The organism is Streptomyces sp. NPDC001222 (assembly GCF_042896945.1).
Taxonomy (GTDB): Bacteria; Actinomycetota; Actinomycetes; order Streptomycetales; family Streptomycetaceae; genus Streptomyces; species Streptomyces gibsoniae.
The window spans coordinates 1-55,401 of sequence record NZ_JBIAXT010000041.1; the positions used below are offsets into that span (position 1 = coordinate 1).

The 55,401-nt window shown below is 70.4% G+C and carries 54 protein-coding genes, 1 tRNA gene and 2 pseudogenes (1 of these 57 only partly in view); 28 read left to right on the plus strand and 29 right to left on the minus strand.

Annotated features, from left to right (window positions below; all coding sequences use genetic code 11):
• Positions 1 to 366: 366 nt before the first annotated feature.
• The 3 genes and pseudogenes from ACFY2Z_RS35930 to ACFY2Z_RS35940 form a co-directional block, all read right to left on the minus strand.
• Complete coding sequence (locus ACFY2Z_RS35930; protein WP_388970339.1) at positions 367 to 636, minus strand: DUF3761 domain-containing protein; 270 nt, start codon at positions 634 to 636, stop codon at positions 367 to 369.
• Between the two features lie 655 nt (positions 637 to 1,291).
• Positions 1,292 to 2,449: a PP2C family protein-serine/threonine phosphatase gene (locus ACFY2Z_RS35935; RefSeq protein ID WP_390748189.1), complete on the minus strand. Its 1,158-nt coding sequence runs from the start codon at positions 2,447 to 2,449 to the stop codon at positions 1,292 to 1,294.
• Positions 2,450 to 2,958: 509 nt separating this feature from the next.
• Positions 2,959 to 3,138: pseudogene (locus tag ACFY2Z_RS35940) on the minus strand (NUDIX hydrolase); the annotation flags it as partial.
• Between the two features lie 163 nt (positions 3,139 to 3,301).
• On the opposite strand from ACFY2Z_RS35940, the gene ACFY2Z_RS35945 reads away from it, so the two are divergent.
• A complete protein-coding gene (locus tag ACFY2Z_RS35945) occupies positions 3,302 to 3,895 on the plus strand; it encodes a GNAT family N-acetyltransferase (RefSeq protein WP_390748190.1) in 594 nt (197 codons plus the stop codon).
• Between the two features lie 10 nt (positions 3,896 to 3,905).
• Here the strand turns inward: ACFY2Z_RS35945 and ACFY2Z_RS35950 are convergent, their stop codons facing one another.
• Positions 3,906 to 4,148 (minus strand): hypothetical protein, encoded by a 243-nt coding sequence (locus ACFY2Z_RS35950; RefSeq protein WP_390748249.1) that lies wholly within the window; start codon positions 4,146 to 4,148, stop codon positions 3,906 to 3,908.
• Between ACFY2Z_RS35950 and repSA the strand changes: the two are divergent.
• From repSA to ACFY2Z_RS35965, 3 genes and pseudogenes are all read left to right on the plus strand, one after another.
• A pseudogene (repSA, locus tag ACFY2Z_RS35955) lies at positions 4,072 to 4,788 on the plus strand (replication initiator protein RepSA); the annotation flags it as partial. The gene ACFY2Z_RS35950 and the pseudogene repSA overlap by 77 nt on opposite strands.
• Positions 4,785 to 4,982: an AlpA family transcriptional regulator gene (locus ACFY2Z_RS35960; RefSeq protein WP_215121325.1), complete on the plus strand. Its 198-nt coding sequence runs from the start codon at positions 4,785 to 4,787 to the stop codon at positions 4,980 to 4,982. The pseudogene repSA and the gene ACFY2Z_RS35960, both read left to right, overlap by 4 nt.
• Positions 4,982 to 6,376, plus strand: a complete 1,395-nt coding sequence (locus ACFY2Z_RS35965; RefSeq protein WP_390748191.1) for a tyrosine-type recombinase/integrase — start codon at positions 4,982 to 4,984, stop codon at positions 6,374 to 6,376. The genes ACFY2Z_RS35960 and ACFY2Z_RS35965 overlap by 1 nt, the downstream gene beginning before the upstream one ends.
• A 174-nt stretch (positions 6,377 to 6,550) precedes the next feature.
• Here ACFY2Z_RS35965 and ACFY2Z_RS35970 read toward each other — a convergent pair.
• Positions 6,551 to 6,626, minus strand: a tRNA-Arg gene (locus tag ACFY2Z_RS35970).
• 211 nt (positions 6,627 to 6,837) lie between these two features.
• Here ACFY2Z_RS35970 and ACFY2Z_RS35975 point away from each other — a divergent pair.
• Together ACFY2Z_RS35975 and ACFY2Z_RS35980 are read left to right on the plus strand one after the other, a co-directional pair.
• Positions 6,838 to 7,728: a DUF5655 domain-containing protein gene (locus ACFY2Z_RS35975; protein WP_390748192.1), complete on the plus strand. Its 891-nt coding sequence runs from the start codon at positions 6,838 to 6,840 to the stop codon at positions 7,726 to 7,728.
• Positions 7,729 to 8,226: 498 nt separating this feature from the next.
• The gene (locus ACFY2Z_RS35980) at positions 8,227 to 8,496 is read left to right on the plus strand and encodes a hypothetical protein (protein WP_390748193.1); all 270 of its coding nucleotides are present in this window, start codon (positions 8,227 to 8,229) and stop codon (positions 8,494 to 8,496) included.
• Positions 8,497 to 8,553: 57 nt separating this feature from the next.
• Here the strand turns inward: ACFY2Z_RS35980 and ACFY2Z_RS35985 are convergent, their stop codons facing one another.
• Positions 8,554 to 9,369, minus strand: coding sequence for an NAD(P)H-binding protein (locus tag ACFY2Z_RS35985; protein ID WP_390748194.1), 816 nt, complete (start codon positions 9,367 to 9,369; stop codon positions 8,554 to 8,556).
• A gap of 87 nt (positions 9,370 to 9,456) precedes the next feature.
• On the opposite strand from ACFY2Z_RS35985, the gene ACFY2Z_RS35990 reads away from it, so the two are divergent.
• Positions 9,457 to 9,879 (plus strand): winged helix-turn-helix transcriptional regulator, encoded by a 423-nt coding sequence (locus ACFY2Z_RS35990; RefSeq protein WP_390748195.1) that lies wholly within the window; start codon positions 9,457 to 9,459, stop codon positions 9,877 to 9,879.
• A 36-nt stretch (positions 9,880 to 9,915) separates the two neighbouring features.
• Here ACFY2Z_RS35990 and ACFY2Z_RS35995 read toward each other — a convergent pair whose 3' ends face one another.
• From ACFY2Z_RS35995 to ACFY2Z_RS36030, 8 genes are all read right to left on the minus strand, one after another.
• Positions 9,916 to 10,590, minus strand: coding sequence for a hypothetical protein (locus tag ACFY2Z_RS35995; RefSeq protein ID WP_390748196.1), 675 nt, complete (start codon positions 10,588 to 10,590; stop codon positions 9,916 to 9,918).
• Between the two features lie 60 nt (positions 10,591 to 10,650).
• The gene (locus ACFY2Z_RS36000; protein ID WP_390748197.1) at positions 10,651 to 12,015 is read right to left on the minus strand and encodes a DUF317 domain-containing protein; all 1,365 of its coding nucleotides are present in this window, start codon (positions 12,013 to 12,015) and stop codon (positions 10,651 to 10,653) included.
• 65 nt (positions 12,016 to 12,080) lie between these two features.
• Complete coding sequence (locus ACFY2Z_RS36005) at positions 12,081 to 13,223, minus strand: DnaB-like helicase N-terminal domain-containing protein (RefSeq protein ID WP_390748198.1); 1,143 nt, start codon at positions 13,221 to 13,223, stop codon at positions 12,081 to 12,083.
• Entirely contained in the window at positions 13,223 to 14,545 is a 1,323-nt protein-coding gene (locus ACFY2Z_RS36010; RefSeq protein WP_390748199.1) for a DNA cytosine methyltransferase, read from the minus strand. Before ACFY2Z_RS36010 ends, ACFY2Z_RS36005 begins: the two co-directional genes overlap by 1 nt.
• Positions 14,491 to 15,381, minus strand: coding sequence for a hypothetical protein (locus ACFY2Z_RS36015; RefSeq protein WP_390748246.1), 891 nt, complete (start codon positions 15,379 to 15,381; stop codon positions 14,491 to 14,493). Before ACFY2Z_RS36015 ends, ACFY2Z_RS36010 begins: the two co-directional genes overlap by 55 nt.
• A gap of 69 nt (positions 15,382 to 15,450) precedes the next feature.
• Positions 15,451 to 15,918, minus strand: a complete 468-nt coding sequence (locus tag ACFY2Z_RS36020; protein WP_390748200.1) for a hypothetical protein — start codon at positions 15,916 to 15,918, stop codon at positions 15,451 to 15,453.
• Positions 15,911 to 16,729, minus strand: a complete 819-nt coding sequence (trpA, locus tag ACFY2Z_RS36025) for a tryptophan synthase subunit alpha (RefSeq protein WP_390748201.1) — start codon at positions 16,727 to 16,729, stop codon at positions 15,911 to 15,913. The genes ACFY2Z_RS36020 and trpA overlap by 8 nt, the downstream gene beginning before the upstream one ends.
• Before the next feature lie 19 nt (positions 16,730 to 16,748).
• Entirely contained in the window at positions 16,749 to 17,069 is a 321-nt protein-coding gene (locus ACFY2Z_RS36030) for a hypothetical protein (RefSeq protein ID WP_390748202.1), read from the minus strand.
• A gap of 128 nt (positions 17,070 to 17,197) precedes the next feature.
• Between ACFY2Z_RS36030 and ACFY2Z_RS36035 the strand changes: the two genes are divergently transcribed.
• On the plus strand, positions 17,198 to 17,512 hold the full coding sequence (locus ACFY2Z_RS36035; protein WP_390748203.1) for a hypothetical protein: 315 nt from the start codon (positions 17,198 to 17,200) through the stop codon (positions 17,510 to 17,512).
• On the opposite strand, the gene ACFY2Z_RS36040 is transcribed toward ACFY2Z_RS36035, so the two are convergent.
• The 7 genes from ACFY2Z_RS36040 to ACFY2Z_RS36070 form a co-directional block, all read right to left on the minus strand.
• The gene (locus ACFY2Z_RS36040) at positions 17,513 to 18,499 is read right to left on the minus strand and encodes an alpha/beta fold hydrolase (protein ID WP_390748204.1); all 987 of its coding nucleotides are present in this window, start codon (positions 18,497 to 18,499) and stop codon (positions 17,513 to 17,515) included.
• A gap of 114 nt (positions 18,500 to 18,613) precedes the next feature.
• Positions 18,614 to 20,401 (minus strand): type IV secretory system conjugative DNA transfer family protein, encoded by a 1,788-nt coding sequence (locus ACFY2Z_RS36045; protein WP_390748205.1) that lies wholly within the window; start codon positions 20,399 to 20,401, stop codon positions 18,614 to 18,616.
• A gap of 84 nt (positions 20,402 to 20,485) precedes the next feature.
• The gene (locus ACFY2Z_RS36050) at positions 20,486 to 21,175 is read right to left on the minus strand and encodes a hypothetical protein (RefSeq protein ID WP_390748206.1); all 690 of its coding nucleotides are present in this window, start codon (positions 21,173 to 21,175) and stop codon (positions 20,486 to 20,488) included.
• A complete protein-coding gene (locus ACFY2Z_RS36055) occupies positions 21,150 to 21,425 on the minus strand; it encodes a DUF317 domain-containing protein (protein ID WP_390748207.1) in 276 nt (91 codons plus the stop codon). Before ACFY2Z_RS36055 ends, ACFY2Z_RS36050 begins: the two co-directional genes overlap by 26 nt.
• A gap of 19 nt (positions 21,426 to 21,444) precedes the next feature.
• The gene (locus ACFY2Z_RS36060; protein WP_390748208.1) at positions 21,445 to 21,801 is read right to left on the minus strand and encodes a hypothetical protein; all 357 of its coding nucleotides are present in this window, start codon (positions 21,799 to 21,801) and stop codon (positions 21,445 to 21,447) included.
• Between the two features lie 29 nt (positions 21,802 to 21,830).
• Positions 21,831 to 22,442, minus strand: coding sequence for a DUF317 domain-containing protein (locus ACFY2Z_RS36065; RefSeq protein WP_390748209.1), 612 nt, complete (start codon positions 22,440 to 22,442; stop codon positions 21,831 to 21,833).
• Positions 22,443 to 22,631: 189 nt separating this feature from the next.
• Positions 22,632 to 23,015, minus strand: coding sequence for a hypothetical protein (locus tag ACFY2Z_RS36070; protein WP_390748210.1), 384 nt, complete (start codon positions 23,013 to 23,015; stop codon positions 22,632 to 22,634).
• Positions 23,016 to 23,494: 479 nt separating this feature from the next.
• Between ACFY2Z_RS36070 and ACFY2Z_RS36075 the strand changes: the two genes are divergently transcribed.
• The 4 genes from ACFY2Z_RS36075 to ACFY2Z_RS36090 all read left to right on the plus strand — a co-directional run bounded on the left by ACFY2Z_RS36075 (position 23,495) and on the right by ACFY2Z_RS36090 (position 26,877).
• The gene (locus ACFY2Z_RS36075; protein ID WP_390748211.1) at positions 23,495 to 24,793 is read left to right on the plus strand and encodes an alpha/beta fold hydrolase; all 1,299 of its coding nucleotides are present in this window, start codon (positions 23,495 to 23,497) and stop codon (positions 24,791 to 24,793) included.
• 71 nt (positions 24,794 to 24,864) lie between these two features.
• Positions 24,865 to 25,500: an MBL fold metallo-hydrolase gene (locus tag ACFY2Z_RS36080; protein ID WP_390748212.1), complete on the plus strand. Its 636-nt coding sequence runs from the start codon at positions 24,865 to 24,867 to the stop codon at positions 25,498 to 25,500.
• Between the two features lie 79 nt (positions 25,501 to 25,579).
• Positions 25,580 to 26,359 carry an exodeoxyribonuclease III gene (locus ACFY2Z_RS36085; protein ID WP_390748213.1) on the plus strand — a complete coding sequence of 260 codons (780 nt, stop codon included), beginning with the start codon at positions 25,580 to 25,582 and terminating at the stop codon, positions 26,357 to 26,359.
• Positions 26,360 to 26,436: 77 nt separating this feature from the next.
• Positions 26,437 to 26,877, plus strand: coding sequence for a DUF6278 family protein (locus ACFY2Z_RS36090; protein ID WP_390748214.1), 441 nt, complete (start codon positions 26,437 to 26,439; stop codon positions 26,875 to 26,877).
• Positions 26,878 to 27,118: 241 nt separating this feature from the next.
• Here the strand turns inward: ACFY2Z_RS36090 and ACFY2Z_RS36095 are convergent, their stop codons facing one another.
• Positions 27,119 to 28,687 carry an alpha/beta fold hydrolase gene (locus ACFY2Z_RS36095; protein WP_390748215.1) on the minus strand — a complete coding sequence of 523 codons (1,569 nt, stop codon included), beginning with the start codon at positions 28,685 to 28,687 and terminating at the stop codon, positions 27,119 to 27,121.
• 114 nt (positions 28,688 to 28,801) lie between these two features.
• Positions 28,802 to 29,557 (minus strand): hypothetical protein, encoded by a 756-nt coding sequence (locus ACFY2Z_RS36100; RefSeq protein ID WP_390748216.1) that lies wholly within the window; start codon positions 29,555 to 29,557, stop codon positions 28,802 to 28,804.
• A gap of 104 nt (positions 29,558 to 29,661) precedes the next feature.
• Here ACFY2Z_RS36100 and ggt point away from each other — a divergent pair, with 104 nt between their 5' ends.
• A complete protein-coding gene (gene ggt, locus ACFY2Z_RS36105) occupies positions 29,662 to 31,458 on the plus strand; it encodes a gamma-glutamyltransferase (RefSeq protein ID WP_390748217.1) in 1,797 nt (598 codons plus the stop codon).
• Positions 31,459 to 31,473: 15 nt separating this feature from the next.
• Here the strand turns inward: ggt and ACFY2Z_RS36110 are convergent, their stop codons facing one another.
• Entirely contained in the window at positions 31,474 to 34,149 is a 2,676-nt protein-coding gene (locus ACFY2Z_RS36110; protein WP_390748247.1) for an ATP-dependent Clp protease ATP-binding subunit, read from the minus strand.
• 334 nt (positions 34,150 to 34,483) lie between these two features.
• On the opposite strand from ACFY2Z_RS36110, the gene ACFY2Z_RS36115 reads away from it, so the two are divergent.
• From ACFY2Z_RS36115 to ACFY2Z_RS36155, 9 genes are all read left to right on the plus strand, one after another.
• On the plus strand, positions 34,484 to 35,884 hold the full coding sequence (locus tag ACFY2Z_RS36115; protein ID WP_390748218.1) for a hypothetical protein: 1,401 nt from the start codon (positions 34,484 to 34,486) through the stop codon (positions 35,882 to 35,884).
• 186 nt (positions 35,885 to 36,070) lie between these two features.
• Entirely contained in the window at positions 36,071 to 36,910 is an 840-nt protein-coding gene (locus tag ACFY2Z_RS36120; RefSeq protein WP_390748219.1) for a nitrilase-related carbon-nitrogen hydrolase, read from the plus strand.
• Complete coding sequence (locus ACFY2Z_RS36125; protein ID WP_390748220.1) at positions 36,907 to 38,190, plus strand: aspartate aminotransferase family protein; 1,284 nt, start codon at positions 36,907 to 36,909, stop codon at positions 38,188 to 38,190. Before ACFY2Z_RS36120 ends, ACFY2Z_RS36125 begins: the two co-directional genes overlap by 4 nt.
• An 86-nt stretch (positions 38,191 to 38,276) precedes the next feature.
• Positions 38,277 to 39,836 (plus strand): PucR family transcriptional regulator, encoded by a 1,560-nt coding sequence (locus ACFY2Z_RS36130; RefSeq protein ID WP_390748221.1) that lies wholly within the window; start codon positions 38,277 to 38,279, stop codon positions 39,834 to 39,836.
• Between the two features lie 148 nt (positions 39,837 to 39,984).
• On the plus strand, positions 39,985 to 40,827 hold the full coding sequence (locus ACFY2Z_RS36135) for a nitrilase-related carbon-nitrogen hydrolase (RefSeq protein WP_390748222.1): 843 nt from the start codon (positions 39,985 to 39,987) through the stop codon (positions 40,825 to 40,827).
• A gap of 113 nt (positions 40,828 to 40,940) precedes the next feature.
• Complete coding sequence (gene hydA / locus ACFY2Z_RS36140) at positions 40,941 to 42,344, plus strand: dihydropyrimidinase (RefSeq protein WP_390748223.1); 1,404 nt, start codon at positions 40,941 to 40,943, stop codon at positions 42,342 to 42,344.
• Between the two features lie 11 nt (positions 42,345 to 42,355).
• Positions 42,356 to 43,378 (plus strand): TIGR03842 family LLM class F420-dependent oxidoreductase, encoded by a 1,023-nt coding sequence (locus ACFY2Z_RS36145; RefSeq protein ID WP_390748224.1) that lies wholly within the window; start codon positions 42,356 to 42,358, stop codon positions 43,376 to 43,378.
• A gap of 160 nt (positions 43,379 to 43,538) precedes the next feature.
• Positions 43,539 to 43,790: a hypothetical protein gene (locus ACFY2Z_RS36150; RefSeq protein ID WP_390748225.1), complete on the plus strand. Its 252-nt coding sequence runs from the start codon at positions 43,539 to 43,541 to the stop codon at positions 43,788 to 43,790.
• Positions 43,790 to 45,340, plus strand: coding sequence for an NCS1 family nucleobase:cation symporter-1 (locus ACFY2Z_RS36155; protein ID WP_390748226.1), 1,551 nt, complete (start codon positions 43,790 to 43,792; stop codon positions 45,338 to 45,340). The genes ACFY2Z_RS36150 and ACFY2Z_RS36155 overlap by 1 nt, the downstream gene beginning before the upstream one ends.
• A gap of 138 nt (positions 45,341 to 45,478) precedes the next feature.
• Here ACFY2Z_RS36155 and ACFY2Z_RS36160 read toward each other — a convergent pair whose 3' ends face one another.
• Together ACFY2Z_RS36160 and ACFY2Z_RS36165 are read right to left on the minus strand one after the other, a co-directional pair.
• Positions 45,479 to 46,180: a hypothetical protein gene (locus ACFY2Z_RS36160; protein ID WP_390748227.1), complete on the minus strand. Its 702-nt coding sequence runs from the start codon at positions 46,178 to 46,180 to the stop codon at positions 45,479 to 45,481.
• A 319-nt stretch (positions 46,181 to 46,499) separates the two neighbouring features.
• The gene (locus ACFY2Z_RS36165) at positions 46,500 to 46,742 is read right to left on the minus strand and encodes a DUF6480 family protein (protein ID WP_390748228.1); all 243 of its coding nucleotides are present in this window, start codon (positions 46,740 to 46,742) and stop codon (positions 46,500 to 46,502) included.
• A 260-nt stretch (positions 46,743 to 47,002) separates the two neighbouring features.
• Between ACFY2Z_RS36165 and ACFY2Z_RS36170 the strand changes: the two genes are divergently transcribed.
• From ACFY2Z_RS36170 to ACFY2Z_RS36190, 5 genes are all read left to right on the plus strand, one after another.
• Positions 47,003 to 47,191 carry a hypothetical protein gene (locus ACFY2Z_RS36170; protein WP_390748229.1) on the plus strand — a complete coding sequence of 63 codons (189 nt, stop codon included), beginning with the start codon at positions 47,003 to 47,005 and terminating at the stop codon, positions 47,189 to 47,191.
• A 228-nt stretch (positions 47,192 to 47,419) separates the two neighbouring features.
• Positions 47,420 to 49,246 carry a gamma-glutamyltransferase family protein gene (locus ACFY2Z_RS36175; protein ID WP_390748230.1) on the plus strand — a complete coding sequence of 609 codons (1,827 nt, stop codon included), beginning with the start codon at positions 47,420 to 47,422 and terminating at the stop codon, positions 49,244 to 49,246.
• Between the two features lie 130 nt (positions 49,247 to 49,376).
• Complete coding sequence (locus ACFY2Z_RS36180; protein ID WP_390748248.1) at positions 49,377 to 50,219, plus strand: inositol monophosphatase family protein; 843 nt, start codon at positions 49,377 to 49,379, stop codon at positions 50,217 to 50,219.
• 159 nt (positions 50,220 to 50,378) lie between these two features.
• Positions 50,379 to 51,788: a phytoene desaturase family protein gene (locus tag ACFY2Z_RS36185; protein ID WP_390748231.1), complete on the plus strand. Its 1,410-nt coding sequence runs from the start codon at positions 50,379 to 50,381 to the stop codon at positions 51,786 to 51,788.
• Entirely contained in the window at positions 51,785 to 52,294 is a 510-nt protein-coding gene (locus ACFY2Z_RS36190) for an O-acetyl-ADP-ribose deacetylase (RefSeq protein WP_390748232.1), read from the plus strand. Before ACFY2Z_RS36185 ends, ACFY2Z_RS36190 begins: the two co-directional genes overlap by 4 nt.
• 335 nt (positions 52,295 to 52,629) lie before the next feature.
• Here the strand turns inward: ACFY2Z_RS36190 and ACFY2Z_RS36195 are convergent, their stop codons facing one another.
• Positions 52,630 to 52,752, minus strand: a complete 123-nt coding sequence (locus ACFY2Z_RS36195; protein WP_390748233.1) for a DUF6233 domain-containing protein — start codon at positions 52,750 to 52,752, stop codon at positions 52,630 to 52,632.
• A 37-nt stretch (positions 52,753 to 52,789) separates the two neighbouring features.
• On the opposite strand from ACFY2Z_RS36195, the gene ACFY2Z_RS36200 reads away from it, so the two are divergent.
• Positions 52,790 to 53,599, plus strand: a complete 810-nt coding sequence (locus tag ACFY2Z_RS36200) for a universal stress protein (RefSeq protein ID WP_390748234.1) — start codon at positions 52,790 to 52,792, stop codon at positions 53,597 to 53,599.
• Between the two features lie 356 nt (positions 53,600 to 53,955).
• Here the strand turns inward: ACFY2Z_RS36200 and ACFY2Z_RS36205 are convergent, their stop codons facing one another.
• Positions 53,956 to 54,906 (minus strand): LysR family transcriptional regulator, encoded by a 951-nt coding sequence (locus tag ACFY2Z_RS36205; protein ID WP_390748235.1) that lies wholly within the window; start codon positions 54,904 to 54,906, stop codon positions 53,956 to 53,958.
• 35 nt (positions 54,907 to 54,941) lie between these two features.
• Positions 54,942 to 55,401 carry the final stretch of an FUSC family protein gene (locus ACFY2Z_RS36210; protein ID WP_390748236.1) on the minus strand. 1,268 nt of this gene lie beyond the right edge of the window, so 460 of the gene's 1,728 nt are visible here — the last part of the coding sequence; its start codon lies off the right edge, out of view; its stop codon occupies positions 54,942 to 54,944.

The window sequence follows — 55,401 nt, forward strand, 5'->3', positions numbered from 1 at the left end:
AATCCGCGACGACATCCACGAAGCGTTCCTCAGCCTGGCCTGCGGCATCATCTGCTGGCGCCGACTGGTCAACCTCTCACTTTGTTAGGAGTTCTAAGGGGGGCGGGATCTGAAAGGTCCCCGGGTCCGCCTCGGGACTGTAGTGCATGCCGGAGCACCGCCCCCCTCCCCGTATGCCGTGCCGACGAGACCTCTTCGTCCCGAAGCAACTTGGGTGGGTGCCGGACCTTGGGCCGATGTACCTCTCACCTGCTGGGATCGTCCGCAGGCGTCCGCGCTCGTCCGCTGCTGTCTGTCGACGTTGTCACGCAGTTAGACACTCACCCGCACTTCGTACCCCGCCCCTTGCTGCGCCTGCTCCGCGGCCTACTTGAACCAGTAGCGGACGCCGTGGTGGTGGGAGCAGGTGCCCTGCGAGTGCCGCGAGTAAGACAGCGTGGCATCCACGCACTTGGCGGTCTCGTACTTGTCTTTGGGCTTTTGGTGGTGTGTCCAGCCACAGACGCCCGTGGTGTGGTGGACGCAGTGGTGGGCGGTGTTGGTGGACGGCAACGTGGCCGCAGACGCGGTCGGTGCGCTGAAGAAGACGCCGACCACGGCGACAGCTATGGCTGAGGCGGCAAGACGAGCACGCAAAGGGACCCCCCCTTTTGAGTAGGACAAGTGCAGGGGACTGTATACGGGTTTCAACCGATCGGTGGCTCGTATGGGATTACCCGCACGCGCGGTGGGGTCACCGGGTCTGACCGTTGGTCGACGGCGGCCACCCTCGAACGGTCCGCATGAACCTCAGCCGACGACAGTCAGCCATGACGGCGGGTGCGCCGACCGACCATGCGCGCGTATGTCTTGCTGCACCCCCACCGGCGCCTCCGCCACGCTGTCAATGCTGTTGACCAGAGCAAGCCGTGGGGCCGGCTCGCGACGACGGCACCCGAGCTCTCAGCTTGGGAATCTGCCGGCTCAGCCTTCCCAGGTTCGAATCCTGGCGCCGCCACAGTAACGGGAATCAGCCCCTGACCAGCAAGTTTGGTCGGGGGCTGATCTCGTCTACGGCTACCGGGAGTCTCCGTGATTCCCCGCGGCTCCCCCCTCGATCTGGCACGCTCGTGGCACGGCTCGGTGACCTTGATCATGCGGTCGGCGCAGTCTCAATGACCGAGTCAAGCGTCGCTCAACCTGTTCGCCCCTCGATGCGAACTATGGGCAGGATGGTCATTGTCAGGTGGGCTGGTCAACTGGTCGCCAAGGACCGTTGGCGGTCGGTGGCGGTCGTGGTGGTTGCTGTAGTTCACTGCTGTACTGCACTGGGTCGTTCCCCCAGGTCAGAAGTGCTGCGTGACCGCATATCGAAGGACATCGAGACGCCGCACTCATCACAGGTCGATTGGTCAACCGATGGCGCTATGCCGTCAGCGGGTTGACGTTTGATTGCGATCAAGGCGGCGTCGTCGTCGAGTCGGCCGCCGACGTGGTTGAGAAGGTCGCCGCGGAGGTGGTTGAGGAGTGCCGTGGGATGGCGGTGGTTCTGGGGGGTGAGTCGTTTGGCGAGCGGGTAGAACTCGCCGTCGGTATTGCGGGCTTCGATGGCACCGTCGGTGTAGAGGAGGAGGGTGTCTTTGGCGCGTAGGGCGAAGGTGTCGAGGTGATAGGTGGTTTGCGTCAATGCGCCCAGTCCCAGCGGGGGCGCGGGTTGGCCGGCTTCCAGGGTCACGACGTCGTTCCCTCGTAGGAGTAGCGGTGGGGGGTGTCCGCAGGTGACGCTCCGCACGAGGGGCTCGGCGTCGGGGATTTCGAGGAGAGTGGCGGTGACGAACGCCTCTTCGGTCTGTTCGGGGCTCACTGCTTCGGATGCGTTGCTGCGGACGCTTGAATCCAGGTAGGCGGCGAGTTCCGGCAGCGTGGTCAGCCGGCGGGCGGCGTCGCGGAACGTGCTGATGGTGTGGGCGGCGATGCCGACCGCCGCCAGGCCCTTGCCTCGTACGTCGCCGATGATCAACCGTGTTCCCGTGGGCGTGCGCACGGCGGCGTAGAGATCTCCGCCGATGCGTGCTTCGTCCTCTGCCGCCAGGTACGTCGAGGCCAGGTGAAGAGGGCCGAGTCGGTGGGGGAGGGGAGGCAGTATGGCGCGTTGCGCGGCCTCGGCGACTGCGCGCAGCTGGACCAGCTTTCGCTGTCCGTGTTCCGTCAGGTACCGGGCGATCGTGACGGCCACCGAGGTCGCAAGGAGGGCAGCCGTCTGTGGCGGGTTCACCGTTTGGCGGACCAGGTAGATGGCCATCAAAGCCGACACGGACATGAGGGCGACAAGTGAGGTCACCCGGGAGCTCGCGTACCAGGAAGTGAGTACAGGCACCATGATCAGCAAGTCGCCGAGATGAGCTGAGCCAGGCACCTGAAGATCGGTGAGCGTGATCGCCAGAATGAGCAGCAAGGCGACTGTCAGCACGGATCGTGGTTGCGGCAAGGTGCGCCAGTGAACGAGTGACGGCCTAGCTCGGTGATGCATCAGGTGTGGCTCCTGCACGCAACCTGGAGCCGTACACGCAGGCTCGAGGAACGTGAATGCCATGTGCTGCTCCGTCTCTAAGGGATCATATCCTCGGTTCTGATGATTCTATCAATTAAACGGACATATACGGGCATGCGGGGTCGTGTGTGGCAGGTCACAAGCGTTGTGGATGCTGGCCGGGCTTGATCAGGGCGAGTCTCCGCCGCTGGGCAGGGACGTTCCGCGGCTGGGGTGACGACTGACCCGCCGTCCCTCGTGGTGCACGGAGCCGACCGCCCCAGCCCCGACGTGTTCTGACCTCATGCCCCGTGTGCCTGCCTCTTGGGCGGGAGCGGGCGGCCGGCGGAGCCGAGCGGGGCGGAGACATGAGCGCGGGCGCCGCCGGCCGCCCGCGCCCGCCCGGAGGAGCGAAGCGACGACGGGTGCTTGATGAAGGAGAGAAGGTCTTATCCCGCTGCGATGAGGTGCTTGCCGTCGTGGCTCCGTACGTGGGGGCCGTTGCCGTCCAGGGCGTCCAGGAGTCTGATCGCGTAGACCTCGGACATGCGCTCGCTGACCTCGTCGGGTGTGAGCCAGGAGACGGCCGTGGACTCGCTTGAGGTGCGTTCGGTGCCGCCAGAGGGCTGTTGAGTGTCGTTCAAGATGAGCACGGGCTTGCCACTCAAGATGAGCATGTCCGGGGCCGAGGAAGGCCCGCCGACGGGTCTCGGCGGGCCTCGTTGATCTTCAACGTGTCACTGGGATGCTCGGGGTGCCGATCTCTCCGTCGAGGTTTGGCATGATGCCCAGATGATCGTTCCGATACCTGCTGTTGTGCCCCCGGGCCGGATGAGCCGGACCGACCAGCCCGTGTTCGGCCTGGCCAATGGCCTTGAGCTGCGCCCTTGGGGCCCTGATGACGCCAGGGTCCTCGCGGACTCTTGCCAGGATCCGGACGTTCAGCAGTGGAACCGGCCGGGACATCTGTCGCTGGATGACGCGCGCGAGCGGATCGCGCGGTGGGAGAAGCGCTGGCGGACCGAGGAGGCGGCGATCTGGGCGATCGCCGAACCCGGGGGCGGTAGTCCGGTCGGCCTGACCGGACTGGCCGACTTCGATCTCCACGGAGGCAGTGCCGAGTTCCTGTACTGGCTCCTTACTGCTGGCCGCGGTCGCGGGGCCATGGTCGACGCGGTCGTCCGCGTCAGTCGTTGGGCCCTGGACGACCTGGGTCTGCATCGCCTCCGGATCACCCACTCCATCGCCAACGCCGCCTCCTGCCGGGTGGCGGAGAAGGCGGGGTTCGCCCTCGAAGGCACCATGCGAAGCGCCCTGCTGCACTCGGACGGCTGGCATGACGAGCATCTGCATGCACGTGTCCAAGGTGACGCCTGGCCGTGGTGAGGTCACCCGGTCATTCTGCGGTGACTTCGGCGACGGCGGCTCTGGCGCTGGCCTCGTCGACGATGGACTTGTTGTCGGCGTAGGCGGACAGCAGGGCCTGGACGGCGAGGTTGTTGACCGCGCGCGGGTAGCCGCGGGAGGTGTCGTGGATGAGGGTGATGGCGTCGTCGGAGAAGGGGGCCGTGCACTTCCATGCCGTCGTACGCCTCGACGGCCCGGAGGGGCCCGGAACGCCACCGCCCGCCTGGGCCACGGTCGACCTCCTTACGGACGCCGTACATGCCGCCGCAGCGCACTCGTACACGTCCGTCTCGGTCCCGGCTGCCGGTGACGAGCCCGCCCGTACCTTCCGCTGGGGCCGACAGCTCGACGTCCGGCCCGTGAAGGCATTCGGTGACGGCTCCGACATCACCGAACAGGCCGTCGCCTCGTACGTGGCCAAGTACGCCACCAAGGCTGCCGAGAACACTGGCACCCTGGACCGCCGCATCGGCGAACTCTCCGAACTCGACCGCCACCAGGTCCCGGACCACACCCGGCGCCTCATCACCGCGTGTCGCGACCTGGACAGCCTGTACCCGGACCGGCGCCTCTGGGCCTGGGCCCACATGCTCGGGTTCCGCGGGCACTTCTCGTCCAAGTCGCGCAACTACTCCACCACCCTCGGCGCCCTGCGCCAGGAACGCGCCGACTACCGCGCCGCCCAAGAGGCATCCGTCCTCGGCCTCGACGACCGCGAGCCCGACACCGTCCTCGTGCTGGCGGACTGGCAGTACGCCGGCCACGGCCACACGCCGGGTGAAGCCGCCCTCGCCGCGACCATTGCCCGCGACCTCAAGACCAACCGCGAGACCGCTCGCGAAACCCTCCTGACCGAAGGGAGCACGGAATGACCACGGCCATTCGGTCACGCACCATGCTCACCCTCGCGGAGGTCTGCGAGGAACTGGCCGTCTCACGCTCGACCTTCTACGACTGGCGGGCCAAGCGTCGCGCGCCGCGCTGCATCAAGCTCCCGAACGGCGACCTCCGGATCCGGCGGAGCGACCTCGATCACTGGCTCGACGACCGCGAGGACGCCGCCTGATGGAGACGACGTATGACGTGAAGATCTACAAGATCCTCCCGTACAAGGGCGCTCGGAAGAACACGTACACCGTGCGCTGGGTGGTCGCGGGGAAGCGCTGGCGCGAGCCCTTCGACACCGTCGCGCTCGCCGAAGGCTTCCGCTCCGAACTCATCCAAGCCACAGGCAAGGGCGAAGCCTTCGTCGTCGCCACCGGCCTTCCGGTGTCGCACCGTTCCAAGGCGGCCGCCATGAGCTGGTACAAGTTCGCCGTCGAGTACGTGGATGCCCGTTGGCCTCAACTCGGCGGAAACAGCCGCAAGAACATCGCCAAGACCCTGACCGCGACCACCATCGCGCTGTTGCGGGTCAAGCCCACCCAGTTCGCACCTGCCGCCGTGCGCACTGCTCTGCGTGAGTGGGCGTTCAACACGAACCGACGACCGAACGCGCCCCGAGACGTGGTGGCCATCCTCAGATGGGTTGAGCGGAGCTCCCTGCCCGTCTCGGCCTGGGAGGATCCGGAGAAGGTCGACCAGGTCCTGCACGCCATCGACACCCGCCTCGACGGCAAGCAAGCGGCGGCCTGGTCCCGGAAGCGCAACCGCCGGATCCTCAACGTCGCCATGAAGTACGCGATCCGGCGGCGCATCCTGCGAGTCAACCCCCTTCCCAAGGGCAAGGAGTCGACGGCCGTCACGAAGACCACGAACGCCGTGGACAAGCGGTCCTTGCTGAATCCCGAGCAGGCGGCGGCGATCCTCGACTGGATGCGGCGCCGACCGCGTGGCGGAAAGCGGCTCCACGCCTTTTTCGCCACGCTCTACTACTGCGGCCCACGACCCGAGGAAGCCGTGGCCATGCGCGTGGCGGACGTGACCCTGCCCGAGCCGGACGCTGACGATCAGTGGTGCGAGCTGCTGATCCACACGGCGACCCCGGAGGTCGGCAAGCAGTGGACCGACACGGGGGAGATCCACGAACAACGCGATCTGAAAGGCCGTGCGGAGGGTGAAACACGCACTGTGCCGGGGCATCCCGCCCTGACACGCATCCTGCGGCAGCACATCGTGGACGAACAGCTCCAGCCGGGTGATCTGCTCTTTCAGGGTGAGTCCGGCGGCATTCTCGCCGGTTCCGTCATCCGTCGGGCGTGGCGCGGTGCACGTAAGGCCGTGCTGCCTCCGCACGTCTTCGAGTCGCCCACTGGGCGGCGCGTGTACGACAACCGGAACACGCGCCTGACGAAGTGGCTCAACGACGGCATCCCGCCCGCCCAGGTGGCGGAGTGGGCCGGGAACAGTGTCGCCGTGCTCTTGGCCACTTATGCCCGCTGCATCGACGGGCAGCTGCCTGACCTGAAACGGCGGCTCGAAGCCGCGGGCGACCTCCCAGAGGTGCCGGGCGCCGGCTGATCTCCGGCCGAGAACTTCGACACGTATTCGACACGGCCACCCGCGAAAACCCGGTGACAGCCGGACAGCCCCGGAGCCTTCCCTTGATCGTCGGGGGAGCGCCCGGGGCCTCGCCGTGTTGGGCTGCACCCGCTCTGACCAGCAAAAAAGCCCTCCCCGAGGGAGGGCTCTCAGTGGCGCCCCCGGCAGGACTCGAACCTGCGGCCAAGCGCTTAGAAGGCACCTGCTCTATCCACTGAGCTACGGGGGCTGGCCTGCGAAAACGCAGTCTTCCGGGGCGCTCGTCCCAGGAACCTATGGGACGTATGTGGGACCTGGCGATCCCTGGGAACTGTGGGAGGCAGGTGCCTCGCGTTAGCCCGGGCGCAGCTTCTCACATCATCTTCACTCCCTCGAAGCCCCTCACGGAAACAATCCTGCCTCGGCTCGGCGTTGGTGCTCTCCGAGCCGAGGAGGGGAAGGTGTCGGGTCTGAAGCTGTTCCACACGACGAAGAGCGGCATGACTGAGGTCATGCCGCGTCTTGCTGAGGTCGAGGCGGACGTGCAGAGCCTCGTCGAGGCGCACATGGAGACGATGCTGGACGTCAGGTGCCTTGTGAGCGAGTACGTCATCGACTGCGTCGATGGAGGACGCATCGACTCGCTGGGGATAGACGCCAACGGGGCACCGGTGGTGATCGAGTACAAGCGCGGCACTGACGCCGGTGTGATTAATCAAGGCTTGTACTACATGGCCTGGCTCACCTCCCACAGGAGCGCCTTCGAGGGCCTGGTCCGCGACCGGCTCGGGGTATCAGCCGCGGCCCAGGTCCTGTGGAGCGCCCCGAGGCTGATCTGCATTGCCGGTGACTTCACCCGCTACGACGCCCACGCCGTACGCGAGCACCGCCGAAGCATCGACCTGGTGCGCTACCGATACTTCGGCAACGACCTTCTCGGGCTTGAGACCGTGGCCTCGGTGAGAGGGATGTCGGGTGGGTACCGGCGTGCTCGCCGGCGCGTGGACGTGCTCCAGGTGCCTCAGCGGCAGGCCGGAGCCATGGCGGAGCTGGCCAGGGCCGTCGACGAGGTTCTCCTCGGTGTGGGTGACGGTGTCACCCGGGTCCCGCGCAAGACGTATGCGGCCTACCAGCGGTTGCGAAATTTCGCCTGCGTCATCCCGCCCCAGCAGACCAAGGTGCTGGTCTATCTGAAGGCCGATCCGAAAGCGGTGGACCTCGTACCCGGGTTCACCCGGGACGTGTCGGGGATCGGCCACCACGGCACGGGCGACCTGGAGGTGCAGCTGCGTACCGAGCGGGACTTGGAGCGTGCCCAGGACTTGTTCCGGGCGAGCTACGCGGCGGCGTGATCCTTCGAGGGCGCGTTGACTGTCAGGTGCGTGTTCTGTGGTCGACTGGGCGGTCCCTTTCGACGGGTGGACGGGTGGTGGCGGTGGGATATCTATGATGCGCGGGATCGCCGGTTAGGCTAACCGGCGATCCCGCGTTACTGTCCGCGGCTCTCTGCCTATGCAGAGGTGCTGCGGCTCGGCGCGGGCTGGTAGCGCCGGGCATCCAATTCGGGACGACGATTATGCAGACTGTGCGCGGTCTGCTTAGTAAGGTGCTGTCGGTGGCCCCGCGATATCCCCCGTTCGCGGGGCCGCACTGTTGGTAGGCCAGGGGCGACCGCTGCCCGGTGCGCGCGAACTGCTGGGACCCGGTATCCCAGATGTCCGGCCAGAGTGAGGTGCTTCAACGCCGGGGGCGCCGCGCGCTTGTCCCTGCGGAGCGGGTAGGCGAGAGGTGTTGGTTGCCCTCTTGTCGCACGGCACGACCGGGGCCGTCTCCAGGTGCCCCGCCCTCGAATGGTCCTGGTGTTGGGCCAGGGGCACCCTGAAGGGGTGGCGGGTGGAGGTACTGCTCCGATCATTGTGCACCGGCCTTCGGCGGTTGGTGGCCGGCGCGTCACTGTGCGCACTCGTGGGTACGACGAATTCCTTGGTACCGCCTATTCAGACCACGACTTGATCGTCTTCCTCGAGGCGTCGGGCGTCACAGACCCGGAGAGCAAGCTCGACGATCCGCTGTGGGTCGAGTGGTCCGGCGGGCCAGCCCATCAGTGGTCAGCCGCTTGAGTGACGGGGAGCGGCGAACCTCACCAAGGGCGAGCGCATTGCGGTGAACCATCCGTGTCAGCTGGCGTCGGGGCGCATCGCGGCCGCGGTGTCCGTGGCAACGGTGAGCGGGTCGGTGAGCGGTCGGCCGAGTAGTTGGGCGAGGTCGGGGCTGGTGGTGCTGAGGAACCCGTGGCGGACGCTGGTCGCGATCGACGCGAGCATCGGCGGCTGGAACGGCAGCAGCGTGTCGTCGGCGAGGAGTCGGGCCCGGTACTCCCCGAGCCCAATGGTTCGGTGCGCGACTCCGAGGGATTCGGCGATGTCGGCGGCGGTGATCGGTTCGCCGACCAGGTCATAGGTCTTGCCAGCGTGCGCGGTCGGATTGCTGGCTACGACGGCTGCGGCCGCGGCCAGGTCCGCCCGGGCCACAGCGGCGAGCGCTCCGTCACCGAACGCTGATTCCACGCCGTCAGCGGTCCAGGTCAGGAGCGCCCCGAAGAGTTCGGCGTAGAGCCCGTTGCGCAGGATCGTCCACCCGAGTCCACTGGCCTTGATCAGCTGCTCGGTGGCCCGATGGGCGGGCGCGAAGCCGAGGTGGTCACCGTCGCCGGTCAGGCTGGTGTAGACCACGTGGCTCACGCCATTGCGCACCGCAGCGTCTAGAGCTGCCTGGTGCCGGGGGATGACCTGGTCGTCCTCGGCGTACCCCGCCGAGACGAGGACCAGCGTAGAAACGCCGGTGAGGTCGAGGCTCGTGGGGTCGTCGAAGTCGAGTCGCCGCTGCCCTTCTGCGGGCGATCGAGTGCCGCTCAGGGCGGGCGCGTGGCGCTCAGCCAACTCCTGGAGCGTGAGAGAGGCGAGCTGTCCGTTCGCGCCGGTCACCATGATCATTGTGGTTCTGTCTCCTACCGTGGTTCTCTTCGGTAACTACGGTGAGATCTTCAACCGGCCCATGTCGGCCTACAAGGAGGCAGTTTCGTGTCAGTGACGCACACCGAGGTAACCGCTGGAACCGCTGAACTCGAACCCTGCGGACAGCAGGACCACCCCGATTGCGGAATCCGCGACGTCCTTGACCGGGTCGGTGACAAGTGGTCGGTCCTCGTTATCGTCGAGCTCGCCAACGGCCCGCGGCGCTTCCGGCAACTTCAGCGCGCCATCGATGGGATCTCCCAGCGCATGCTGACCCTTACGGTGCGCCGGCTGGAGCGAGACGGCCTGGTCCTTCGGACCGTGTATCCGACCGTGCCGGCCCAGGTCGACTACCGGCTCACCGAGACGGGCGCGAGCCTGACACACCTCGTCAAGGCACTTGCCGACTGGTCACTCGAACACCGGGCTCACATCGCCCGTGCCCGTGAGAGCTACGACAGCGAGCACCCCGACAATGAGATCCGCTGATCAGCGAAACGTCATCAACCTCCTGACCCGCAACAGCTAGTTGGTAGTGCGGCTGTCGGCCCAGGTCGCGCACAGGGTGTGGAAGTCGGTGCGCAGACGGTCCCGCTGGACCTCGTATGCCTGGCTGGCCAGAGGCAGCAGGTAGACGTTGTCCCGGTAGTGGGTGAAGCCGACGCTCCTCCAGGCTGCGGCGATCTGTTCGTTGATCCGGTCGAATTCGGCCTGTTCGGGCTTCCAGCCGTCCTCGTGTGCGCTGATGCCAGGGGAGCAGGCGACGGCTCGGATCCCGGGAGAGAGCCGGTTGATGGCTTCGGCTGCTAGCACGGGGCCGAGTCCGAAGCCGCGCCAGTGGGGGGAGAGCGTCACGCGGTCCATGACGAGCAGGTCGGTGCCCACGTATGCGAGTTGCTGGTCGACTTCGGCTGTGAAGTAGCCGGTGTCGGGGTCGAGCAGCGCGTTAGCGATCTCGGACAGTTCCTCGGACTCTTCCTCCATGGCTGTCCAGGCGTTCATGCCCTGGGTGAGGCGGACGCGGTGGAAGACCATCGATCCGGCCTCGTGGGTGGCGCCGTCGTCGTCCTCGTACTGGATGCTGACGTTCCACTGCTCCAGGGTCTGCTCGTGTGGGCTGTCGAGCAGCCCGTGCCGGTGGTGGTACTGCAGGTGCAGCCGCGCGGGGGATGCCGGCAGATCCTGGGGGAGTCTGGTCACTCACCGAAGCGTAGCCAGCCCGCGCAAGCCCACCGGCCTCAGCTGCTGGCCCCCGATGGGTCAGAGGGGTCGGTGGCGGTGTGGCGGGGCGAGTGCCGCAGGCAAGGACGCGGGCGTGGCCTTGAGATGGGCGGTGGGCTTCGACGGGGCGGGGGTGCGCTGCCCTGTGCCGTGGGCGAGTTCTTCGGCGAGGCTGGCCAGGAGCGCGGAGGGAGTGCTGGGCGAGGCGTGGATGGTCCAGGTGGGTTGGTCCAGGCTGGGGCCGGCCCACAGTGTCCAGGTCGGCAGCGTGCCGTGGGGGCGCTGCGCGGCGATGGAGTCGAATTGGACTCCCGCGCCGTCCGGGGACTGCCAGTGCATCCACCGTCCGGTGACGGCGTGCTGCCATCCTGACTCGGTGAGGGGGCGGACGGCGTCGGCGACGGTCTTCTCGGTGACGGGGTCACCGACGGCAGTGTCCCCGGCTTCGCCTGAGCCGAGTGCGGTGAGCAGGGTCTGGAGCACCGGAGCGGGGGTGGTCCCGGTCGCGGTGAGGTGCCAGAGCCGGTCGGAGACCGGGGTTTCGTACGCGGCCACGGTCCAGGCGGTCTCGCGCGGGTGGGCTTCGTGGACGCGCTCGATGCGCAGCGTGTGGTCCTCGTGGAAGGCGTGGGTGGTGATGTCGTCCCAGGTGCGCCACTTCTCCCAGTCGCGGTGGGCGTCGAGGAACTGGTCGAGGAGGCGGTCGTGGTCGCCGGGGTCGGCGGCGTAGGCGGGTACGGTCTCCGGCTCCGGTACCGGCGGTTCGGGGACGGCGGTCGTGGGGCCGAGGGAGGTACGGGCTTCCTCGGCCTGGCGCTCGGTGTCGGTGGCCGGCGCGGGGCCGGGGCGCAGGCTGTCGCCGTGGACCTTCTCGAAGGCGGTGAGGGCTTCGGCGAGTGAGCCGAAGGTGTCGGCGACCTGTCGCAGGTGGTTCTCCCCGTGGAGGTAGATGCTCTGGCCGGTGTCGAGGTAGGTGCCGACCGCGACGGTGGTGTGGTTGTCGTCGGCGTGGGCGTGGATGAGGAGCCGTCCGCGGCGGATGTCGTCGTAGATCTTCTGGGCCTCGTTGGAGACGTCGCGGACCTCCTGCCTGGTGCACCAGGACATCGGGTAGTTGGCCCACTCCCATTCCTCGTCTATCGCGTCGCGAAGACGGGCGGTGATCTCGGCGGTGACACCGTGGGCGGCGAGCTCGTGGGCGGCGTGCTCGGCCCAGTGCGGCTCCTCGTGGTCGATGCGCGCCATCACCAGCATCTGGTCGTTGAGGGGCTCGAAGCCGTGCGCGGTCAGCATGCCGCGGGCGAGGTCTCGCCGGGGTCCGGTGAGGGTGGCGACCACGGCGCTGCCGTGGTGGGGGTGGACGTCGAAGCGGACATGGGCGTCGACGGGGGATGTGGTGGTCATGTTGGGCGTCGTCTCTTCTGCCGGTGGCCGGGCCTCTGGGGCCGGCCACCGGCAGACTCGGGGTGCTATCGGCTTGCTCGCGCGGTCCGCGCGGCCGTGGTGGTCGGGGGGCCGGCGCGGGTGGTGGGCGCGGGGCGCGGTCGCTGCGGGGGGACCAGTTCGGTGGCGTGATGCCAGCGGGTGCGGATGGCGCCGATGTCGGCGAGGGATCGGCGGGCGCCGACGACGAGCTGGAACGGCGTGTTCGCCGGGTCACTGGCGTACGCCTCGATGTGCCGTCCGGCGTGATCGGCGGTGGCCAGGAGGGAACGCTGCAGGGCGCGCTCGCCCCAGTGCTCCACGGAACCGGCGGGTTCGGCCAGCAGGCGGAGCACTTCGCCCGGTTCGCTGCCGTCGTCCAGCAGACCGCGCTGCTGGGCTTCCCACAGGACGGTGACGGGGTCGACGGGCTCCTCGCGGCGAGCGAGGGAGGTCAGGCACTGCCACAGTCCGGCGTGCAGCGGCTGGGTGAAGTCCTCCGCGATCAGCCACCGGACGGAGTCGATGTCCGCGGGGGAAGCGGTGGCGGTCGCGAGCAGCAGCTGCTCCTCCTCCACCGCCTCGGCGTAGTCGCCCGCGAGGGCCGGCGGCGGGGCTGGGGTGCGGGGCAGGACGCCGGCGCGCGGCGGGAAGCGTGCCGCGATGTCGTCCACGACCGCGGCGAGCGCGTTGGCCTCGGCGAGGACCGCCTGTACGGGGTGCGGGAGGGAGGCGTCGTGGACGGTCTGGACGAGATGTTCGGCGGCGGCCCGCAGACGGCGGCGGGCATGCTCGGCCTCGACCATCCGCGCGTACGCCGGTGCGTGTCGTGGCCAGGGGCAGACCTGGATGAGAGTGTGCAGGTAGGAGGCGGTCAGTGCGCGTGCCTGCTGGCGGGCCGTGGCCAGTACCTGGTTGAGCCACTTCGTGTTCTTCGCGTGCTCGGCCGGGTCGGGTGGGGGCAGCGTGCTGATCGCGGTGAACAGGGCGGCGTGCGCGGCAGTGGAGAACGAGCCGGCGGCGATCCCGGTCACGAAGCCGAGGCGATGCGGATCGAGAAGGAGGGCGCCGAGGAGGGCCTGCTCGACGTGGAACACCGGGTGCCGCCGAGGAACGGTGTCGGGGTAGTCGTTCCCGTCGGGTTCGGGTTCGGGTTCGGGTTCGGGTTCGGGTTCGGGGGTGCGGGGCATCAGGCTGCCAGGGTGAAGTCGGCGGGGTCGAGGGTGACGCCGAGGTGCGGGGCGAGGAGGTGGCCGGCGAGCAGCGGGGGGACGGCGTTGCCGATCTGCGAGAACTGCTGGCCCTTGTTCCCGGCCCAGGGATAGTCGGCGGGGAAGGTCTGCAGGAGGCCGGCCTCGCGGGCGGTGATCCGGATCGGCTCCGGCGCCGCCGGAGCGTCCGTACTCTCCGTCTGCGGCGAGGCCGGCTCAGCGACCCAGGTGCACTCGTTGGCGCGGTGCCCGAAGAACAACGTGCCTGCCGGCTCCTGGATGGACCGGACGGTGGCGTTGGCCTGGTTGTTGCTGCGCAGGGACCAGGACCAGCGGTGCGTCTCGGCGGAGAACGGCGGCGCCGGGGCAGACGCGCCACGGTCGTTGCGGGCCCCGTGGCGTGCCGCCCAGCCGGCTTCCTCGCGGCGGGACTGCGGGACGACCCCGTCGGTGCGTGGCGTCCAGGTGCCGCGGTCGCGGGCGTCGGACAGTGTCTTGCGGGAGCCAGAGGGGAATGGCTCGGGGCCGCCGCCGGGCCCGCCGCCTGCGCAGACGGTAGGAACGGGCCGGTCGGTGGCGCCCCACCCGAGGGCTTCAGCCATGCTGACCCAGCGGGCGCGGCCCGGCCCGAACAGTGAATCGGGCTCGGCGACTTGGGCGTGTGTCGGTTCGGGAGGCTGCGCCATACGGACCCGGGAGGCGAGCAGGATCGCCCGCCTTCGCGTCTGCGGAACGCCGAAGTCAGCGGCGTTGAGGATCCCGTACCACACCGAGAAGCCCCAGGACCGCAGGACGGCCGCGTACTGCTTCCACAACGGGAGAACGTCTGGCACCTCCTCCATGGCGACCCACTCGGGCTCACCGACCGCGTTCAGTGCGTGGAGGTAGCGCATCGGCTCCGCCGCGAGAAGGGAGCGCTCGTCGCGGCAGGCGCCGAGGAGACGCTCGCGGGTGTCGCGTCCGGCGGAGAGATCCTCGACGGCCTGGTGCACCAGCGGCTGGTCCACCAGGCCGAGGCGTTTGCCCGCCATGCTCCACGCCTGGCACGGAGGGGACGCGATCAGCCCATGTGTCCGGCCGATGAAGGGCCACGTCGGATACATCGCCACGTCGGTCCGGATAGTCAACTGCCCAGCAGCGGTGCGCGTTTTGCAGGCCCAGGCGTCCCATTCCAGGCCGATATCCCGCACGCCCAAGACGTCCAGTGCCCTGCTCCAGCCACCCGGTCCCGCGAAGAGATCGAGTATCAAGTGGCCAGCCTGAAGTCGTCCTGCGTCAGTGCGTCCGCGTCTCCACGACATGCCCAGGGCGAGCAGCCGTCCACAACGCCGTTCTCCAGCTCGTCGGCATCGTCTGCCTCGATGTTGAGGGCGGCACGTTCGGCTGCGGTGACGTGGTCGATCGGCGCCTGGCTCAACGGGACACGGGAGCGGTGCAAGAACGCCTCACCGAGCAGTCGGCTGCCTGATGCGTTGGCCCGGGCATTTCCCTGTCGGATGGCCACGTCGAATTCGACGACGTCCGCCCACTCGGCTGGGGATGTGTCCCTGATATGCCTCCACTGCGCATTTCCGTGGAAAGGGCATCCGAGGCAACTCGATTTTGGTGTTCCGGCCAGCCCGAGAGAGGTCAGGTAACGGACGCAGTCCGCCCTGCTCCAGCCCATATCAAGAAGCGGATGCCGATTGCGCATGTACTTCACATCGGCATCCTTGGCCCGATGGAACTCGTCGGTGGAGATCCCCACCCACTGCTCGACGAACACCCCCTTGGGGACGCGCGAGGGATAGGGGTGTCCGAGTAGCTCACGAACCTTCTTCTTTATCGGCTTTACCTTATATTCCCCTGTACACTGCCTTCGGGTCATTCCAGGTCGCCCATCCTTGTTCAAAATATGGAGGGGCATGGAGGCGAATCGGTGGTCAGGATTCAAGGCGTCGCTGCGAATGTTGCCGGATGCGACGCGGAGAATGGGTATGCCAGCGGGCTTGGCTATCTCCTCTTCTAGGCGGTCCAGGTGGGCGTAAACAGTCCGGGGTTCCCATCCGGTGTCGGCAAAAATTGCGTAGTCGACCTTAGGTAGGATCCCTTCGGCTGAAAGAGCGAGTAGGGTGCTGGACTGAACTCCTGCACCCAGGGAAAGGGCGCGGAATCGGGGCTGATCTGAAATGGTCTGTCCTGAGGGTGGGGAAATTGGGGAGCGCCCTCAATGAGGCTGGTGCGGCAATGGCCTTGGCGGCATGAGCTCGTCCCGGTGTATTGCGTGGTAGAGGGCGGGGACGCGGTCGAGGAGATCGGCGGCCGACTCGATGAACTGCTGCGGCGAGGGGCCGATAAGGACGACCGGCTCTGATGCGCCGTCGACTCGGAGGCGTTGGTTCTCCACGGCGCGGGCGAGGGCGGCGGTCAGTTCGGCGCCGGCGTCCTGGGCGGCCCTGGCGATGTGCGCGACGCGGTCGAGGAGCAGCAGGTTCGCGGGCGTGGTTCGCGGCGATTGCTGTGCGAAGTCGAGGAAAAGCCGCAGGGCGGTGTCGGCGAGGTCTTGGGCGTCGGTGATCCGCGCAACCAGCGCGTGCGCGTGGGCGGTGGCGTCGGTGCGCAGGGCTCGACGAAGGGCCACGGCATCGGCGGTGATCCGGTCGAGGGCCTCGGCCGGAGCGGAGCGATCAGGCATGGGTCCCCGTGAGAGTGGTCGGGTGCAGGGCCTGGGCGAACGCGGCGGCCACATCGGGTGCTTGAGCGGGGTCGGTGGCCAGCGCGCGGACGATGGGGGTGCCGATGACGACGGCCTTCACCAGCGGGGCGACGCGTGCGGCGAGGGCCGGGGTGGAGATCCCCACTCCCGAGATCACGGGCAGCGGGCTCGTGGCGCGAAGGCGCTGGGTGAAGTCGGCGAGGGCTGGGATGTCGAGCGGGCCCTGGTAGCCGGTGGGGGCCGTGCTTGCGGGCGCGTAGAGACATCCGGACGCGCCGGCGACCGCGGCCGGGAGGTCGGCGTCGGGGGTGGTGCGCGGGATGAGGCGTGGGGTGCGAAGGCCCGCGTCCCGCGCGGCCTCGTGCCAGCGGGCCGCCTGGTGGGCGGGCAGGTCGACGACCATCACCCCGGCAGCGCCAGCGTCGGCGAACAGGCGGGCCAGGTACTCGGGGCCGTGGCGGCTGATGGTCTCCCAGTAGGTCATGACGACGGTCGGCCGGAGGTTTGCGGCATGCCCGATGGCGCGGACGGTGCGGTCGAGGACGTTCCCGCTGTGCAGGGCGCGGTGGTACGCGGCCTGGATGACGGGTCCGTCGAGGAAGGCGTCCTCGGCGGGCAGACCGACCTCGAATACGTCGGTGCCCTCGCGGGCGAGACGGTCGAGGTATCGGCGTTCCACATGCGGTGGATGCAGTCCGGCGGGGACGAACACCCCGAGTGAGCAGCGACGTTGGGCAAGGACGGATTGGAGGGCTTCGGTGGGGGTCAGGAGGGGCCTTTCGTATGGCAAGGGGCGATGAGCGGTTTCGTCAGGAAGAAGGCAGCCGGTGGGGGCCGCGACAGCGTGTGCGGCAGGGCGGCGGGAGGGACGTGTGGCTCAGGTCGGAGGTGCAGTGGCTGCTGTCGAGGGCGGCCAGGCGTGCCATGGCGCGGTGGGTCAGTTCCTGCGCGGTCGTGGGGAGGCTGGTGAGCTGCTGGCGTGCGTTGCGGGTCGCGTCCCGCGCGCGGCGACGCCAGGGGTGCGGGTGGGGCGGCCTGATGCCAGGCGGAATGACCTGCAGCGTTGCGATGCCGAGGTCGACGCGGACGGGGATGCCGTCCACCATCAGGTTGGTCTCGGCACGGATCACGGCTGAGAGGGTTTCGGGCTGGGAAAGTCCGGCAGGCAGCGCGCACGTTCCCGAGGTCACCTGGTGGGTGAAGCCGTGCTGGGCGAGGACGCGGACTCCCGCTGCCGTTGTCGTGGTGGCGTGGCCCCGTGGCCGGTGAACCGGATCGTCACCTGGGGCTCCTTGCTCGGTTCGCGGCTGGCCCAGGCGAGGTCGGCGATCTCCAGGGTGTGGTTCATCAGCCCGTATACGGCGACACCGATCTGCTCGTGTGCGTCCTGCGCGGATTCGGGTGGCAGGAGGTACAGCGTGCGGCCCTCGTGTTCGCGCCGTTCGACGCCTGCAGTGGTCAGGCTGCGATGGGCGGCGCGGATGGAGCGGTTGAAGACGACGAAGGTCCATCCATCGCCGGTCGACTCGATGAGACGTCCGAGTGGTCGGTGAAAGCCATCATTCTCCGTTAATCAAGGTTCGCGGATGGCGGTGGAGTTGGGCGGGGCTGCTGACGCGGATCGGCTGACGAAGCTGCTGGGGACGTCGAGTTCGTTGCACGTGGGGCCCGATGCGAGGTGGCCGATGCGGGTGCTGATGAGCGCGTGGTGGCGGACAGGCAGCGCATGCGTGGCACGGGGGAGGATCTCCAGGCGCGCGTCGGGCAGCTGCTCGGCCAGCTGCCTGGTCTGGGCGGCGGGGATGTGCTGATCGTCTGCACCAGCCATGAGCAGCAGCCGCCCGCCGAGCCGTTCCAGGACCTGTAGGTCGTGTGCCTGGTAGTCGTGCAGGGCTTGCCAGAGCACCGCGAGATCGGCGGTGGGAGTGTGGTGCACACCGTGGCGGCACGGCGGTGGGCCGTCCTGATGAGCAGCGCTGTTGTGGGGTGTGAGGGCGTAGCGGCGGGTGACGGGCAGCCTGCGCCGCACCCGGTCGACGGCCTGGGGAGTGTGGGCGCAGGCCAGTGCGAGTAGGCCGCGTCCCGTAGCCAGAAGCAGGGCGCGAGGACTGCGGCCGGGCAGCACACTCGCCCCGTGCGCGGTGGCCGACAGCAGCACCATGCCGCGGATGCGGGGCAGGAGTTCGGGGCGCAGGGCGGCGAGTTCCTGGAGGACGAGTGCACCCAGGGAATGGCCGACGAGTACGAGGGGACCGTTGGGGGCGAAGGAGCGCAGGACTTGGTGCAGGTCCTCGGCGAGTTGCTCGATGGTCAGTGGCGCCTCGCCGCGTGGAGTATGACCGTGCGCTCGCTGGTCGTAGCGCAGAACTTTGAAGCCCAGATCAGTGAGGTGCCGGGCATGGGCGCGCCACAGATCGGCGGTGACCGACGCGCCGTGCACCAGCACGATCGTCGCGCCGTCGGGTCGCGGACGGGCCGGAGTGTCGCAGTAGGCGGTCAGTCGGGTGCCGTCCGTCGCGAACGCCGGCAAGACCTCGGTGGCGTCAGGGGATTGGGGCAAGGGGGACCTTGGAGTGGAGAAGATGCACGAACGGAACGGCCGGATGGCAGGGGCTGCCGTGCCGCTGTGGCGTGGGCGGGTATGGTCCGGGAATTGCGCTGTGGGCAAGCTCGGTCAGGCGGCCGTGCCGCAGTCGTCCCGCTGAGGTGCGTGCTTGGTGATGGCGCGTGTGGTGATGGCCTTCGACGCTCGGGAGGAGGCGGCGGCGAGATCGCCGGCGGAGGGCTCGAGGTACCAGGGGCGCAGGTCGAGCATGGCGGCGCGCATGCCGGTGGCGAAGAGAAGCGCGGTGCCCTTGGGCAGGGCGCGGATGGCGTCGGCGGGCAGGATCCGCTCCTGCCGCATGCTCAGCGAGGTCGAGGTGCCGGAGTCGGAGGTGGACGTGGAGGTGGTCTCGACGTCGTGGTCCCCGATCAGCCGGGACAGCTTGTCTGCGAAGTCCGGATCATCGATGCCGGAGCCGATCACCTTGACGGTGGAGGCGGACCACATGGCATCCATGCCAGCGTCGCCCCAGACCTTCTGGCCCTGCCGGTAGGACTGCAGGATGGTGATCGGGATGATCCCGCGCGAGCCGAGATGCGAGTACAGGTCCGGGAGATCGGAGATCTTGCAGACGTTGGCGGCCTCGTCGAGGATCGCCAGCATCGGCGGGTCCAGGCGCCCGCCGGCGCGCTCGGCCTCGGCGGTCGCGGCCCGCATCACTGAGTCCGCGCACGCGGCGATCAAGGCGCTCGCTCCGCCGCCGCCGTCCTTGGACAGCAGGTAGAGCGTGTCGGTGGAGGTGACGAATTCGGCGGGCCGGAACTCGGGGACGCCCTTCTGCGGGGTGACCCAGGCGGCGATCTCGGTGTTCAGCAGCGCGGAGGCGTACTGGCGGGCGGTCTCGTAGATGCCGTCCCTGGTTTCCGGCGGTCCTTCCACGGTTCCCTTGAGCTGGGCGGCGACGGCGGCAAATCCGTGGTCGCGGAGGATGTCGAGCGGGGTGCGGTCGGCGGGGAAGGCCAGCCAGCTCATGACGTCGGTGATCGGCCGCTCGTCCAGTGCCGCGGCGAGGAACAACTGGCTGAGAACGTTGGATCCGGCCTTGGACCAGAAGTCGCCCTGCTGGCTCGCGTCCACGGAGGCGGCGAGGAAGTGGCCAGCCAGACGGCCCGCGCCGTCGAGGGTCTTGGCGTCGGCGAGAGGGTTCCACCACATCTCGCGTGCCGCGTGCGCGATCTGCTGCGGGTCCATCGCCCACACCTGCCCGACGCGGGCACGGGCGTCGTAGGTGGCGGTGAAGGCGTCGCCCGCGGCCTTGTTCGAGGTCAGCAGGACCGGGCCGGGCGCGGCGAGTATGGAGGGGATCGCGAGCGAGGTGGTCTTGCCCGAGCGGGGCGCCATGATGGCGACGGCCACGTCCTCGTAGCCCATTCGCACCTCGTGCTTGGTGCCCTGCAAGTTGCCGAGCAGGATGCCGGTGTCGCGGGCATCGATGTGCTGGGCGTCCGCCAGGCTCGGGCGCAGGGAACGTGCCTTGTCGGTAATCGCCTTGGCCATCAGCGGTTCGATGTCCCGGGCCGTGGCCATGCCGGCGACCTTCTTCCGGCCGCCGCTGCGGTTCTTGTGGCGGGCCCACAGCGCGCCCGCTGCTGCCCCGAGGGCAAGGAGGAGGAGAACGGGAACGATGCGGGTGCCGATCAGCAAGGACGTTGCTCCCGCCTCGGGCCAGACCTGCTCGGGGTGGAGCAGGGCATCGGTCGGCTGGTACGGCGCCCAGCTGGCTCCGGTGAGGTAGGCGGTGATGTTGCCGGACAGCCAGGCGAGGTGGGACAGGGGGACGACGACGGCGAGCACGCCGAGGAAGAGGCGCAGGACGAGGTCGTACCCGTCGGTGGAACTGTTGGAAGAGGGCGGCAAAGGGCTACGTGCTTTCGGGCGGGCGGAGAGATCAGCGGCTGCGGCCGTTCGTGGCCGGCGGCTGTCGCAGGGTGCTCGGCACGCTCACTTCCGTGCTGCGATTCGGCGGTCGGCTGCGGGGGCCGAGAGCGAGGCCGGCGTGGGAGCTAGATGTGAGGGGGCCTTGTAGGCAGCGGAGTTGATCTCCCGGAGCGCCTTGCCGTGAGTGGCCCAGTCGTCGAGGTAGCTCCACGATTCGGCATGATGCTCGGCGAGGGCGTTGTCGAAGTCCGGCGTACCGGGCTTGGCAGTGGCGGGGAGGCCGTCGCGGGTCTTCAGCCACTGCTCGTGCAGTTCGTCGAGCCGGTCGAGGGCGGCGTGTAGGACGCCCAACTGGTACACCCAACGGCTCTGCACGGTGTTCTCCGGCAGGTGGGCCAGTTGAGTCTCGGCCGTGGCCAGCAGGTGGCGAGCGACGTACTGGAGCGGCTCGAACGCGGTGAGGGTGTCGGCGTCGCGCTGGCTCGCGCGCATGCCGTAGGCGTGGTCGTCGTACGGCCAGCCGTCGAGGTCGGTGTGCTCGTCGGAGTAGACGTTCCAGGCGTCGAGGATCTTCTTGCTGTCGCTCAGGTAGCGATCGAGGTGACGGAGGAAATCGCGATGTGCGCGGTGATCGGTGGAGATGAGGAGGGGTCCTGTCGGTTCAGCGGAAGGCGGCCAGCCCGGCGGTTCCCGTCGGTGCCGGGGTCGTCGCGGATCTCGTCTGCTGTCAGCGAGTGGAACGCGCCTGGCCACGAAGGGACTTGATGCGGGTGACGTGCGCGTCGACCGTCTGTTGCGGCGTTAGCGGGCTGGGGGTCTGCACGACGCCGTAGTGGGCGGTGCGGTCGAACATGCCGCGCTGCAGCGGCGTGGCGTCGGTAAGCGCGGTGACGGAGGCGGTTACGAGGTGTTCGGGCGTCTGGCCGTCGAGGAAGGCGTGCCACAGGCGGGGGCCGCGGACGAAGACCTCGGGGCGGTCGTTCACCTGGAAGTGCCAAGCCACACGGCCCTATGCCGTTCGCTCAGCGGCCCCCGTTGCATCCCTGCTCGCTCGCGGTGGCGCTGCCGTACAGGCTGCGGAGACCGTCCAGCACGTAATGGAGGGTGTGTTGGTCGGACTGCTCCCACGCGGCGGTGCGCAGTTCCGTGATCAGAAGGTTGAGCTGCGGGGTGCGCGGAGTGCGCGGATGGTCCTGTACGGCGCGGGCGAGGGCCCGCAGGGTGTCGGCGAGCTGGACCGGCAGGCCCGTGTACTCGTCGAGGAGGGGCTCGACGAGGGCGAGCGCCTCCTCGGGGTCGGGGCTCTCGCGCAGGTAATCGGTGAGGTGGGACAGGGTCTCGGTCGCGGTACGGATGGCGTCCGGGGTGAGTGCGGGCATCGGGCTCCTCGGTGCGGTGGGCAACGGAGTCAGCGGCGGGTTCGAGCGCCGCCGACGGGGGTGTAGGGACGGGCTGTGGTGCGCGGCCGGGTAGTTCGGGCGCTGTTGCGGGCCCAGGTGGCGGCGCGGGCGGCCGTGATCCGGGCCTGCTGCCACGCGCTGAGCTGAGAGGGGCGGACGGAGACAGACCAGGTTCGGATCTGCGTGCTCTGCGGAACGCGTCCGCGCGGGCGTATCACGGGATCGGGGCTGGCGAGCTCGGTCGAGAAGGCTTGCACCAGGTGCATCGGGGTGCTGGGCGAAAACTGGGCGGTCCAACCGTTGCCTTGCTCGTCCTTCGCCCCCGACCACCACATCGCCTCACCGTCCGGACTTTGGTGGTACTGCATCCATGCGGTGCCATCGGGGCTGATCGCGGTGTAGTGCTGGCCCGCGGGACGCGCGTGCCAGTTCTGCTCCTTCAACGGCGCCCAGACGTTGGGGGCGTGTGCGAAGCGGGGACGGGTGAGGGCATCGGTCAGCCCGGCGACGATCTCCACCGGTGTCTGCCGGCCGAGGTGTGCCCACCACGCGTCGTTGTGGTCGCTCGCGGCGCCGTGGACCGTCCACCCGCCGGGCAGGGCATGGGGGGGCGTAGACAATGCGGACCGCGCGGTCCGGGCTCTCCATGACGAGCGGGCCGCCCGCCTTGGACTGGTCCCGCCATCCCGAGGCGCGCAGGAACTCGGAAACGTGCCGGACGTCGCCGCCGCCGGCGAGGGCGCGGGGCTGGACGAGGTAGTGCTGCTCGGCCTGCTCACCCGGTCCCCAGCCCTGCCAATGCGTCTTCTTCACCGGCGCCGGCGGACGACGAGCGGAGCGGGAGCTGGCGGTTTCGCTGTTGTTGTGGCGGGCTGGGTGCCTATGCGTTGGAGGACGTCGTGGTGTTCGTCCAGGTCGAGGGCGATGTCGTGGAGTTCGTTCGAGGCGCGGCCGAGAGCCAGCCACACCTCGGCCGGGAGAGCGCCTCGTTCGGCCTGGTCCTTGGCGAACACGCTGCCGGTGGCCACGAGGTGGGTGATGCCGCCGAGGACTCCGTCGTCCGGGTCCATGACGCGGGCGATGACCTGTGTGGCCTGGTGAGGTGGGAGCTGGGAGAGGTGGTCGGAGAGCTGGCTGAGCTGACGGGTGATCTCATCGGCCAGCATCACTGGGTACGGCGTGGGGAGGGACATGCTCCTCCAGGTCGGGGGCGGTTAGTGGTGTGGTCAGTGGTGGTGGCGGTGCCCGGCCCGCTGGGATTCGGCGAGGACGGCCTCCGGGCGGGCGCCCGCCAGCAGGGACGTGCGGTCGGGGCCCGTAGAGATGCAGGCACGCAGGTAGCGGCGGAACAGCGCGGTCGCGAGGAGGGGCTTGAGGTGGGGGGTGATTGGTGGGGGTGTGCGGGGAGCTACGGGTTTCTCCGATGGTTCGGGTGGTGAGGGCCGGGCGACCCGGCAAAGATGCCGGGTTCGCCCAGCGGGGGCCATGGGATGCGGCGCAACCTGGGATGGCCTTCACGGTGCTGCGACGGAGGGGCAAGCGTGATCCGGGCGGCCCACCGACCTGGATCCCCGAGGGTTCCGGCAGTGCCGGCCCTCGCGCCGAGAGGGGCAAGAGCCGCCGAGTTCCCCCGGTCGTGTGAGATCTCGTGATACGTGAGAGGGTCTTCGGCGTGAGTGAGACACCGCCGAACACCCTGCAATACCGCTTTGACGGGCCAGAAGACGCCCCTGTCCTGATCTTGGGTCCCTCACTGGGTACCACATGGCACATGTGGGACCGGCAGATCCCCGAGCTCGTCAAGCAGTGGCGGGTCTTCCGTTACGACCTGCCGGGTCACGGCGGCGCCCCGGCGCACCCGGTGGGCTCCGTCGCCGAGCTCACCGCCCGGCTGCTGGCCACGCTCGACGGGCTCGCGGTGCAGCGCTTCGGCTACGCGGGCTGTGCGTTCGGCGGTGCCGTCGGTATGGAGCTGGCCCTGCGCCACCCCGAGCGTCTCGCCTCGCTCGCCCTGATCGCCGCGTCGCCCCGCTTCGGCACGGCCGACGAGTTCCGCCAGCGGGGCGTGATCGTCCGGACGAACGGGCTCGACCCCATCGCCCGGACCTCCCCCGAGCGCTGGTTCACCGCGGGCTTCGCGGCCGCCCAGCCCGCGATCACGGAGTGGGCCGTGCAGATGGTCCGCACCACCGACCCCGGCTGCTACATCGCGGCCTGCGAGGCCCTCGCCGCCTTCGACGTTCGTGCCGAGCTGGGCCGCATCGGCGTGCCGACCCTGGTCCTCGTCGGCTCGGAGGACCAGGTCACCGGTCCCGCCGAGGCCCGCACCCTGGTCGCCGGGATCCCGGACGCCCGGCTCGCGGTCGTTCCCGGCGCCTCCCATCTGGTGCCTGTGGAGCAGCCGGCGGCGGTCACCGATCTGCTCGTCCATCACTTCTCGACCGCCTGGCAGCCCGCCTTCGACGCGACCACCGGCCAGCTGACGGCGATCACCGCACCCGCGGTCAAGCCGGCGCTCGCCCCGCCCGCCCCGGTGGCGCCCGTGGCAGAGATCGCCCCGCCCGTCATGACGTCCGAGCCCGCGGACCGGCCCGACCAGTACGAGGTGGGCCTCAAGATCCGCCGTGAGGTGCTCGGCGACGCGCACGTCGACCGGGTGCTGTCCTCGGCGGACGACTTCTCCGGGGACTTCCAGGAGTTCGTCACGCGCTACGCGTGGGGCGAGATCTGGGACCGGCCGGGCCTGGACCGGCGCGCCCGCAGCTGTGTCACGCTCACCGCGCTGGTCGCGGGCGGCCATCTGGAGGAACTCGCCTCCCACACCCGGGCGGCCCTGCGCAACGGGCTGACCCCGGCCGAGATCAAGGAAGTGCTGCTCCAGGCCTCGGTCTACTGCGGTGTACCGGCCGCGACCAGCGCGTTCAAGGTGGCGCAGGAGGTCATCCGCGAGGAGACGACCCCGCAGGGGTGATCGTCAGCCGGGTAGTGGGAGCACCACGTCGGGGGGACCCCGGACGCCCGGGCGGGGGCAGGATGGTGTTCATGAAGCTCACGAAGAAGTCGCACGCCTGCATCCGGCTCGAGAAGGACGGGCGCACGCTCGTCATCGACCCCGGCACCTTCAGTGAGGAGGACGCCGCGGTCGGCGCCGACGCGATCCTGGTCACACACGAGCATCTCGACCACTTCAACGAGGACCGGCTGCGCGCCGCCCTGGACACCGACCCGGGCGCGGAGATCTGGACCCTCGCCTCCGTCGCGGAGAAGATCTCGGCGGCCTTCCCGGGCCGTGTGCACACCGTCGGCCACGGCGACACCTTCACCGCCGCGGGCTTCGACGTGCAGGTGCACGGCGAGCTGCACGCGGTGATCCACCCGGACATTCCGCGCATCACGAACGTCGGTTTTCTGATCGACGGCGGCAAGGTCTTCCACCCGGGCGACGCGCTCACGGTGCCCGACCACCCGGTGGAGACACTGATGCTTCCGGTGATGGCCCCCTGGAACAAGATCTCCGAGGTGATCGACTACGTCCGCGAGGTCAAGCCGCAGCGCGCGTACGACATCCACGACGCCCTGCTGACGGATCTCGCGCGACCGATCTACGACAACCAGATCGGCGCGCTGGGCGGCGCCGAGCACCTGCGCCTGGCCCCGGGCGGGTCGGCCGAGGTCTGACGGCCGAGGCGCGCCGGTTGGGGGGTCCGGCCCCGCCGCCCCCGGCCGGTTGTCGTACCCGCCCGGTAGGTTGGGGGACATGCGCATCGCCACCTGGAACGTGAACTCGATCACTGCCCGTCTGCCCAGGCTCCTGGCCTGGCTGGAGAGCAGCGGCACGGATGTGCTGTGCCTCCAGGAGGCCAAGGTCTCGGAGGCCCAGTTCCCCTACGAGCAGCTCCGCGAGCTGGGTTACGAGGCGGCGGTCCACGCCACCGGCCGGTGGAACGGCGTGGCGGTGCTCTCCCGCGTAGGCCTGGAGGACGTGGTCAAGGGCCTGCCGGGCGATCCGGGCTACGACGGTGTCCAGGAGCCCCGCGCCGTCTCGGCGACCTGCGGCCCGGTCCGCGTCTGGTCGGTGTACGTGCCGAACGGCCGTGAGGTGGATCACCCGCACTACGCGTACAAGCTGCAGTGGTTCGAGGCCCTGAAGGCGGCCGTGGCGGGCGACGCCGGGGGCAGCCGCCCGTTCGCGGTGCTGGGCGACTACAACGTGGCGCCGACGGACGAGGACGTCTTCGACATCGCCGCCTTCGAGGGTGCGACGCATGTCACCCCCGCGGAGCGCGCCGCCCTGACCTCCCTGCGCGAGGCCGGCCTCACGGATGTGGTCCCGCGCCCGCTGAAGTACGACCACCCCTACACGTACTGGGACTACCGCCAGCTCTGCTTCCCCAAGAACCGCGGCATGCGCATCGACCTGGTGTACGGCAACGAGCCGTTCGCGAAGGCCGTCAAGGACGCGTACGTGGACCGGGAGGAGCGCAAGGGCAAGGGCGCGTCGGATCATGCGCCGGTAGTGGTCGACCTGGGGTTGTGACGGCCTTGTGAGGGCGCGGCGGCCGGAGTCCGCGCGCCCTGTGGTGCGAGCCGTGGCGGTGGTGTCACGCTGGGCTTATGAACATCCCTTTCTTGGGCGACTGGCGCAAGAAACGAGGCCTGTCCCGAGGGGTCTCGGTGCTCTCCACCGGTGACCCCGACCCGGGCAGCGTCGCCGCACTTCTCTCCGAGTGCGAACTGCTGCGCTCCCAGGCCGACCAGGCGGGCGTCGAACTGGACGACTCGGCGGCGTCGTTGGAGGCACTCGACCAGATCGTGCCGCGCTGGCGCGACGACGACGAGATCGTGCCCTGGCTGGGGAACGACGCGGGCCTGTATCTGGGCACGGTGATCGTGCGTACGGTGCCGGGCGCGACGTGGGTGGTGTGGCCGAGCGGCCATCCCGTGGTGCGGCTGACCTCCGGGCGGGAGATCGACGTGGTCGAGGCCGGCCACACCTGGGCGGACACCGGCGCTCCCGAACTGACGCACGTGTACGCCGAGGTGGCGGAGTACTAGTGCCCCGGCAGGCCACGTCCGCCCCGTCGCGGCGCCTGGCACCACGCCGCCGCTCTTTCATGGGTGAACGTTGCCTGCCGGGGCACCAGCCCTGAGGACCACCGGCCGGAACCTCGACTAGGATGGGCCGTTCGTCCCCGCGATCTCGGTGGCGGTGGGACATCCCCCCACGGCCACCCGGACCGTAGGGGGAGGGCAGCACCAGCTCATCGGGGTGTGCCCGGCCGGTGGCGGTCGAAGATCACTGCTCGCGCAGCGGAACGGACACGTAGGACGGGTCCTCCGCGGGCGAGGAGAAGGTCAGCTGCGCGCCGGACGGGTTGTGTTCGATGTAGAGCGGGTCGACCGTGTCGACGACCATCGCGAGCCGGTGCCCGGCCGGGACGTCGTAGGCCGTGGAGAACAGCTCCAGGTCGACGCCGAACGGCTTGCCGGGCGTCAGCCCGTGCCAGGTGTACGGCGCGTTGCTGACCAGTTTGCCGAGGCCGAGCGGGCCCACGTCGTAGAGGTACGCGACGAGGGTGCCGCTCTCCTTGGTCGGGGTGAGGGTGGTGTGCAGCTTCGCGGTGCCGCGGATGTGCTGCGCGGTGGCGTACCTGGGCGACTGCCACACGGCCGCGTAGCGGCGCGGCAGCAGCGGGATCGAGGCGATCGGCGGCACCTGGGCCAGTTGGTCGAGGATGCTGGACAGGAAGATGACCCCGCCGTCCGCGCCGGAGTCGACGTTCGCGTGGATCGTGGTGGTTCCCGCGAGGTCGATCTTCCGCTGGGTCGCGCCCACCGACTTCCAGTCGGGGTAGCCCTCGTATCCGCCCGAGGAACGGGGCTTGAGCTCCACCGGTTGTTCGCGGTCGATGCCGTTGTCCTCGCCCTTGAGATAGTGGTCCATCCAGCGCTCGGTGTCGGTCCACACATCGTTGGGAAGCCCGAACAGCCCGGTCAGTTCGGCCGTGGCGTGGTCACCCGGACGCAGCTCCAGTCTCTTCGGTCCCGTCAGTTTCTCGTAGAAGTCGACGTACTGGTTGGGCGGGAAGATCGTGTCGCCCCAGGCGTTGGCGAGCAGGAGCGCCGTGCCGTTCTTGTTGAACTCGTCGACGTAGGTGGCGGGCGAGCGTTTCCTGCCCCAGGCGATCAGATCCGGCTCCTTCGCCAGGTTGGAGGCGAAGAAGTCCGTGAACACCTCCTTGAGTTCGGGGCTCGGACGGCCGGTCAGGGTACCGGCGCCGTCGAGCAGGGCGCCCGCCTGGACGTGCTGGGTGCGCTGGGAGTAGATCGAGTCGATCAGGTCCGCCCAGCCGCTCAGCGAGGCGACCGCCTTGATGCGCTTGTCGTGCGCGGCGGCGAGCAGACTGATGCCGGCGCCGTAGGAGACCCCCGCCATCCCGATGTGCCGGGCATCGGACGGGGTGTTGGCGAGCGCCCAGTCGATGACCCGGGACGCGTCGGCCATGTCGGGGGGCCCGGCCACTTCTATCTGGCCGCCGGACTGCCAGAACCCCCGCACGTTGTACGTCACCACGACATAGCCGGAGTCCGCGAGCTTCTGGGCCTGGGCGAGGTACTCGACCTGTGGCAGGCCCCAGCTCGTCGGGAGCACGAGCAGCGGATAGCGGCGCGTGCCGTCGGCGCCCGAGGGCGTCACCACGTTCCCCTTGAGGACCGTTCCGCCGTCCCCCGTGATGTCGACGAAGCGGACGTCGTTCGACGCCGCCTGGGCGGTCGGGGCGAACCCGAGGACGCTGCCGGCGATCAGCGTCGCCGAGACGGCACCCACGGTGGTCGTGCGCAGGGCCTTGCGGTGGTTTCCCACGGGTCACTCCTCACGTGTCAGTGCAAAGTGACCAGACGGTAACCTCATGTCCTTACCAGAGGTAACCCGCCGGTAAGTTACGTGCGGGTAACGATTGTTGACGTCTCAGCAAACCTAGGGAACACGTGAGGAGTCGGAAGGGGATTCCTCCGGTGCGGGAGCATGTGCCGCCCGGGTGACGTCCGCCACCAGCTCCACCACGTCCGGCCCGTACGCCTGGGAGTTGACCACCTTCAGCAGCAGGACGAAGGACCCGGTCCCGTACTTGCGGGCCAGTCGCTCGTGGTGGCGGGCGAGATAGCGGGTCGCGGCCTGGTTGGTGATCGCGCGCTGACCGCAGAAGAGGAAGACGGGGCGTGCGCCGCGGCCCAGGTCCGCGGTGAGCCGGGCCAGGATCACGTACTCCGCCCGGCCGGACTCCAGCAGATAGCGTTCGCCGCCGATGGCGAACGCACCGCGCTCCGGGCCCGGTTCCGCGTCGGTGTTGATGCGTATGCCGGGCAGCAGCGAGTTGAGGTGGGCGGCCATCCGGCGGTTCGACGCCGGGCCGCCGACGCAGAACTCCGTGCGCTCGCCGAAACCCTGCTGGGCGGCGTCATGTGCGACGACCTGGGCATGGGCGCCGCAGTCCTTGATGAGCGCGGACAGCTCCAGCAAGGCGAACACGTCGTGGCGCATCACCGTCAACTCGGGCCCGCCCGCCTCCCGGTTGATCACCAGCAGCGACTCGGAGTTGTCGGGCAGCCCGAAGAACACCTGCTTGCGGCGGAGTTTCCGCTTCCAGAGATACGTCCTGGCGAGCCAGCCGATCGCGGCGCTGATGCCGGCCGCGACCACCCCGAGGACGATGTTGCGCACGTCGTCGTTCATGGCCGGGCATGGTAGCGGGCCGTTGTGAACCGGTGTTCGATGGGACTGACGGGACCATGGCAATGCGGTTACGCTCGGTGGACGGACGTCGACTGGAGGTACGAATGCGTCGCCCTGGCGGACGGAAACTGGCGGTATGGGCGGTCTCGGCCGCAGTGGTGTCGGTGGGAGCGGCGGCGCCGCCGTCGTCCACCCCGGCACCGGACAAGGTCCCCGTGGCCGTCGGGTACGGCGGGGCCGTGGCGAGCGTGGACGCGGACGCCACCGCCGCCGGGATCGAGGTGCTGAAGAAGGGCGGCAACGCGGTGGACGCGGCCGTCGCCACCGCCGCCGCGCTCGGCGTCACCGAGCCCTACTCCGCGGGCATAGGCGGAGGCGGCTACTTCGTCTACTACGACGCAAAAACCCGCACGGTGCACACCATCGACGGCCGGGAGACGGCCCCGCTCACCGCGGACTCCGGCCTCTTCATGGAGAACGGCAAGCCGCTCTCCTTCGCCGACGCGGTCAGCAGCGGCCTGAGCGTGGGTACTCCGGGCACCGCCGCCACCTGGCAGAAGGCGCTTGACGAGTGGGGCAGCAGGCGGCTCGGTACGGTCCTGAGGCCGGCCGAGCGCATAGCCCGTGACGGGTTCACCGTCGACGACACCTTCCGCTCCCAGACCGCGTCCAACGAGAGCCGCTTCCGCTGCTTCCCGGACACCGCCAAGCTGTTCCTGCCGGGCGGCGCGCTCCCCGCGGTCGGCTCCACGTTCAAGAACCCGGACCTCGCCCGCACTTACGCGGAGCTGGGCCGGAAGGGCATCGGCGCGATCTACCACGGCGATCTGGGCGACGACATCGTCGCCACCGTCGACAAGCCCCCGGTGGACCCGGCCTCGGGCTGGAACGCCCGTCCCGGCAAGCTGTCGGAGAAGGACCTCGCGGTCTACCGGGCCAAGCTCCAGGCGCCCACCAGGACCTCGTACCGCGGCCTCGACGTCTACTCCATCGCCCCGTCCTCCTCCGGCGGCACCACGGTCGGCGAGGCGCTCAACATCCTGGAGAGGACAGACCTCTCCGACGCGAGCGAGGCGCAGTATCTGCACCACTTCATCGAGGCGAGCCGGATCGCCTTCGCCGACCGGGGGCGCTGGGTCGGCGACCCCGCCTTCGAGGACGTGCCCACCAAGGGACTGCTCTCCCAGCGGTTCGCCGACTCGCGCGCCTGCCTGATCAAGGACGACGCGGTCCTCACCAGCCCTCTCGCGCCCGGCGACCCGCGCCACCCGGCGGCCTGCGGCACCGGGGGAACGGCGGCCCCGACGACGTACGAGGGCGAGAACACCACGCACCTCACCGTGGCCGACAAATGGGGCAACGTCGTCTCCTACACGCTCACCATCGAGCAGACCGGCGGCAGCGCCATGACCGTCCCGCACCGCGGCTTCCTGCTCAACAACGAGCTGACGGACTTCTCCTTCACCCCCGCCAACCCGGCCGTCCACGACCCGAACCTGCCCGGCCCGGGCAAGCGGCCGCGCTCGTCCATCTCGCCCACGATCGTGCTCGACAAGCAGGGCCGGCCGGTCGTCGCTCTCGGTTCACCCGGCGGCGCGACCATCATCACCACCGTGCTGCAGACCCTGACCGAGTTCCTCGACCGGCATCTGCCGCTCGTCGACGCCATCGCCGCACCGCGCGCCAGCCAGCGCAACGCGGCGAAGACGGAGCTCGAACCCGCCCTCTACAACAGCGACCTGCGGACACAACTGGCGGCGATCGGGCACTCCTTCACACTGAACCCGGAGATCGGCGCCGCCACCGGCGTGCAGCGGCTGCCGGGCGGCAAGTGGCTGGCCGCCGCCGAGAAGGTACGGCGCGGCGGCGGGTCCGCGATGGTCGTGAACCCGGCGCCGTAACGGCCGACACGCGATTCACTCGGGGCGGGCGGCCCCGTCCCCCTCGGGACGGGCCGTCTCGCCGCCCTGTACCGCGGGAGGCGGGCCGTCCTCACCGGATCCGCCGGGCTCCGTGGCGCCCCGCGCACCCGGCTGAGTGGCCTCGGCCTGCTCCCCGCGGGCCGGCGGCTCCGGCCGGAAGAGCAACTGCCCGTCCTCCGCGTCCACCTCGACCCGGCCGCCGCGCTCGATCCGGCCGTCCAGCAGCAGCCGGGACAGCTGGTTGTCGACCTCGCGCTGGATGGTCCGGCGCAGCGGGCGCGCACCGTACTCCGGCTGGAAGCCGCGCCGCGCCAGCCAGTCCACGGCTCGCTCGGTGAAGGTGACCCCGATGTCCTGGGCCTGCAGCCGGCGACGCGTCTTGTCGAGCATCAGGTCGGTGATCTGCCGCAGTTGCTCGGATGTCAGCTGACGGAAGATCACGACCTCGTCGATACGGTTGAGGAACTCGGGCCGGAAGTGCTGGCGCAGCGGGCGCAGGATCTGCTCGCGACGCGCCTCCTCGTCAGCCTCGGCGCCGCCCGGCCCGAACCCGATGCCCGCGCCACGCCGGGTGATCGCCTCGGAGCCGAGGTTGCTCGTCATCACGATGACGGTGTTGGTGAAGTCCACCGTGCGGCCCTGGGCGTCGGTGAGTCGACCGTCGTCGAGGACCTGGAGCAGGATGTTGAAGACGTCCGGGTGCGCCTTCTCGACCTCGTCGAGCAGCAGCAGCGAGTACGGATGCCGCCGTACCACCTCGGTGAGCTGGCCGGCCTCCTCGTGGCCCACATACCCGGGCGGCGCGCCCACCAGCCGGCTGACGGTGTGGCGCTCCTGGTACTCGCTCATGTCGAGGCGGACCATGCGCTCCTCGCTGCCGAACAGCACCTCCGCGAGGGCGCGCGCCAGTTCCGTCTTGCCGACACCCGTCGGGCCGAGGAAGAGGAAGCTGCCGATCGGCCGGTCCGGACTGGACAGCCCGGCGCGCGAGCGCATCACCGCGTCGGCGACCACGCTGACCGCCTCGTTCTGCCCGACGACCCGCTCGTGCAGATGCTCCTCCAGGCCGAGCAGCCGCTGCTTCTCCTCCTCGGTGAGCCGGGAGACCGGGATCCCGGTCAGCCGGGAGACCACTTCCGCGACGGCCTCGGCGGTGACCTCCAGGTGCTGCCCCTCGTCCGCCTCGGTCTCTCCCGAGGCCTCCCCGATCCGCTCCTTCAGCTTGGTGATGCGGTCGCGCAACTGGGTGGCCTGCTCGTACTGCTCGTCGGCCACCGCCTGGTCCTTGTCCCGCGCGAGCTGCTCGACCTCGCGCTCCATGGCCCGTACGTCCGTGCCCTTGGTCCGGGCGCGCAGCCGCACCCGGGCGCCGGCCTGGTCGATCAGGTCGATCGCCTTGTCGGGCAGATGGCGGTCGGTGAGATACCGGTCGGACAGCTCCACGGCGGCCACCAGTGCCTCGTCGGTGTAGCGGACCTGGTGGTGGGCCTCGTAGCGGTCGCGCAGCCCGCGCAGTATCTCGATGGCGTCCGCGACGGACGGCTCGGGCACCAGGATCGGCTGGAAACGGCGGGCCAGCGCCGCGTCCTTCTCGATCCGGCGGTACTCCTCCAGCGTGGTGGCGCCGACGATGTGCAGTTCGCCGCGGGCCAGGGCGGGCTTGAGGATGTTGCCCGCGTCCATGGACCCGCCCTCCGTGCCGCCGCCGCCCGCACCGACGACCGTGTGCAGTTCGTCGATGAAGATGATCAGCTCGTCGGAGTGCGCGCGGATCTCGCCGACGATATTGGTGAGCCGTTCCTCGAAGTCGCCGCGGTAGCGGGTGCCGGCGACCACGCCGGGCAGATCCAGGGCGACCACCCGGCGGCCGAGCAGGACGTCCGGCACGTCCCCGTCGGTGATGCGCTGGGCGAGCCCCTCGACGATGGCGGTCTTGCCGACCCCCGCGTCGCCGATGAGCACCGGGTTGTTCTTGCCGCGCCGGGAGAGCACCTCGATGGTCTGCTCGATCTCCTCGTCCCGTCCGATCACCGGGTCGATACGGCCCTGGCGCGCGAGATCGGTCAGATCGCGGGCGTACTTGTCCAGGGTCGGCGTCGAGACGGGGCGCGGCCGCTCCGGGCGCGGCTGGGTGGTGTCGGCCGCCTCGGGCGGCAGGGAGGGCGGCGCGAAGTGCGCCGAGTGCAGGATGTGCCCGGCGGCCGAGTCGGGGTTCGCGGCCAGGGCGGTGAGCACGTGCTCGGGCCCGATGTAGCCGGCGCCGCTCGACCGGGCCAGATCGTGCGCGTCCAGCAGGGCGCGTTTGACGGCCGGGGTCAGCGAGAGCGAGGTGGGGGACGGGGCGTCCTCCGGGTGCTGCACCGGCCCCCAGCGCTGGTCGATCTCCGTCGCCAGCGAGTCCGGGTCCGCGCCGGCCCGGCTCAGCAGACTCCGGGTCGGTTCTGTGGCGAGCGCGGCGCGCAGCAGATGCTGGGTGTCGAGGTCCCGGGCACCGTGCTCGACGGCGTACCGCGCGGCGCCGGCGACCATTTGCCGGGCGGGCTCGCTCAGCAGCCGGCCCAGGTCGATCTGGCGCGGGCCCGGGCGCGGCCCGCCGCCGAAGATGCGTCGGAAGAACTCTTGGAAGGGGTCCGAGCCGTAGCCCTGCGAACCGTTGTAGCCGCTGGTCATGGCCATCCGTTCCGGCGTCCCGGCGGGGCCCGGGACACGCTCGCTGATCGACGTGCCGGTGCCGGGTGCCCGGACGGGGCCCGGTTACACCTGTGGGGCGCGCGCGGCGCTCGTAGACCACGATGGCACGAACGCACTCCCGCGGCATGTCCGGAGCCGGCCCGGCAAAGGGGCGCGCACGGGAGGCGCGTGCCCGGTGCGGCAGGCGCGCACGGCGTGCGCGCACTCCGACAGAGCGCTCTGCGGCCGGTCCGAAAACTCCCCGTAGCCCTCCCGTAACACAGCTGGTGTTGTCTACCGGAGCAGAGCACTCCAGTCGGGCGGGAGCTGGGCGATGGCAGTGGAACAACTCCCGGTGCAGGTAAGGGAGTTCGCGGACTACTTGAATGAGCTGCTGGCGCGGCTCGACCGGAACGACGGTTGGTGCGCGGTCTTCTGGCAGCGCGATGCCGACGGTATGCGGGCCTGCCTCGCCGGCCGGGAGGTGCCTCCCTGGGACGTCGTGGAGGCGCTGTTGCAGGACGTCGCCGCGGCCTACGGGTCCGAGAGCGCCGCCCGGGAGTCCGACCGTGCGCGGGCGCTGCACCGTGCCGCGGTCGCCGCGCACGACGCCCGGCCGGGCGGCCGGGCCGCCCTCGGCGACCGGCTCGATGTGATGCTCCGCGAACAGCGCTACGCGGCCGAGCGCCAGGCCGAGCTCGGCCGCCGCCTGGAGTCGGCCGTGACCCGGGAGGAGGCCGAGTCGTTCCGCGTCGACCTGGCCTGGGCCGGGGACGACCACGCACGCGCCACGGCTCGCATCGCGGAACTCCGCCGCCGTACGGCGGCCCTGGACCACCGGGTCCGTCGCCCGCCCGCGCAGGCCGCCCCGCGGGCCTCAGGGACCCCCCGGGCGGCCTTCCGGAGCGAGGCACACCCCGCCGACCCGGACCTGGCGGCACCGCACGGCGCCCACCCGTCCGCCCCGCAGGAGCCCGCCGCCTTCGCCGACCCCGCCCCCTCCGCCGAGCAGCGCCCCAGGCGCCGCCTGCGGGGCAGTGCCCGGTTCGCCGGGGTGATGGACGTCCAGGAGGCGCCCACGGGCCCCGTACCCGCCGCCGCGGACCCCGCACCCGGCCGCCGGGGCCCGCGCGGCGCCCGGTTCGCCGGAGCCGCGGACCCCGGGCCCGGGACACCGTCCGAGGAGCGCCCGGCGGAGCCCCTGGACCAGGAGGACGTGCGGATCACCGACACCGTCGCGGTGCTCACCCGGCTGCGTGCCGAGGGCCGTAGCGGCGAGGCCCACGCGCTGCTCGTCGACGTCGCCCACTGGCCCGCCGCCCGCTACCCCCTGCTCGCCGACGAACTGCACCGCGCGGGACTCGGCGCCGACTGGACCACCCTGCTGTGGGAGGCCGCCTCGCTGCCCGCCGACCGCCTCGTCGCCGCCGCCGACGCGCTCACCGCGGCGGGCCGCACCGCCGACGGGGAGCAGATGCTGCGCCAGGGCGTCGTACGCCCCGCGAGCGAGATCGGCGAGGCCGTGCTGGGCCTGAGCGCCGAGGGCCGGCAGCGTGAGGTCGGCGCCCTCCTCGACGCCTACGTCCGCATGCGGACCCCCGAGGAGGCGGCCCGCAGCGTCGCGGCGGATCCCGGACGCCTCCTGCCGCTGCTCCTCCAGGCGGCCCGGGGGGTCTCCGACCAGCGGCACTGGGACCTCGTCCACGCCCTGAGAGTCGCCGGATTCAGCGCCTGACCGGCCCGTCGACAATCCGACGACTTCACCCGCACAGGTGCGAAACATGATCGACTCAGCGGGTTGACGACGATGGTCTTGGCAAGGCCTCCCCGGAGGCTTACGTTCGAGCCTCTACCACCTGTTTCTACGGGCGTAGAGGCTCGCTGACGTCCTCACCGGGACATGAGGCAAAGGAGCGGCACCATGGCCCACGTCGTACGCGCCGCACTGGTCCAGGCGACCTGGACCGGCGACACCGAATCCATGATCGACAAGCATGTGGCGCACGCCCGGGAGGCGGCCCGGCAGGGCGCGCAGGTCATCGGCTTCCAGGAAGTCTTCAACGCCCCCTACTTCTGCCAGGTCCAGGAGCCCGAGCACTACCGCTGGGCCGAGCCGGTGCCCGACGGGCCCACGGTCGCCCGGATGCGGGAACTGGCCCGCGAGACCGGCATGGTGATCGTCGTCCCCGTCTTCGAGATCGAGCAGTCCGGTCTCTACTTCAACACCGCCGCCGTGATCGACGCCGACGGCAGCTACCTCGGCAAGTACCGCAAGCACCACATCCCCCAGGTCAACGGCTTCTGGGAGAAGTACTACTTCAGGCCGGGCAACCTCGGCTGGCCCGTCTTCGACACCGCGGTCGGCAAGGTCGGCGTGTACATCTGCTACGACCGCCACTTCCCGGAGGGCTGGCGGCAACTCGGCCTCAACGGCGCCCAGCTGGTCTACAACCCCTCCGCCACCTCGCGCGGTCTGTCGGCCTACCTCTGGCAGCTGGAGCAGCCCGCGGCCGCCGTCGCCAACGAGTACTTCGTCGCCGCGATCAACCGCGTGGGCCGCGAGGAGTACGGCGACAACGACTTCTACGGCACGAGCTACTTCGTCGACCCCCGCGGGCAGTTCGTGGGCGACGTCGCCGGCGACAAGGAGGAGCTGATCGTCCGGGACCTCGACTTCGACCTCATCGAAGAAGTGCGGCAGCTGTGGGCGTTCTACCGCGACCGCCGCCCCGACGCGTACGAAGGACTGGTGAAGCCGTGAGCGACCTGTACGCCCGCCACCGGGACGTCCTGCCCGAATGGCTCGCGCTCTACTACAAGGACCCTCTGGAGATCACTCACGGCGAGGGCCGGCACGTCTGGGACGCCGACGGCAGGAAGTACCTGGACTTCTTCGGCGGGATCCTCACCACCATGACCGCGCACGCGCTGCCCGAGGTCACCAAGGCGGTGAGCGAGCAGGCGGGGCGGATCATCCACTCCTCGACCCTCTACCTCAACCGGCCGATGGTCGAACTGGCCGAGCGCATCGCCCGGTTGAGCGGCATCCCGGACGCCCGCGTCTTCTTCACCACGTCCGGCACCGAGGCCAACGACACCGCGCTGCTTCTCGCGACCACCTACCGGCGCAGCAACCAGCTCCTGGCGATGCGCAACAGCTACCACGGCCGCTCCTTCAGCTCGGTCGGCATCACCGGCAACCGCAGCTGGTCCCCCACCTCGCTGTCCCCGCTCGGGACCCTGTACGTCCACGGGGGCGTCCGTACCCGGGGCCCCTTCGCCCACCTGAACGAGGCAGACTTCATCGCGGCCTGCGTCGCGGACCTGAAGGACCTGCTCGGGCAGGGCCGGCCGCCCGCGGCGCTGATCGCCGAACCCATCCAGGGCGTCGGCGGCTTCACCTCGCCGCCCGACGGCCTGTACGCGGCCTTCCGGGACGTGCTCCAGGAACACGGCATCCTGTGGATCTCCGACGAGGTGCAGACCGGCTGGGGCCGCACCGGCGACCACTTCTGGGGCTGGCAGGCTCACGGGCGGAGCGGACCGCCGGACCTGCTCACCTTCGCCAAGGGGATCGGCAACGGCATGTCCGTCGGCGGGGTCGTCGCCCGGGCCGAGATCATGAACTGCCTGGACGCCAACTCCATCTCGACGTTCGGCGGCACCCAGATCACCATGGCCGCGGGACTCGCGAACCTCACCTATCTGCTGGAGCACGACCTCCAGGGCAACGCCCGGCGGGTCGGCGGGCTGCTCATCGAGCGGCTGCGGGCCGTCGCCGCACAGCTCCCGGTCGTCCGGGAGGTGCGCGGGCGCGGCCTGATGGTCGGCGTCGAACTGGTCAGGCCCGGCACCGACGAGGCAGACCCGGACGCGGCGGCCGCCGTGCTGGAGGCCGCCCGCGAGGGCGGACTGCTGATCGGCAAGGGCGGCGGGCACAACACCAGCGTTCTGCGCATCGCCCCACCGCTCACACTCACCGTCGCGGAGGCCGAGGAGGGCGCGGCGATCCTCGAACGGGCCCTCAGGAGCGTCGGGTGACCACCCACCGGCCCTCCGCCCCACCACAGCGTCGTCATGAGGTGTCCTCATCGACAAGTCGATGATCTGAGCAAGGGAACGTCGCCATGACCACCGCGCTGGAACCCGCCCTGTCGGTACGCCAGGTCCTCACCCTGGACCGGGTGCTCGCCGGAGAGCCCGAGGTGGTCGCCGGCGCCGGACACCTCGACCGGCCGGTGCGCTGGGTGCATGTCGCCGAGGCCCCCGATGTCGGAGTCATGCTCAGCGGCGGCGAGATGGTGCTCACCACCGGAGTGCTGCTCGCCGGCGACCCCGAGAAGCAGGCCGAGTACATCCGGTCCCTGCACCGCGCGGAGGCCGCGGCCGTCGTCCTCGGACTCGGCCGCGCCTTCCCCGCGCCCCCGGACGTGATGCGCCGGGCCGCCGAGCGCTGCGGACTGCCCCTGGTGGTTCTGCACCGCCCCTTCCCCTTCGCCGAACTGACCGAGGAGGTCCAGTCCCGGCTGGTGCGGCGCAAGTTCGCGGCCGTGAGCCTGTCGGAGGCCGTCCGTACGGCCCTGACCGGGCTCATCACCGCAGGCGCCCCGCTGCAGCGGCTGCTCGACGAGATCGCCGTGCACGCAGGCTGTCCCGTGATCCTCGCCAACCTCGCCCACCGGGTGCTCGCCACGGCGGGGGAGCGGCCCGCGGTCGACGATGTGCTGCGCGACTGGGAGCGCGTGGCCCGCCAGGCGGGCGGCAGCGAGGGCGACGGCTGGGTCCGCGCCGAGCTGGGCGGGCGCGGCGAGCGCTGGGGCAGGATCGTGCTCTGCGGCTATCGCGGCGACAGCCCCATCGGGCGGCTGCTGGCCGAGCGCGCGGCCGAGGCCCTGGTGCTGCACCGAATGCTCGGCGGCGCGGCGCACTCCTGGGAGGAGCAGTCCGCGCAGAGCCTGCTGACCGACCTCGTCTCCGGTGTCGTCCCGGCCCGCCAGCTGCTGCCGCGGGCCAGGGCGGCCGGACTGCCCGTCAACCGCCGTACGTTCGTCCCCCTCGTCGTACGCGACGGCGAACCGGCCGCACTCGATCGCGTCCTGCGGCTGCTGGGGCTGTCCGGACTCGTCGCGGAACTCGCCGACGGGGCCACCGCCGTCCTGCTCAGCCTCGCCCGGGACCAGGAGGCCGTGACGCTGACCGCGCATCTGGCCGCCCGGCTGCGGACCGAGTCGGGTGCCGTCGGGACGGTCGTCGCCGCGGCCGACGCGCGCACCGCCTGGGAGGACGTGCCCGCGGGGCTGCGCGAGGCCCGGCATGTGGCCGACGCCGTCGCCGGTCACTCCGCGGCCGAGGACCTGCCGGCCGTCGTACGGCTGAGGGACGTCCATCTGCGCGGTCTGATCCGGCTGTTGCGCGACGACCCGCATGTGCAGTCCTTCGCCGAACGGGAGCTGGACGGGCTGTTGTCCGGATGCGACGCCGAGCAGGAACTGCTGCCCGTGCTGCGGACCTATCTGGCCACCGGCCGCAACAAGTCCCGCACCGCCCAGCTGCACCATGTCAGCAGGCCCGCGCTCTACCGCCGGCTGGAGGCCATCGAGGCCCGTCTCGGGGTCGACCTCGACGACTTCGAGCAGGCCGCCTCCGTGCACATCGCGCTGCTCGCGCACGACGCCCAACACGGGTGAGACACCATGGGAACACACCGGAAACCAGCGCGCACGGGCCGGGGTGACACCGTGGAACGCGGTGCGCCGTCAGACGTGACACGGTGCAACTCAACCCGGACCCGCCGCCTTCCTAGGCTCGCCGCACACCGAGCGACCGGAGGTCCCGATGAGCAGAGTGGTCCGTGCCGCCGTCTTCCAGACCGCCTGGACCGGCGACAAGGAGTCGATGATCCAGGTCCACGAGCAGGCGGCCCGCGACGCGGCCGCGCAGGGTGCCCAGGTCCTGTGTTTCCAGGAGCTGTTCTACGGGCCGTACTTCTGCCAGGTCCAGGACCCGGCCTTCTACGAGTACGCCGAGCAGATTCCGGACGGGCCCGTGGTCAAGCGCTTCCAGGCGCTGGCGAAGGAACTGGGCCTCGTCCTCGTGCTGCCCATGTACGAGGAGGAGCAGCCCGGAGTGCTCTACAACACCGCCGCGGTGATCGACGCGGACGGTTCCTACCTGGGCAAGTACCGCAAGACCCATATCCCGCAGGTGAAGGGCTTCTGGGAGAAGTTCTACTTCCGCCCGGGCAACTCCGGCTGGCCCGTCTTCGACACCAAGGCAGGCCGGATCGGCGTCTACATCTGCTACGACCGCCACTTCCCGGAGGGCTGGCGGGCCCTCGGCCTCGCGGGCGCGGAGATCGTGTTCAACCCTTCGGCCACCTCCCGGGGCCTGTCCGGCTATCTGTGGCAGCTGGAGCAGCCGGCCGCGGCCGTCGCCAACGAGTACTTCGTGGGGGCGATCAACCGGGTGGGCGTCGAGGAGCTGGGCGACAACGACTTCTACGGGACCTCGTACTTCGTGGACCCGGAGGCACAGTTCGTCGGCGAGGTGGCGAGCGACAAGGAGACCGAACTGGTCGTGCGCGACCTGGACCTGGCGAAGCTGCGGGAGGTGCGCGACCGCTGGCAGTTCTACCGGGACCGGGCACCGGGCGCCTACGGGCCGCTGACCGCTCCCTGACCGGCACCGGGTCCGCCGGTCCGGCCGTTCGGACCGGGCCGGCGGCCACGGTCGTCCCGCACGGCAGCCACGACAGCAGTGTTGACCACGCCAGGTAAGGGAGCAGAGGCAGCATGAGCAGCCGTACCGTCATCCGCGGTGGCCTCGTCGTCACCGCGTCCGACGAGATCCATGCCGACGTCCTGATCGAGGACGGCCGCATCGCCGCCCTCGCCGCGTCCGGCACCCCGGCCGCCGCGGCCTTCACGGCCGAGCGGACCATCGACGCCACCGGCAAGTACGTGATCCCGGGCGGCGTCGATGCCCACACCCATATGGAGCTGCCGTTCGGCGGCACCTTCGCCTCCGACACCTTCGAGACCGGCACCCGGGCCGCCGCCTGGGGCGGCACGACCACGATCGTCGACTTCGCGGTGCAGAGCGTCGGCCGCACCCTGCGCGAGGGCCTGGACGCCTGGCACGCCAAGGCCGAGGGCAACTGCGCCGTCGACTACGGCTTCCACATGATCGTCTCCGACGTCAACCAGGAGACGCTGAAGGAGATGGATCTGCTGGTCGAGGAGGGCGTGACCTCCTTCAAGCAGTTCATGGCGTACCCGGGCGTCTTCTACAGCGACGACGGCCAGATCCTGCGCGCCATGCAGCGCTCCGCCGAGAACGGCGGACTGATCATGATGCACGCCGAGAACGGCATCGCGATCGACGTCCTGGTCGAGCAGGCGCTGGCCCGCGGCGAGACCGACCCGCGCTACCACGGCGAGGTCCGAAAGGCCCTGCTGGAGGCCGAGGCCACCCACCGCGCCATCAAGCTCGCCCAGGTCGCGGGGGCGCCCCTGTACGTCGTGCACGTCTCCGCGCAGGAGGCGGTCGCCGAACTGGCCCGGGCGCGCGACGAGGGACTCAACGTCTTCGGCGAGACCTGCCCCCAGTATCTGTTCCTGTCCACCGACAACCTCGCCGAGCCGGACTTCGAGGGCGCCAAGTACGTGTGCTCGACGCCCCTGCGGCCCAAGGAGCACCAGGCCGCCCTGTGGCGGGGCCTGCGCACCGATGACCTCCAGGTGGTCTCCACCGACCACTGCCCCTTCTGCTTCGTGGGTCAGAAGGAGCTGGGCCGGGGCGACTTCTCCAAGATCCCCAACGGTCTCCCGGGCGTCGAGAACCGTATGGACCTGCTGCACCAGGCCGTCGTCGACGGACACATCTCCCGCCGCCGCTGGATCGAGATCGCCTGCGCCGCCCCGGCCCGGATGTTCGGCCTCTACCCGAAGAAGGGGACCATCGCCCCGGGCGCCGACGCGGACATCGTCATCTACGACCCGCACGCCGAACAGGTGATGTCCGCCGAGACCCACCACATGAACGTCGACTACTCGGCCTACGAGGGCAGGCGCACCACCGGCCGGGTCGAGACCGTCCTGTCCCGTGGCGAACCCGTCATCACCGAGCGGGAGTTCACCGGACACGCCGGGCACGGCGTCTACACCCCCCGCTCCACCTGTCAGTACCTCAACTAGGAGTGGCGCTCATGGACTTCGGACTCGTCCTGCAGACCGACCCGCCGGCCTCGCGGGTCGTCAGCCTGATGAAGAGGGCCGAACGCAACGGCTTCCGCTACGGCTGGACCTTCGACTCGGCCGTGCTGTGGCAGGAACCGTTCGTGATCTACAGCCAGATCCTGGCGAACACCCAGAAGCTGACGGTCGGCCCCATGGTGACCAACCCGGGGACCCGCACCTGGGAGGTGACGGCCTCCACGTTCGCCACCCTCAACGACATGTTCGGCAACCGCACCGTCTGCGGCATCGGCCGCGGCGACTCCGCGATGCGCGTCGCCGGCCGCAAACCCAACACCCTGGCCCGGATCAGCGAGGCCATCAAGGTCATCCGGGCACTCGGCCGCGGAGAGGAGGCCGACCTCGGCGGCGGCACGGTCGTCAAGTTCCCATGGATCAAGCCCGGCGCCCGACTGCCGGTGTGGATGGCCGCGTACGGCCCGAAGGCACTGAAGATGACGGGCGAGGAGGCCGACGGCTTCATCCTCCAGCTCGCCGACCTGTATCTGACCGAGTACATGGTCAAGGCGGTGAAGGACGCGGCGGTCGCGGCCGGCCGCGACCCCTCCGACATCACGATCTGTGTGGCCGCACCCGCGTATGTCACCGAGGACGACTCGCCCGAGGCGCTCGCCCATGCGCGGGAGCAGTGCCGATGGTTCGGCGGCATGGTCGGCAACCACGTCGCCGACCTCGTCGCCAAGTACGGCGCGCACTCCGGCTCCGTACCCGACGAACTCACCGACTACATCAGGGCCCGGGAGGGCTACGACTACGCGCACCACGGGCGCAGCGACAACCCCGACACCCGGTTCGTGCCCGACGAGATCGTGGACCGGTTCTGTGTGATCGGCCCGGTCGAGAAGCACATCGAGAAGCTCACCGCGCTGCGTGAGCTCGGCGTCGACCAGTTCGCCGTCTACGACATGCACGACGCGCAGGAAGCCGTCATCGACGCCTACGGGTCACAGATCATCCCGGCGGTCAACGGCTAGTCCACGGAGGGTCCTCGGGATCCCCCGTCCCCGCTCGTCCCCTTCCCGCTCCCCCGGGGAGGGGGCCAAGGGCGCTCCCCGCCGATCCCTCCGGGGCGCGCACCCCCCATCGGCGCCGTCCGCACGGCGTTTCCCACCTCACCTCACGATGGGCCTGCACATGACCGACACCGTTCCCTGGGCCGTACCGATGTCCGCCCAAGTCATCCGCCCCGACGGCGGCGTGGAGTCCGCCCCGGGCTCCCCGCAGCCGAGCGGCCCGGCCGCCGACGAGGACCTCCTCCCGGTCCCCGTCGACAAGCGCACCTGGACCACGTACAACTTCTCGGCGCTGTGGGTCGCGCGCGAGAGAACCCAGGCTTCCGGGAGTCCGCGTCCCCACATGAGTCTTCGCGATACGAGGTGGTCCTGATGTCCCCCAGTGGAAGAACTTTGGCCGATCCGGCCGTTGTGCAGCAGACGTATCCGGACGGCCGGGTCGCCCTGTCCGATCCGGCGGTGCTGGAAGGTTCGCGTTTCGCCAACGCGGACCTGGCTCCGGTCCCGATCGCGCGCCGGACATGGGGTACTTACAACTATCTCGCCCTCTGGGTGGGAATGGCGCACTGCATTCCGTCGTGGACGCTGGCGTCGGGGCTGGTGGCCCTGGGGATGGACTGGAAGCAGGCGGTGCTGACGATCGCGCTGGCGAACGTGATCGTGCTGGGGCCGATGCTGCTGACCGGTCATGCCGGCACCAAGTACGGGATCCCGTTCCCGGTGTTCGCGCGGGCGTCGTTCGGGGTGCGCGGGGCGAACCTGCCGGCGATGGTGCGGGCGGCGGTGGCGTGCTGCTGGTTCGGCATCCAGACCTGGATCGGCGGGGAGGGCATCTTCCTGCTGGCCGGCAAGCTGTTCGGCCACGGCTGGCTGAACGCCGGCCCGATAGCGGGCACGCCGTGGACCCAGTGGCTGTCGTTCGGGGTGTTCTGGCTGGTTGAGGTCGCCATCATCACCCGGGGCATGGAGACGCTGCGCAGGGTGGAGAACTGGGCGGCGCCGCTGGTGATCGTCGGGGCGCTGGTGCTGCTGGGGTTCATGGCCGCCAAGGCGGGCGGCTTCGGCCCGCTGCTGGACCAGCCCTCACGCCTGGGCTGGGGGAACGGGTTCTGGAAGGTGTTCTTCCCCTCCCTGATGGGCATGATCGGCTTCTGGTCCACGCTGTCGCTGAACATCCCGGACTTCACTCGCTTCGGCGGCAGCCAGCGTGCCCAGCTGTGGGGCCAGGCGCTGGGCCTGCCGACCACGATGACACTGTTCGCGATCCTGTCGGTGCTGGTCACGTCCGGCTCCCAGGCCGTCTACGGGGCGCCGATCTGGGATCCGATCGCACTGAGCGCGAAGATGAGCAACACCGTCGGCGCGTTGTTCGCGCTGCTGATCGTGATGGTGGCGACCTTGTCGGTGAACATCGCCGCCAACGTCGTCTCCCCGGCGTACGACCTGTCGAACCTGCTGCCGCGGCTGGTCAGCTTCCGCACCGGAGCGCTGATCACGGGCGTGGTCGGCATCCTGATCATGCCGTGGAAGCTGATCGCCAACCCGCACGTGTACATCTTCACCTGGCTCGGCTTCGTCGGCGGCCTGCTCGGCACGGTGGCCGGCATCCTCGTGGCCGACTACTGGATCGTGCGCCGTACCCGTCTGGCGCTGGGGGAGCTGTACCAGGCGGACGGCCGCTACTGGTACACCGCCGGCTGGAACCTGCGCGCGGTGGCCGCCTTCGTGATCGGCGGTGTCCTGGCCGTCGGCGGCTCGTACTCGACCGTCGTCAAGGGCGTCAAGCAGGGCCCCTTCCCCGCCGACGGAGTCATCCCGTTCCTCAAGCCCCTGGCCGACTACGGCTGGGCCGTCGGCCTGGCCTCCGCCCTGCTCGTCTACACCCTGCTCAGCCTGGGCCGCAGCCAGAACCAGGACAACTGAACCGCGACCGCTTGGGAATGGGCCTCTGACCCGCCTCGGAGGCCCTTCCCGATCTTTCGGGGGCGGCACTGGCCACCTGGCGCAAGCCCAGTGCGATGCGGGCCACGGCCTGACCGGCGGGCCGCGCTCGGAGAGCGGTCAGCTCTGCTTTCCGCCGTTGCCCAGCGCGGCCACCGCGTCCCGGGCGGCCTTGATGGCACCCTTGTTGATCTCGTCGGTGCCGGGCGCCTTCTTCGTCTCGAAGTCACTGCCGTTGTACGTGACCGACACCAGCGCGTTAGACGAGCGGATCAGCACCACGCCCTCACGGGTCTGCTGCTTGTCCTGCGTGGTCAGGTTCACCACCGAGTAGCCGGCGTCGCCGAGACCGGGGACCGGGCCTCCGCCGCTCTTCTCCGTGGTGCGCTGCGTGTACGTCTTCTGCGCCGTGGCCTCCGAGTCCATGATCTCGAAGGTCACGTCCAGCCAGCGGTAGTCGAAGCCCTTGAGCGCGTTCCAGGAGCAGGTGCGCCGGATGGTGGAGTCCGTCGACGGGATCTCCTTGCCGTCCGTCTTGGCACCCGGCACGAGCGACGTGATCGTGCCCTTGGTCAGGGCGGTGCACGGCGCGGGCGCGCCGGCATAGGCCTTGGCCGTCGCCTGCGGCGCCGAGGGCGGGGCGGAGCCGGGGGAGCCGCTCGCCGTGTCCTGGGTGTTCTGGGCTCCCTGCGCCGACTTGCCGGAGTTGGTGGCCGGGGCCGCGGCGAGCGGCCCGGACGACATGGCCCAGCCCGCCGAGGCGAGCACGGCAACCGGCAGCAGGCGCGCGGTCAGAGCGAGCGGCAGAGGCAGAGACGACACGGGCCACTTCTCGTGGGGGGACGGTGCGGAAGGAGTCCGCACTGCGGTCGGGACGCCAGTCTCACATGACTCCCTGTGAGGCGAAAGGGCGAACTCGCTCCGTGGCCGGGTGGTGACAGACCCCGGCCTTGACGGTCCGTGAGTTTCGCTGCGCTCGCCACGGTGTGCCCTTTATGTCTGCGCGAGTTGTGGCTTCGGACGCCTTCGCGAGGCACTCCCCGGGCGGGCCGGCGCATCGGGGCGCCGAAGGGCGGCGGGTCCGGGCCGCGGACGGTCCGGACCCGCCGCCCCACGCATCGGATGTGCGTGACGGCAGGCCCTAGCGGAAGATCAGTGCCAACGCGTACGTCAGGAAGAAGCCGGCCACCAGCAGGGTCAGCAGCATGATCGCGATCAGTGGGCCCTTGGCCCAGCCGCGGGTCCGGTCGTAGGCCAGGTTCGGGGAGGCACCCGAGGTGCTGCCCTCGGCGGGCGGCGTCTCACCCGGTGGAACCCCGCCCGGCTCCACGCGAGGGGCCCGCGCCGACTCGGGGTCCGGTCCGCCGTACTCCCTGTCTCGCATGCTGTCTCCCTTGCTCGCCCGGTCGAGGTGGTTCCTGCGGAGGGTGGGGGACCTCCGCATACACCGTTTATATGGACATTATCGAATAAAAGGGGCGGTGTCGCCGGGGGATCACGTCGGGGTCGAGCGGTGGCCCTGCGGGGTTTCACGCTGCCGCGTGACGGCGGCGGGTAAAAGGGGCGGTGTCGCCGGGGGATCACGTCGGGGTCGGGCGGTGGCCCTGCGGGTTTCACGCTGCCGCGTGACGGCGGCGGGAGGCGATGGTGGTGGTGAGGGTCTCGACGGCGTCGACGGTCGCCGAGCTCAGGGCGACGGCGCGGCTGGACGCGGCGCTGCCGGAGCCGTCGGACGCCGCGCTGAGCCTGGACTCCCACCTGGATGATGTCGCCCTGCCGGTCGGCTCCCGCCCGTCGCTCTTTCCCGGTCCGTACCGGGTGTCCGCTCGGTGACCCGGCCCTGACCGCCTTGCCGTCCGGTGAACAACGGACACCCCGGTTCGGTGGTCGGACGACGTGGGTGTCGCTCCTCAGCCGGTGGAGCACGTCATCACATAGGTGCATCATGTGGAGCGCCCGGCCTCCGAACGTGCCGTGCGGCCCGAGCTCCCCAGATCCTCCCCAAGGTGTGTCCTGAGCGCTCACAGGACCGAGCGATGTGCGTAAGCAGCGAGGTGAGAGATGCAGTTCACCACCCGTCCCACGCTCCAGGGCACCTTCGGCATGGTGTCCTCCACCCACTGGCTGGCCTCGCAGTCGGCGATGGCGGTGCTGGAGGACGGCGGCACGGCGTTCGACGCGGCCGTCGCCGGCGCGTTCGTCCTGCATGTCGTGGAGCCGCATCTGAACGGTCCGGCAGGTGAGGTCCCGATTCTCCTCGCCCCGGCGGGCGGCGAGGTACGGGTGCTGTGCGGACAGGGCGTGGCACCCGCCGGAGCCACCATCGCCCACTACCGGGCTCTGGGCCTCACCCTCGTCCCCGGCACGGGACCGCTCGCCGCCGCCGTCCCGGGTGCCTTCGACGCCTGGATGCTGCTGCTGCGCGACCACGGCACGAAATCCCTCGCCGACGTCCTCAAGCACGCCATCGGCTACGCCGAACACGGCCACGCGCCCGTGGAGCGCGTCGGCGAGACCGTCGAGAGCGTGCGCGAACTGTTCGAGAACGAGTGGACCTCGTCGGCCGAGGTCTATCTGCCCGGCGGGCAGGCGCCCCGGCCCGGGGCCCTGCTGCGCAATCCCGCGCTGGCCGCCACCTGGAAACGGCTGCTCGCCGAGGTGTCCGGGGCCGGGGACCGGGTGACGCAGATCGAGGCGGCCCGTGCGGTGTGGCGGTCCGGTTTCATCGCCGAGGCCCTGGTGCGGCAGGCGCGGCGGCCCACTTTGGACGTGACCGGAGAGCGCCACACCGGCACCCTCACGACCGACGACCTCGCCACCTGGTCCGCGACCTACGAGGCACCGGCCACCTACGACTGGAACGGCTGGACGGTGTGCAAGGCCGGCCCCTGGAGCCAGGGCCCGGTATTCCTCCAGCAGCTCGCCCTGCTCCCGTCCGAGCTGCCCCGGTACGGGAGTGCCGACTACGTCCACCTGCTGATCGAGGGCTGCAAGCTCGCCATGGCCGACCGCGAGGCCTGGTACGGCGACGCCGCCGAGGTGCCCCTCGACGAGCTGCTGTCGGATGCCTACAACGCCGGGCGGCGTGCCCTGATCGGCGACAAGGCGTCGTACGAACTGCGCCCCGGGGCTCCCTCTGGCCGTGTCCCACGCCTGAGCGAGTACGCGCGCGTGATGGCCGACGAGCCCGGGTTCGACCCGATGGGGATCGGCGAGCCGACGGTCGCCCAGCGGCCCACCTTCCCGGCGCCCGGCGAACCGGACGTCGGCGCCGACGGGGCGACCCGCGGCGACACCTGCCATCTCGATGTCGTCGACCGCTGGGGCAACATGGTCGCCGCCACCCCCAGCGGCGGCTGGCTGCAGTCGAACCCGGTGGTGCCCGAACTGGGTTTCCCGCTCGGCACCCGGCTCCAGATGACCTGGCTGGACGAGGACCTGCCCAACTCCCTGACGCCCGGGCGGCGTCCCCGCACCACCCTCACCCCATCGATCGCGCTGCGCGACGGCGTGCCCGTGCTCGCGTTCGGTACGCCCGGCGGCGACCAGCAGGACCAGTGGCAGCTGCACTTCTTCCTGGCGGCCGCCCTGCGCCCGCCGGTGCGCGGCGGCCTCGACCTCCAGGGCGCCATCGACGCCCCGAACTGGCACAACGACAGCTTCCCCGGCTCCTTCTACCCCCGCGGCATGCGGCCCGGAAGCGTCACCGTCGAGTCCCGTACGGACCCCGTGGTCGTCGAGGAGCTGTGCCGACGCGGCCATGACGTCACGGTCGGCGGCGCCTGGTCCGAAGGGCGGCTGTGCGCGGTCGCCCGTGACCCGGAGACCGGTGTGCTGTCGGCGGCGGCCAATCCGCGCGGGATGCAGGGCTACGCGGTCGGCCGCTGACTCGCGGCGGTGACGCGCGACGGGGTGCGCGCACTCGGCCGGGACCGGCACCCGGTGTTCACGCTGATTCCACCGTGTGTGCACCAAACCGGTGGGGATTGTCAGTGCTGCGTGCTCTTATGGGCGCATGCTGATCGGAGACACCGAAACCATCGACGAGTTTCTCGCCCGCCACGCGTCCGACGTGGAGGAGGCCGTCCGCACGGCGGCGGCCACCGAGATCATGCCCCGCTTCCGCCGCCTCGCCGCACACGAGATCGACGAGAAGAGCGGCCCCCACGACCTGGTCACGGACGCCGACCGCAAGGCCGAGGCGTATCTGACCGAGGCGCTGCCCAAGCTGCTGCCCGGCTCGGTCGTGGTCGGCGAGGAAGCGGTCCATGCCAACCCAGCGACCTATGACGCGGTGCGCGGCGACGCGCCCGTGTGGATCGTCGACCCCGTCGACGGCACCCGCCAGTTCGTGCACGGCGACCCCGGCTTCTGCACCCTGGTCGCGCTCGCCCAGGGCGGCGTCGTGCGCGCCTCCTGGACCTTCGCCCCGGCCCGGGACCAGCTCGCCACGGCGATACGCGGCGGGGGCGCGTTCCTCAACGGCCGGCGCCTGCACTCCGGCTCGCCCACGCCGGGCCGCGACCTGGAAGTGGCCACGTCCCACCCGTACTACACGACGGACGAGCAGCAGCGTGCGCTGCTCGGCCTCCAGACGGAGGGCGTCCGCCCGCGCGCGTGCGGCTCGGCCGGCCTGGAGTACCTGTCCATAGCCCAGGGCCTGCTGGACGCGACCGCGTTCTGCTGGGAAGCGGCCTGGGACCACGCCGCGGGCCTGCTGCTGGTCGAGGAGGCGGGCGGCACCCACCGCACCGTGGCGGGCGAACCCTTCCGTATCACCGGCGGCAACACCCTCCCCTTCACCACGGCCCGGGACGAGGCCACCGCCCGCCGCGTGGTGGAGCTGCTCTCCGCCGCCTGAGACCACCTGCGCCGACGGGCGCGGGTGCCGCGTCGGGCGCCGAAAACGGAACTTTGGCCTCCTTCGATGATCGGCCCCGCGCCGCCGCGGTGTCGGACCTCCGGCATATCCTGAGGGCCAGTGGCCGTCGGCTGACGAAGGAGTCCGAAGGTGCCGTCCATGCTCGATGCCGTGGTGGTGGGGGCCGGGCCCAACGGACTGACGGCTGCCGTGGAGCTGGCCCGCCGGGGCTTCTCCGTGGCCGTCTTCGAGGCCCGCGACACCATCGGGGGCGGTGCCCGCACCGAGGAGCTGACGCTGCCCGGCTTCCGGCACGACCCGTGTTCCGCCGCGCACCCCCTCGGCATCAACTCACCCGCCTTCAGAGCGCTGCCCCTGGAGCGGTACGGCCTCGAATGGCTGCACGCCGACCTGCCGATGGCGCACCCGTTCCCCGACGGCACGGCCGCGGTGCTGTCCCGGTCCGTGGCCGAGACGGCCGCCTCGTTCGGGCCGCGCGACGCGGGGACGTACCGCCGACTGGTCGAGCCCTTCCTCCGCCACTGGGACACCCTGGCCCGGGACTTCATGTCCCTGCCCCTCACCGCCCTCCCACGGGACCCGGTCACCCTGGCCCGCTTCGGCCTCGTCGGCCTGCCCCCGTCGACCTGGCTGATGCGCCGCTTCCACGACGAGCGGGCCAAGACCCTGTTCGCCGGGCTCGTCGCCCATGTGATCGCCCCGCTCGACGGCTTCGCCACCGGCGCGATCGGCCTGGTCTTCGCACTGGCCGCGCACGCCCGCGGCTGGCCGGTGGCCCGTGGCGGCTCCCAGTCCATCTCGGACGCGCTCGCCGCGTATCTCAAGGACCTCGGCGGCACCGTCCACACCGACTACGAGGTCAAGCGTCTCGACGACCTGCCCCCGGCGCGCGCGTACGTCTTCGACACCTCGCCCACCGCCCTGGCCCGCATCGCGGGACTCGGGCGGTACTACGACAAGTACCGGTACGGCCCCGGCGTCTTCAAGATCGACTATGCCCTGGACGGCCCCGTGCCGTGGACCGCGAAGGAGCCGCGCGTCGCCGGCACCGTGCAGATCGGCGCCGACAGCCAGGAGATCGACACCGCCCTGCGCGCGGCGTCGCGGGAGGGCCGGGCGCCCGACAGGCCCTTCCTCATCACCGTGCAGCCGAGCGTGGCCGACCCCACGCGGGCGCCGGAGGGCAAGCAGGTCTTCTGGGCGTACGGTCATGTCCCCAACGGCTGGCGGGGAGACCTGACGGACGCGATAGAACGCCAACTGGAACGCTTCGCGCCGGGCTTCCGCGACCGCGTCCTCGCCCGCGCCACCGCGGGCCCGCCCGAACTGGCCGCGCGCAACGCCAACTACGTCGGCGGCGACATCGCCTCCGGCGCGGCGTCCGGGCTCCAGCTCCTGCTGCGCCCCAGGGTGTCCCTGTTCCCGTACGGCACCCCGCACCCGGCCGTGTTCATCTGCTCGTCGGCCACCCCTCCGGGACCCGGCGTGCACGGCATGTCCGGCCACAACGCGGCAAAGGCCGTCTGGCGAAGGCTGAGACAGAGATGACCACGATCACGCTGATCCAGGGGGACATCACCCGGCAGAGCGCCGACGCGATCGTCAACGCGGCCAACTCCTCGCTGCTCGGTGGGGGAGGAGTGGACGGCGCGATCCATCGGCGCGGCGGCCCCGCGATCCTCGCGGCGTGCCGCGACCTCCGTGCGTCCCACTACGGCAAGGGCCTGCCCACGGGCCAGGCGGTGGCCACCACGGCGGGGGAACTGGACGCCCGGTGGGTGATCCATACGGTCGGCCCCGTGTATCAGGTTTCAGGCGGAGATCCTGCGCTGCTTGCCTCCTGCTACCGGGAGTCGCTCCGCGTAGCCGACGAGCTGGGTGCCCGGACGGTCGCGTTCCCGGCGATCTCCACCGGCGTGTACCGGTGGCCGATGGACGACGCAGCCCGTATCGCGGTGGAGACGGTGCGGAACACGCCGACAGCGGTCGAAGAGGTGCGGTTCGTCCTCTTCGACGACCGGGCGTACGAGGCGTTCGCCCGGCGACTCGGCTGACGGCAAGCCCACGGTGGCACCGACTCGGGTGCCGGCACCAGACACTGGGCCGGCTGTTCGACCTCGTCCCGCGCGCCGAGGGCTTCCCTGCAAGGCCGAGCCTCAGCGCCCGACCAAGTCCTAAGGAGTTGGGCGATCGCGTGCGTGACCTGCGGCGAAATGTGCCGGGGGGCACCCGCGACACGGAGTGTCGGAGGCGTGTCGGAAGCTGGGACCGGACGGGGCGTCCGTCGTGCCGCAGGGTGCATTGCCGGTTACCCGTATGGCTGCTCCGGGTCGCTGTCGTGGAGCTGCCGGGTCACGCTGGGCGTGGCACCGCGCGGCCTGGTGTCCCCTCAGATCAGGCGGGAGGTTTCCGGCGCGGGCCCACCCCGGGAAGCCCACGCGGTGTCCGGGCGGCAGTGCGTACATGTCGGCACCTGCTGACGCAGCGCATCCAGCGCCTGAGCCTGCGACACCGCAATGCGTCAAGGCTGATGTGACTATGGAGGAGCAGTGGGCAGCCTGGTCGTCGTAGGAGTGGATGGCTCGTCGTCGAGTGATGCGGCGGTGGTACAGGCCGCTCGGGAAGCCCAGCGGCGGCGTGCGACGCTTCGGGTGGTGCATGCTTTCAGCTGGCCGGTCGGGCCCATGCATGCGCCGCTGGACCCCTCGCCACTCAATAGCCTGGCGCACGACTCCGCGGAGCTTGCTCGGAGCGTCGCGCCGGAGGTGGAGGTCACCGATGCCGTGACGGCCGGCGGTGCGGTACCGGTGCTGGCGGCCGAGTCGCGAGCCGCGGACCTGCTGGTCGTCGGCCGCCGGGGCATCGGGGGCTTCGTCGGCATGCTGATGGGTTCGACGGCGGTCTCCCTGGCCGCCCACAGCCGGTGTCCGGTGATCGTGGTCCGCGAGGAACCGGATGACGCCGGGCCGATCGTGCTGGCCGTCGACGGCTCCCCCCAAGGTGAGAACGCGGTCGAATTCGCCTTCGCCGAGGCGGCATTGCGGGGATCCGAGCTCATTGCCGCGCATGCGTGGCTGCCGGACTATGCGCCGGCCGGTACGGGCGTGGAGGGCGCGGAGCGTCTGCTGGCCCAGGCAGTCGTCGGTCAGCGGGAGAGGTATCCGGACGTCACGGTCAGACAGGAAGTGCTGAGCGGCGAGACCCGCGAGGTCCTGATCGAGGCGAGCAGCGGCGCCCAGTTGATGGTCGTCGGAGCCAGGGGGCACGGCGGCCTTTCGGGGATGCTCCTGGGTTCGGTGAGCCAGGCGGTGTTGCACCACGCGCACTGCCCGGTCGCCGTCGTCCGCGGCAGGGCGTGACGAGGGCCGTGTGCGCGGCCGTCAGGCGAACAAGACGCTGGAGGCCGCCGGGACCGGCGGCGAACCTGTGTGGTGCGGATACCGGTCGTGGGGTCCACGCCCAGCCATGTGACGTCGCCTGAGCGTCCGTTGGCCGCGTACAGGCGCGTGCCGGGCGGGTGCAGAGCCGGCATCGCGCGACCACCCGAGCGCGTTCGCCTCATGGCCTTGCCGCGATACCGGGGGACGCAGCCTGGGGAATCCTGATGCGGTCGCCGACGTGGGCCGCGCGGACGGTGGTCGAGGAGGTACGGTTCGTCCTCTTCGATGACCGGGCGTACGAGGCGTACGGCGGCTGCGTCCGCCGGCCCTCCCCTTCAGCCGGTTGCCGCCGCGGACGTCAGGCGTCCCGCGGATGTCTCGTACATCCGGGCCGTCACGCTCATCGCATGGTCGATGAACCGCTGCGGGGCCGGCGGCAGGGTGCGGGAGCCCAGCCAGGCGATGCCGATGTCGCGAACGGCCTGCACGTCGGTGACTTTCAGATAGCGGATCGGGAGGTCCGCGCTGGGCTGTGGGAGGGCGGTGGCGGTGTCGGGCGACGCCGGGACGAGGGAGACCCCGAGTCCCGCCGCCACGAGGCCGCGCAGGGTCTCCACCTCCTCGCCCTCGAAGCCGACGAGCGGGGTGAAGCCCGCCTGGCGGCACAGCGTCTCGGTGACGCCGCGCAGCCCGTGACCGGGCTTGAGGACGATGAACGCCTCGTCCGCCACCTCGGCGAGGCGCACCCGGCGGCGCTCCGCGAGGCGGTGGCGGGCCGGGACGGCGAGCCACAGGGGCTCGACCATCAGCCGCCGCCAGGCGATCAACGGGTGTCCGGGGTCCTTGCTCGTGATGATGAGGTCCGCTGTGGCGTCGAGAAGGTGCTGCGCCAGTCCGATCTCGACGTCCTGGCTCAGCTCGAACCGGACGCCCGGGAACGTCTGCCGGAAACCGGTGACCAGCCTGGGCACGAGCCACGTTCCCAGGGTGTGCAGGAAGGCCATCGACACCAGGCCCGCGTCCGGGTCGACGACCTCGGCCACGGCCCGCCGGCCCCGGTCGTAACTGTCCAGGACGGCGTCGACGTACTCCTTGAACACCCGTCCGGCCGGGGTGAGTTGCAGGACACGCCCGACCCGCTGCAGGAGTTCCGCACCGACCTCGTCCTCGAGCCGGTTGAGCGCCCGCGACAGGGCGGGCTGGGTGATGTGGGCCTCTGCCGCCGCGTCGGTCACCGTGGTGCCCTCGGCCACGGCCCGGAAGGATCGCAGTACCTGGAGGTCCATGCTCCCATTCTCTCACTGTATCGGTTGGTGTGCATTCAGTTGCCCTGGGCATGGCCGCCCTGGAGAGACCGCGCCGTGACGGCGTCGCAGAGCTGCTCGGCCGTGGTGACGGTCTGTTCCCACTCGGGCAGTGGGCGACCGGGGCGGGACGGCTCGCGGCGGGCGTGGGCGGCGGCCCGGCGTGCCTCGGCCAGCTCCCGGTAGGCGGCCCGGCGCAAGCCCTGCCGCTCCGCCGAGCCGACGTACGGCGCGAGGTCCCGGTAGCGGCGGGCGGCGGCCAGGGCGGCTTCGGTCCGCTCGTCGGCGCGGTCGGCCGCGGACTCGGGCCATGCGGCGAAGTGCGCGACGAGTACGACGGCGGCGGCCAGCGCGGTGTCGAGGATCCGGGGCCCGTACAGCGCACGGTGGTCGCCGAGCAGATCGAGAAGGACGAAGACGACCGCGGTCAGGCCCGTGGTGGCGACGGCGTAGTGGTGGCGCACGCCGACCGCCATG

Excerpts from the sequence above, each read along its gene's own strand:
- ACFY2Z_RS35945 (WP_390748190.1), top strand. The coding sequence starts at position 3,302 with ATGATCGTTCCGATACCTGCTGTTGTGCCCCCGGGCCGGATGAGCCGG.
- ACFY2Z_RS35960 (WP_215121325.1), top strand. The coding sequence starts at position 4,785 with ATGACCACGGCCATTCGGTCACGCACCATGCTCACCCTCGCGGAGGTC.
- ACFY2Z_RS35965 (WP_390748191.1), top strand. The coding sequence starts at position 4,982 with ATGGAGACGACGTATGACGTGAAGATCTACAAGATCCTCCCGTACAAG.
- ACFY2Z_RS35980 (WP_390748193.1), top strand. The coding sequence starts at position 8,227 with ATGGTCCTGGTGTTGGGCCAGGGGCACCCTGAAGGGGTGGCGGGTGGA.
- ACFY2Z_RS35985 (WP_390748194.1), bottom strand. The coding sequence starts at position 9,369 with ATGATCATGGTGACCGGCGCGAACGGACAGCTCGCCTCTCTCACGCTC.
- ACFY2Z_RS36000 (WP_390748197.1), bottom strand. The coding sequence starts at position 12,015 with ATGACCACCACATCCCCCGTCGACGCCCATGTCCGCTTCGACGTCCAC.
- ACFY2Z_RS36005 (WP_390748198.1), bottom strand. The coding sequence starts at position 13,223 with ATGCCCCGCACCCCCGAACCCGAACCCGAACCCGAACCCGAACCCGAA.
- ACFY2Z_RS36010 (WP_390748199.1), bottom strand. The coding sequence starts at position 14,545 with ATGTCGTGGAGACGCGGACGCACTGACGCAGGACGACTTCAGGCTGGC.
- ACFY2Z_RS36020 (WP_390748200.1), bottom strand. The coding sequence starts at position 15,918 with ATGCCTGATCGCTCCGCTCCGGCCGAGGCCCTCGACCGGATCACCGCC.
- ACFY2Z_RS36060 (WP_390748208.1), bottom strand. The coding sequence starts at position 21,801 with ATGCCCGCACTCACCCCGGACGCCATCCGTACCGCGACCGAGACCCTG.
- ACFY2Z_RS36070 (WP_390748210.1), bottom strand. The coding sequence starts at position 23,015 with ATGTCCCTCCCCACGCCGTACCCAGTGATGCTGGCCGATGAGATCACC.
- ACFY2Z_RS36080 (WP_390748212.1), top strand. The coding sequence starts at position 24,865 with ATGAAGCTCACGAAGAAGTCGCACGCCTGCATCCGGCTCGAGAAGGAC.
- ACFY2Z_RS36085 (WP_390748213.1), top strand. The coding sequence starts at position 25,580 with ATGCGCATCGCCACCTGGAACGTGAACTCGATCACTGCCCGTCTGCCC.
- ACFY2Z_RS36090 (WP_390748214.1), top strand. The coding sequence starts at position 26,437 with ATGAACATCCCTTTCTTGGGCGACTGGCGCAAGAAACGAGGCCTGTCC.
- ACFY2Z_RS36100 (WP_390748216.1), bottom strand. The coding sequence starts at position 29,557 with ATGAACGACGACGTGCGCAACATCGTCCTCGGGGTGGTCGCGGCCGGC.
- ggt (WP_390748217.1), top strand. The coding sequence starts at position 29,662 with ATGCGTCGCCCTGGCGGACGGAAACTGGCGGTATGGGCGGTCTCGGCC.
- ACFY2Z_RS36110 (WP_390748247.1), bottom strand. The coding sequence starts at position 34,149 with ATGACCAGCGGCTACAACGGTTCGCAGGGCTACGGCTCGGACCCCTTC.
- ACFY2Z_RS36115 (WP_390748218.1), top strand. The coding sequence starts at position 34,484 with ATGGCAGTGGAACAACTCCCGGTGCAGGTAAGGGAGTTCGCGGACTAC.
- ACFY2Z_RS36120 (WP_390748219.1), top strand. The coding sequence starts at position 36,071 with ATGGCCCACGTCGTACGCGCCGCACTGGTCCAGGCGACCTGGACCGGC.
- ACFY2Z_RS36130 (WP_390748221.1), top strand. The coding sequence starts at position 38,277 with ATGACCACCGCGCTGGAACCCGCCCTGTCGGTACGCCAGGTCCTCACC.
- ACFY2Z_RS36135 (WP_390748222.1), top strand. The coding sequence starts at position 39,985 with ATGAGCAGAGTGGTCCGTGCCGCCGTCTTCCAGACCGCCTGGACCGGC.
- hydA (WP_390748223.1), top strand. The coding sequence starts at position 40,941 with ATGAGCAGCCGTACCGTCATCCGCGGTGGCCTCGTCGTCACCGCGTCC.
- ACFY2Z_RS36145 (WP_390748224.1), top strand. The coding sequence starts at position 42,356 with ATGGACTTCGGACTCGTCCTGCAGACCGACCCGCCGGCCTCGCGGGTC.
- ACFY2Z_RS36150 (WP_390748225.1), top strand. The coding sequence starts at position 43,539 with ATGACCGACACCGTTCCCTGGGCCGTACCGATGTCCGCCCAAGTCATC.
- ACFY2Z_RS36155 (WP_390748226.1), top strand. The coding sequence starts at position 43,790 with ATGTCCCCCAGTGGAAGAACTTTGGCCGATCCGGCCGTTGTGCAGCAG.
- ACFY2Z_RS36165 (WP_390748228.1), bottom strand. The coding sequence starts at position 46,742 with ATGCGAGACAGGGAGTACGGCGGACCGGACCCCGAGTCGGCGCGGGCC.
- ACFY2Z_RS36170 (WP_390748229.1), top strand. The coding sequence starts at position 47,003 with ATGGTGGTGGTGAGGGTCTCGACGGCGTCGACGGTCGCCGAGCTCAGG.
- ACFY2Z_RS36175 (WP_390748230.1), top strand. The coding sequence starts at position 47,420 with ATGCAGTTCACCACCCGTCCCACGCTCCAGGGCACCTTCGGCATGGTG.
- ACFY2Z_RS36185 (WP_390748231.1), top strand. The coding sequence starts at position 50,379 with ATGCTCGATGCCGTGGTGGTGGGGGCCGGGCCCAACGGACTGACGGCT.
- ACFY2Z_RS36190 (WP_390748232.1), top strand. The coding sequence starts at position 51,785 with ATGACCACGATCACGCTGATCCAGGGGGACATCACCCGGCAGAGCGCC.
- ACFY2Z_RS36205 (WP_390748235.1), bottom strand. The coding sequence starts at position 54,906 with ATGGACCTCCAGGTACTGCGATCCTTCCGGGCCGTGGCCGAGGGCACC.